This window comes from Trichococcus sp., assembly GCF_049684335.1.
In the GTDB taxonomy this organism is placed as follows: Bacteria; Bacillota; Bacilli; order Lactobacillales; family Aerococcaceae; genus Trichococcus.
In genome coordinates this window covers 1-57,671 of sequence record NZ_JBAVFV010000058.1, presented here as the reverse complement: position 1 = coordinate 57,671, position 57,671 = coordinate 1, and the positions used below count along the sequence as shown (strand labels likewise).

At 47.7% G+C, this 57,671-nt stretch carries 50 protein-coding genes; 10 read left to right on the top strand and 40 right to left on the bottom strand.

The genetic code is table 11. The annotated features are described in order from the left end of the window. Window positions 1-46 precede the first annotated feature (46 nt). The 16 genes from gatA to WBM30_RS10550 all read right to left on the bottom strand — a co-directional run bounded on the left by gatA (window position 47) and on the right by WBM30_RS10550 (window position 17,495). Window positions 47-1,501 carry an Asp-tRNA(Asn)/Glu-tRNA(Gln) amidotransferase subunit GatA gene (gatA, locus tag WBM30_RS10625; RefSeq protein ID WP_424900687.1) on the bottom strand — a complete coding sequence of 485 codons (1,455 nt, stop codon included), beginning with the start codon at window positions 1,499-1,501 and terminating at the stop codon, window positions 47-49. Further along, a complete protein-coding gene (gene gatC, locus WBM30_RS10620) occupies window positions 1,498-1,803 on the bottom strand; it encodes an Asp-tRNA(Asn)/Glu-tRNA(Gln) amidotransferase subunit GatC (protein ID WP_424900686.1) in 306 nt (101 codons plus the stop codon). The genes gatA and gatC overlap by 4 nt, the downstream gene beginning before the upstream one ends. Before the next feature lie 169 nt (window positions 1,804-1,972). After that, complete coding sequence (locus tag WBM30_RS10615) at window positions 1,973-3,106, bottom strand: CamS family sex pheromone protein (protein WP_424900685.1); 1,134 nt, start codon at window positions 3,104-3,106, stop codon at window positions 1,973-1,975. Then, on the bottom strand, window positions 3,099-5,129 hold the full coding sequence (ligA, locus tag WBM30_RS10610) for an NAD-dependent DNA ligase LigA (RefSeq protein ID WP_424900684.1): 2,031 nt from the start codon (window positions 5,127-5,129) through the stop codon (window positions 3,099-3,101). The genes WBM30_RS10615 and ligA overlap by 8 nt, the downstream gene beginning before the upstream one ends. A gap of 19 nt (window positions 5,130-5,148) precedes the next feature. Beyond that, the gene (pcrA, locus tag WBM30_RS10605; protein WP_424900683.1) at window positions 5,149-7,431 is read right to left on the bottom strand and encodes a DNA helicase PcrA; all 2,283 of its coding nucleotides are present in this window, start codon (window positions 7,429-7,431) and stop codon (window positions 5,149-5,151) included. A gap of 297 nt (window positions 7,432-7,728) precedes the next feature. Next, the gene (locus WBM30_RS10600; RefSeq protein WP_424900682.1) at window positions 7,729-8,385 is read right to left on the bottom strand and encodes a GntR family transcriptional regulator; all 657 of its coding nucleotides are present in this window, start codon (window positions 8,383-8,385) and stop codon (window positions 7,729-7,731) included. A gap of 45 nt (window positions 8,386-8,430) precedes the next feature. Beyond that, complete coding sequence (purK, locus tag WBM30_RS10595; RefSeq protein ID WP_424900681.1) at window positions 8,431-9,561, bottom strand: 5-(carboxyamino)imidazole ribonucleotide synthase; 1,131 nt, start codon at window positions 9,559-9,561, stop codon at window positions 8,431-8,433. Window positions 9,562-9,776: 215 nt separating this feature from the next. Further along, window positions 9,777-10,397 carry a glycoside hydrolase family 73 protein gene (locus WBM30_RS10590; RefSeq protein WP_424900680.1) on the bottom strand — a complete coding sequence of 207 codons (621 nt, stop codon included), beginning with the start codon at window positions 10,395-10,397 and terminating at the stop codon, window positions 9,777-9,779. Between the two features lie 37 nt (window positions 10,398-10,434). Continuing rightward, window positions 10,435-11,286, bottom strand: a complete 852-nt coding sequence (locus tag WBM30_RS10585) for a M15 family metallopeptidase (protein WP_424900679.1) — start codon at window positions 11,284-11,286, stop codon at window positions 10,435-10,437. Window positions 11,287-11,431: 145 nt separating this feature from the next. After that, the gene (locus WBM30_RS10580) at window positions 11,432-11,968 is read right to left on the bottom strand and encodes a hypothetical protein (protein ID WP_424900678.1); all 537 of its coding nucleotides are present in this window, start codon (window positions 11,966-11,968) and stop codon (window positions 11,432-11,434) included. Window positions 11,969-12,113: 145 nt separating this feature from the next. Next, window positions 12,114-12,767 carry a CBS and ACT domain-containing protein gene (locus WBM30_RS10575; RefSeq protein ID WP_424900677.1) on the bottom strand — a complete coding sequence of 218 codons (654 nt, stop codon included), beginning with the start codon at window positions 12,765-12,767 and terminating at the stop codon, window positions 12,114-12,116. A 3-nt stretch (window positions 12,768-12,770) separates the two neighbouring features. After that, window positions 12,771-13,439, bottom strand: coding sequence for an ABC transporter ATP-binding protein (locus tag WBM30_RS10570; RefSeq protein ID WP_424900690.1), 669 nt, complete (start codon window positions 13,437-13,439; stop codon window positions 12,771-12,773). Window positions 13,440-13,476: 37 nt separating this feature from the next. Further along, window positions 13,477-14,250 carry an ABC transporter ATP-binding protein gene (locus WBM30_RS10565; protein WP_086985595.1) on the bottom strand — a complete coding sequence of 258 codons (774 nt, stop codon included), beginning with the start codon at window positions 14,248-14,250 and terminating at the stop codon, window positions 13,477-13,479. Beyond that, entirely contained in the window at window positions 14,250-15,236 is a 987-nt protein-coding gene (locus tag WBM30_RS10560) for a branched-chain amino acid ABC transporter permease (protein WP_424900689.1), read from the bottom strand. The genes WBM30_RS10565 and WBM30_RS10560 overlap by 1 nt, the downstream gene beginning before the upstream one ends. A 9-nt stretch (window positions 15,237-15,245) precedes the next feature. After that, window positions 15,246-16,124, bottom strand: a complete 879-nt coding sequence (locus WBM30_RS10555) for a branched-chain amino acid ABC transporter permease (protein WP_424900676.1) — start codon at window positions 16,122-16,124, stop codon at window positions 15,246-15,248. A 225-nt stretch (window positions 16,125-16,349) separates the two neighbouring features. Further along, window positions 16,350-17,495 carry an ABC transporter substrate-binding protein gene (locus WBM30_RS10550; protein WP_424900675.1) on the bottom strand — a complete coding sequence of 382 codons (1,146 nt, stop codon included), beginning with the start codon at window positions 17,493-17,495 and terminating at the stop codon, window positions 16,350-16,352. A gap of 440 nt (window positions 17,496-17,935) precedes the next feature. Here WBM30_RS10550 and WBM30_RS10545 point away from each other — a divergent pair, with 440 nt between their 5' ends. Beyond that, a complete protein-coding gene (locus WBM30_RS10545) occupies window positions 17,936-18,406 on the top strand; it encodes an FUSC family protein (protein ID WP_424900674.1) in 471 nt (156 codons plus the stop codon). 62 nt (window positions 18,407-18,468) lie between these two features. On the opposite strand, the gene WBM30_RS10540 is transcribed toward WBM30_RS10545, so the two are convergent. The 3 genes from WBM30_RS10540 to WBM30_RS10530 all read right to left on the bottom strand — a co-directional run bounded on the left by WBM30_RS10540 (window position 18,469) and on the right by WBM30_RS10530 (window position 23,752). Beyond that, complete coding sequence (locus tag WBM30_RS10540; RefSeq protein WP_424900673.1) at window positions 18,469-22,284, bottom strand: FtsX-like permease family protein; 3,816 nt, start codon at window positions 22,282-22,284, stop codon at window positions 18,469-18,471. A gap of 15 nt (window positions 22,285-22,299) precedes the next feature. Continuing rightward, a complete protein-coding gene (locus WBM30_RS10535) occupies window positions 22,300-23,001 on the bottom strand; it encodes an ABC transporter ATP-binding protein (RefSeq protein ID WP_086985590.1) in 702 nt (233 codons plus the stop codon). Between the two features lie 223 nt (window positions 23,002-23,224). After that, window positions 23,225-23,752 carry a nitroreductase family protein gene (locus WBM30_RS10530; protein WP_424900672.1) on the bottom strand — a complete coding sequence of 176 codons (528 nt, stop codon included), beginning with the start codon at window positions 23,750-23,752 and terminating at the stop codon, window positions 23,225-23,227. Between the two features lie 170 nt (window positions 23,753-23,922). On the opposite strand from WBM30_RS10530, the gene WBM30_RS10525 reads away from it, so the two are divergent. Further along, on the top strand, window positions 23,923-24,066 hold the full coding sequence (locus tag WBM30_RS10525; RefSeq protein ID WP_424900671.1) for a hypothetical protein: 144 nt from the start codon (window positions 23,923-23,925) through the stop codon (window positions 24,064-24,066). A gap of 39 nt (window positions 24,067-24,105) precedes the next feature. Then, window positions 24,106-25,371 (top strand): NAD(P)/FAD-dependent oxidoreductase, encoded by a 1,266-nt coding sequence (locus WBM30_RS10520; protein WP_424900670.1) that lies wholly within the window; start codon window positions 24,106-24,108, stop codon window positions 25,369-25,371. An 88-nt stretch (window positions 25,372-25,459) separates the two neighbouring features. Here the strand turns inward: WBM30_RS10520 and WBM30_RS10515 are convergent, their stop codons facing one another. Beyond that, the gene (locus WBM30_RS10515) at window positions 25,460-26,644 is read right to left on the bottom strand and encodes a class I SAM-dependent rRNA methyltransferase (RefSeq protein ID WP_424900669.1); all 1,185 of its coding nucleotides are present in this window, start codon (window positions 26,642-26,644) and stop codon (window positions 25,460-25,462) included. Beyond that, window positions 26,641-27,294, bottom strand: coding sequence for a VanZ family protein (locus tag WBM30_RS10510; RefSeq protein ID WP_424900668.1), 654 nt, complete (start codon window positions 27,292-27,294; stop codon window positions 26,641-26,643). Before WBM30_RS10510 ends, WBM30_RS10515 begins: the two co-directional genes overlap by 4 nt. A gap of 262 nt (window positions 27,295-27,556) precedes the next feature. On the opposite strand from WBM30_RS10510, the gene WBM30_RS10505 reads away from it, so the two are divergent. Next, complete coding sequence (locus tag WBM30_RS10505; RefSeq protein WP_424900667.1) at window positions 27,557-29,716, top strand: LTA synthase family protein; 2,160 nt, start codon at window positions 27,557-27,559, stop codon at window positions 29,714-29,716. A gap of 58 nt (window positions 29,717-29,774) precedes the next feature. Here WBM30_RS10505 and WBM30_RS10500 read toward each other — a convergent pair whose 3' ends face one another. The 7 genes from WBM30_RS10500 to glpK all read right to left on the bottom strand — a co-directional run bounded on the left by WBM30_RS10500 (window position 29,775) and on the right by glpK (window position 37,204). Then, window positions 29,775-31,196 carry an ATP-binding protein gene (locus WBM30_RS10500; protein ID WP_424900666.1) on the bottom strand — a complete coding sequence of 474 codons (1,422 nt, stop codon included), beginning with the start codon at window positions 31,194-31,196 and terminating at the stop codon, window positions 29,775-29,777. Continuing rightward, complete coding sequence (locus tag WBM30_RS10495; RefSeq protein ID WP_424900665.1) at window positions 31,193-31,906, bottom strand: response regulator transcription factor; 714 nt, start codon at window positions 31,904-31,906, stop codon at window positions 31,193-31,195. Before WBM30_RS10495 ends, WBM30_RS10500 begins: the two co-directional genes overlap by 4 nt. A gap of 163 nt (window positions 31,907-32,069) precedes the next feature. After that, window positions 32,070-32,405, bottom strand: coding sequence for a single-stranded DNA-binding protein (locus WBM30_RS10490; RefSeq protein WP_068560913.1), 336 nt, complete (start codon window positions 32,403-32,405; stop codon window positions 32,070-32,072). 121 nt (window positions 32,406-32,526) lie between these two features. Beyond that, entirely contained in the window at window positions 32,527-33,468 is a 942-nt protein-coding gene (gene whiA / locus WBM30_RS10485) for a DNA-binding protein WhiA (protein WP_424900664.1), read from the bottom strand. Window positions 33,469-33,510: 42 nt separating this feature from the next. Beyond that, complete coding sequence (locus tag WBM30_RS10480; protein WP_424900663.1) at window positions 33,511-34,509, bottom strand: gluconeogenesis factor YvcK family protein; 999 nt, start codon at window positions 34,507-34,509, stop codon at window positions 33,511-33,513. Next, window positions 34,506-35,396 carry an RNase adapter RapZ gene (gene rapZ, locus WBM30_RS10475; protein WP_424900662.1) on the bottom strand — a complete coding sequence of 297 codons (891 nt, stop codon included), beginning with the start codon at window positions 35,394-35,396 and terminating at the stop codon, window positions 34,506-34,508. Before rapZ ends, WBM30_RS10480 begins: the two co-directional genes overlap by 4 nt. A gap of 293 nt (window positions 35,397-35,689) precedes the next feature. Next, window positions 35,690-37,204 (bottom strand): glycerol kinase GlpK, encoded by a 1,515-nt coding sequence (gene glpK / locus WBM30_RS10470; protein ID WP_424900661.1) that lies wholly within the window; start codon window positions 37,202-37,204, stop codon window positions 35,690-35,692. A gap of 387 nt (window positions 37,205-37,591) precedes the next feature. On the opposite strand from glpK, the gene WBM30_RS10465 reads away from it, so the two are divergent. The 6 genes from WBM30_RS10465 to WBM30_RS10440 all read left to right on the top strand — a co-directional run bounded on the left by WBM30_RS10465 (window position 37,592) and on the right by WBM30_RS10440 (window position 43,899). Continuing rightward, a complete protein-coding gene (locus tag WBM30_RS10465) occupies window positions 37,592-38,773 on the top strand; it encodes a betaine/proline/choline family ABC transporter ATP-binding protein (RefSeq protein WP_424900660.1) in 1,182 nt (393 codons plus the stop codon). Window positions 38,774-38,775: 2 nt separating this feature from the next. Beyond that, window positions 38,776-39,417 carry an ABC transporter permease gene (locus tag WBM30_RS10460; RefSeq protein ID WP_424900659.1) on the top strand — a complete coding sequence of 214 codons (642 nt, stop codon included), beginning with the start codon at window positions 38,776-38,778 and terminating at the stop codon, window positions 39,415-39,417. Window positions 39,418-39,419: 2 nt separating this feature from the next. Further along, window positions 39,420-40,370, top strand: a complete 951-nt coding sequence (locus tag WBM30_RS10455) for an osmoprotectant ABC transporter substrate-binding protein (protein WP_424900658.1) — start codon at window positions 39,420-39,422, stop codon at window positions 40,368-40,370. After that, on the top strand, window positions 40,367-41,044 hold the full coding sequence (locus tag WBM30_RS10450; protein WP_424900657.1) for an ABC transporter permease: 678 nt from the start codon (window positions 40,367-40,369) through the stop codon (window positions 41,042-41,044). Before WBM30_RS10455 ends, WBM30_RS10450 begins: the two co-directional genes overlap by 4 nt. 202 nt (window positions 41,045-41,246) lie before the next feature. Continuing rightward, window positions 41,247-43,124, top strand: a complete 1,878-nt coding sequence (gene asnB / locus WBM30_RS10445; protein ID WP_424900656.1) for an asparagine synthase (glutamine-hydrolyzing) — start codon at window positions 41,247-41,249, stop codon at window positions 43,122-43,124. A 154-nt stretch (window positions 43,125-43,278) separates the two neighbouring features. Further along, complete coding sequence (locus tag WBM30_RS10440; RefSeq protein WP_424900655.1) at window positions 43,279-43,899, top strand: NAD(P)H-dependent oxidoreductase; 621 nt, start codon at window positions 43,279-43,281, stop codon at window positions 43,897-43,899. A gap of 53 nt (window positions 43,900-43,952) precedes the next feature. On the opposite strand, the gene WBM30_RS10435 is transcribed toward WBM30_RS10440, so the two are convergent. The 12 genes from WBM30_RS10435 to WBM30_RS10380 all read right to left on the bottom strand — a co-directional run bounded on the left by WBM30_RS10435 (window position 43,953) and on the right by WBM30_RS10380 (window position 57,387). Beyond that, complete coding sequence (locus WBM30_RS10435; RefSeq protein ID WP_424900654.1) at window positions 43,953-45,680, bottom strand: phospho-sugar mutase; 1,728 nt, start codon at window positions 45,678-45,680, stop codon at window positions 43,953-43,955. A gap of 167 nt (window positions 45,681-45,847) precedes the next feature. After that, complete coding sequence (trxB, locus tag WBM30_RS10430; RefSeq protein WP_424900653.1) at window positions 45,848-46,819, bottom strand: thioredoxin-disulfide reductase; 972 nt, start codon at window positions 46,817-46,819, stop codon at window positions 45,848-45,850. A gap of 214 nt (window positions 46,820-47,033) precedes the next feature. Continuing rightward, entirely contained in the window at window positions 47,034-47,927 is an 894-nt protein-coding gene (gene galU, locus WBM30_RS10425; protein WP_086629367.1) for a UTP--glucose-1-phosphate uridylyltransferase GalU, read from the bottom strand. Beyond that, a complete protein-coding gene (locus WBM30_RS10420) occupies window positions 47,924-48,970 on the bottom strand; it encodes an NAD(P)H-dependent glycerol-3-phosphate dehydrogenase (RefSeq protein ID WP_424900652.1) in 1,047 nt (348 codons plus the stop codon). The genes galU and WBM30_RS10420 overlap by 4 nt, the downstream gene beginning before the upstream one ends. A gap of 19 nt (window positions 48,971-48,989) precedes the next feature. Continuing rightward, entirely contained in the window at window positions 48,990-49,640 is a 651-nt protein-coding gene (locus WBM30_RS10415) for an HAD-IA family hydrolase (RefSeq protein ID WP_424900651.1), read from the bottom strand. Between the two features lie 7 nt (window positions 49,641-49,647). After that, window positions 49,648-50,484 carry a prolipoprotein diacylglyceryl transferase gene (lgt, locus tag WBM30_RS10410; protein ID WP_424900650.1) on the bottom strand — a complete coding sequence of 279 codons (837 nt, stop codon included), beginning with the start codon at window positions 50,482-50,484 and terminating at the stop codon, window positions 49,648-49,650. Window positions 50,485-50,506: 22 nt separating this feature from the next. Beyond that, on the bottom strand, window positions 50,507-51,445 hold the full coding sequence (hprK, locus tag WBM30_RS10405) for an HPr(Ser) kinase/phosphatase (protein ID WP_424900649.1): 939 nt from the start codon (window positions 51,443-51,445) through the stop codon (window positions 50,507-50,509). Between the two features lie 228 nt (window positions 51,446-51,673). Beyond that, window positions 51,674-52,018 carry a phage holin family protein gene (locus tag WBM30_RS10400; protein ID WP_086985568.1) on the bottom strand — a complete coding sequence of 115 codons (345 nt, stop codon included), beginning with the start codon at window positions 52,016-52,018 and terminating at the stop codon, window positions 51,674-51,676. Next, window positions 52,018-52,335, bottom strand: a complete 318-nt coding sequence (locus WBM30_RS10395) for a PspC domain-containing protein (protein WP_424900648.1) — start codon at window positions 52,333-52,335, stop codon at window positions 52,018-52,020. The genes WBM30_RS10400 and WBM30_RS10395 overlap by 1 nt, the downstream gene beginning before the upstream one ends. 41 nt (window positions 52,336-52,376) lie before the next feature. Next, window positions 52,377-53,876 (bottom strand): daptomycin-sensing surface protein LiaX, encoded by a 1,500-nt coding sequence (gene liaX / locus WBM30_RS10390; RefSeq protein ID WP_424900647.1) that lies wholly within the window; start codon window positions 53,874-53,876, stop codon window positions 52,377-52,379. Between the two features lie 208 nt (window positions 53,877-54,084). Continuing rightward, window positions 54,085-56,934, bottom strand: a complete 2,850-nt coding sequence (uvrA, locus tag WBM30_RS10385; RefSeq protein ID WP_424900646.1) for an excinuclease ABC subunit UvrA — start codon at window positions 56,932-56,934, stop codon at window positions 54,085-54,087. Window positions 56,935-57,039: 105 nt separating this feature from the next. Further along, complete coding sequence (locus tag WBM30_RS10380) at window positions 57,040-57,387, bottom strand: ArsR/SmtB family transcription factor (RefSeq protein ID WP_424900688.1); 348 nt, start codon at window positions 57,385-57,387, stop codon at window positions 57,040-57,042. Window positions 57,388-57,671 lie beyond the last annotated feature (284 nt).

Here is a 57,671-nt window from a genome sequence, read left to right as displayed (position 1 = left end):
GATTTGCATGCATTTGAGGAGATTATTATTGACAGTTAAAAGCCTCCTACAGGTTTGGGTGTTGGTCAAGATAGTCGTTCGCTTGTTCCAAGGCAAAAGCGGCTTGATAGATTTTTGCTTCTTCGAAGTAGTTACCGATCAATTGGATACCGATCGGCATGCCGTCAGCCGAGAAACCGCCAGGAACGGAAATGGCCGGAACGCCCGCTAAGTTGATCGTTACGGTCAACAAGTCATCCATGTACATAGCCAATGGATCGTCGTTCTTTTCGCCGATTCCGAAAGCAGTTGTTGTAGTGGTAGGCCCCAGAATCAGGTCGTAGCCTGCGAAGATGTTCGCGAAGTCGCGTTTGATAAGCGTGCGGACTTGTCCCGCTTTTTTGAAGTAAGCATCATAGAAACCGGCGCTCAACGAGAAGGATCCCAACATGATACGGCGTTTCACTTCCATCCCGAAGCCTTCGGAACGGCTCTTGATGTACAATTCATCCAATGAATTGACATTTTCTGCGCGGTAGCCGTAACGCACACCGTCAAAACGTTGCAGGTTGGATGAAGCTTCCGAAGAAGCGATGATGTAGTAAGCAGGGATTCCGTAAGCCAAAGTCGGCATGCTGACTTCTTCTACGGTAGCACCCATTTCTTCGAATTGGGCAGCTGCTTTTCTTACAGCCTCTTGGATTTCAGCGGATACGCCCTCTTGGAAATATTCTTTCGGCAAAGCAATCTTCATACCTGCTACATTTCCGTTCAGGTTTGCACTGAATTTAGGCACTTCCAACTTCATGCTAGTGGAATCTTTGGCATCATAGCCGCTGATTGCTTCCAACAACAAGGCGTTGTCGGTTACGTTGCGTGTCATCGGACCAATTTGGTCAAGGCTGGACGCAAATGCGATCAAGCCGTAACGGGATACGCGGCCATATGTCGGTTTCATGCCGACGATGCCGTTGAAGGCAGCCGGTTGGCGGATACTTCCTCCTGTGTCAGAACCCAATGAAGCGACAACTTCGCCGCTAGCAACCGCAGCAGCGGAGCCACCGGATGAGCCGCCGGGAACTTTTGTCAGGTCCCAAGCATTTTTGGTTTTTTTGTAGTAAGAGTTTTCGGTGCTTCCGCCCATGGCAAATTCGTCCATGTTAAGTTTCCCGACGTTGACTGCGCCGGCTTGCTTCAATTTGGTTACGACTGTTGCGTCATAGATCGGCATGAAGTCGCCCAAGATGCGACTCGCTGCTGTCGTTGTCACGCCTTCAGTGACGATGTTGTCTTTGATCCCTAAAGGAATACCGTTCAGTACATTGCCATCCGCGTAGCCTTTTTCGTCAGCTGCTTGCGCTTGTTTCAAGGCTCCTTCTTCGTTCAAAGCCAAGAATGCTTCCACTTTTCCGTCTGTTTCAGCGATGCGTTTGAAGGCTGCTTGTGTCAGTTCCACGGAAGAAAATTCTTTGTTGACTAAACCTACATGCAGGCTCGTTAGCGTTTCATCGAAAATACTCATGCGCCTTCCACCTCGTTATCTAGAATTGCCGGCACTTGGATCATGCCGTCCTCGGCTGTTTTGACGTTTTTGAATAAGAGGTCGCGATCCGTTCCTGGTTCCGCTACATCTTCACGCATGACATTCTTCAATGCATAGCCATGAGAAGTCACGGGTACATCCGTTGTATCGACCGCTTCCAATTGTTCCACCATGTCAATGATGTCGCCCAATTGTTCTGTAAAATGTGTGATTTCATTAGGAGCGAATTCCAGCTTGGCCAGTTTTGCTACGTGACGCACTTGCTCTTCAGTGATTGCCATGTAATACCCTTCTTTCTGTCGTTTTGTGTAGTCATCGTTTTTTTACATACTTATTCATTTTAGCATAAAAATCATCGGTTTGTGGGAGTTTTCTCACGTTTCCAGCACTTTCTGAAAACCATTAAAAGCGGAACGGGTTCGCTCAGCCCTCATTATGAAAAACTACCCGCTAATCGAAGATATGGTAACTGAAGCCCTGGCTGTCGTTCTCTCTTGTCAGGAACGATTCGATGCCGTTGATCGATTCAACTGTGATCTCAACAGGAATATTTTGGGGCAGGAACCGCCCTGCCGCATCCGTTACGTGCTGGGTGAACGCGATGATTTCCGTTTCCCCATAGAACTGCGTCGTGATGTCGATTTCGAGCGACATCAGCTGTCCATCGATGTATTTGCCTTCACCGACGACACCGTTCAGATTCGGGAAGAAATTCTGCACTTCATTTTTGAAGTTGTCAAAGTTGGAAGATTCTTCCGTCTGCGTTCCGCTTTGCAAAGGGAAGACGACTTTGCTTTCATTGCGGGTGATCCATTCACCGATCGCATTTCCTTCTGTGGAGACGCCTTCGAACAGATAGATGCCGCCGACCGGGCTGTCCTGCGCTGATTGTTCATAAATGCCGATGACGATCGGAATGCTTTCCAATCCTTCGGTCTGGCGCAAACGCGTAATGATCGTATCTGCATAGGCTTTAGCCTGTTCTTCCAGTTTATCGCGAGAAATGGCTTGTTCCATCGGCACATCGTTCACCTTGTAATAGTCGACCGAATTCATTGCCAGTCCGATCGTCATCCCGGCCAATTCGAAGCCATTGTCATTTTGAATCATATAGTCCTGTTCCAAAATCTGCTCTAGATAAATCGGCTCTCGGGTTGCAGCGTCGGTACTGCCGTTATCGGTCGGATTCAAACCGTCCGGATTAGAGTCGCTGTATCGTCCCAACCATAACCTCGTCGTATCATAATCGATGACTTGGCCTTCCTGAAAAAAATATTGGTCGGTCGGAAAAACATTTTTTGATACATCCAACAACTCCGCCTCAAAGTCTTTGATGTTAGCTGTCGAGTTTAGCGATAGGCTGACGCCGCGATTCTGGCTGAATTGGTACTTGCCGTCCACAATCAAGGCCGGGTAATAATCGGTCGACAACTGATTCTGTGTCGTTTGGACAGTCACTTTTTCAGGGCCGGTAGTGGTTGTATTCTCCGTCGTTTGCGTCTCTGATAGCTGTCCGCAACTGGCCAACAGGAACATCGCTGCTCCGGAGACAGTCATAAGGATGATGCTTTTCGCTTTATTCACTGCTGTCACTTCTTTCCAAGTTTTTCACCATATCTTCTTCTGTCCAGACAGGGATGCCCAAAGATTGGGCTTTTGCCAATTTACTGCCGGCTTCTTCTCCGGCAACGAGCCAATCGGTCTTTTTGGAGACACTGCCAGTCACTTTGCCGCCGAGTGCTTCGATCATTTCCGTTGCTTCGGTTCGGTTATAGTGTGTCAGTTTGCCCGTCAATACAACGGTTTTGCCGTTCCATATAGAATCAACCGCGGCCACCTCAGCCTTTTTCTTGCCCAAGTAGGTCAGATTCACGCCGTTCGACCGGAATTCTTCAATCAGGTCCTTCACTTCAGGCAATTGAAAATAGGCTACAACGCTGTCCGCGATGATGTCACCCATGCCTTCGACGGCCATGATTTCTTCTTTCGTCGCCTGCATCAGGCGTTCGATGGTTTCGAATTCCGCTGCCAAACTGGCTGCAGCCTTCGATCCGACATGGCGGATGCCCAAACCGAACAACAAGCGTTCGAATGAGTTCCCCCTGCTCTGATCGATGGCGGTCACGATATTGTTGGCAGATTTTTCTTTGATCTTATCCAATTGATAAAGGTCTTCTTCGGTCAGTTTATACAGGTCGGCTACGTCTTTGACAAGTCCTTTTTCGAACATTTGGCTGACGACGCGAACGCCCAGACCGCTGATGTTCATCGCGTTGCGCGAAACAAAGTGGGATAGGCCTTCCTTGATTTGGGCCGGACATTTCGGGTTGATGCAACGCAGAGCCACTTCCTCCTCTAGATGCACCAGGTGGCTCTCGCAGGCTGGGCACGTTTCGGGGATGACATAAGGTTCACTTTCCGGATTTCTGCGGTCGATGAGGACATGCTGGATTTCCGGGATGATGTCGCCGGCCTTATGGATCACGACAGTGTCGCCGATGCGCACATCCTTCTCACGGACGAGATCGACGTTATGCAGGCTGGCGCGCTGCACGGTGGAACCGGCCAAGAATACGGGCTCCATCACGGCTGTGGGCGTCACGACACCGGTACGGCCAACAGTCCACTCGATGTCGCGCACGATTGTTTCGGCTTCTTCTGCTTTGAATTTATAGGCGATTGCCCACCGCGGCGCTTTTACCGTATAACCGATTTCTTCTTGAGCAGAAAATGCGTTGACTTTGATGACGATGCCATCGATTTCATATGGCAATTCTTTTCTTCTAGCTGCGATTTCTTCCGTGAATGCCCAGACTTCTTCTATTGAATCGAAGAGTCTGCGTTCCGAATTGGTCCGCAAACCAACCTGAGCCAATCGGTTCAGCAGCGCATCCTGCGTTTCCACAGCCAATTGTTCGAAATTTGTGGCGCTGTATAGATAGATGTTCAGGTTGCGGCTTGCCGCAATGCTGGAATCCAGTTGACGCAGACTGCCAGCAGCGGCGTTGCGCGGATTCGCAAAAATATCCAAGCCTTTCTCATCGCGGTCCGCATTCAATTGGACGAATGAGGCTTTCGGCATGTAGCATTCGCCGCGGACTTCGAAAGTCAGCGGTTCATTCAGGCGCAACGGAATGGATTTGACCGTCCGCAGGTTCTGCGTGATGTCTTCTCCGGAATTTCCGTCCCCACGCGTCGCGCCTTGGATGAACAAGCCATTTTCGTACTTCAATGACACGGCCAAACCGTCGATTTTCAGCTCGCACATGTATTGCAAAGGCTGGTCGGTCAGTTTACTGATCCGTTGGTGGAATTGCAGCAGTTCTTCCTGATTGAAGGCATTCCCCAAACTCAACATCGGTGAATCATGCTGGACCTTTGTGAAGCCGGGCAGGATGGTCCCGCCGATGCGTTGCGTCGGTGAGTCCGTGGTGATCAGCTCAGGATGGGCTTTTTCCAATTTTTCCAGTTCTTGATACTGCTGGTCGTATTCTTTATCTGAAATACGGGGCTTGTCCAGTACATAATACTCGTAACTATAGCGGTTGAGGAGCGTCTTCAACGTCTCGATGCGCGCTTGGGCTTCGGTCAGACTTTCTTTCGCCATGAATGGTTCCCCTCCTAAATTAGGCTTTTTCGATCGGTGCAAAGGATGCCAACAAGCGTTTGATGCCGATATCTTTGAAGGCGATATCCAAAGTCAACCCATCGCCTTCTCCACTCGTCTGAACGACAATACCTGTGCCCCATTTCTTATGGCTGGCTTTGTCGCCCACAGCCCAGCCAAGGTTGGCCGCACCGCTGCTTCCAGTTTGCTGGACAGACTGCGTCGTTTTTTCACGCGGTCCGGCCGAAAACGTCTGACTGAAGGCTTTCTCCTGACGGGTATCGCTTGCTGTTTTCCAGCGGCCGCCGGAGCTTGCTGGTTTTGAAGAATACATACTTGACGTGGAGCCCGAACTGTCCTCGCGGTCCAGAACGGATCCGTCCAATTCATCAAGGAAACGTGATGCCGGGTTGGACATCGTACGTCCATACAGCATGCGGGAATAGGCATTTGTCAGGAACAGTCTTTGCTCCGCCCGCGTGATACCGACATAGGCCAGACGCCGTTCTTCTTCCATCTGGTCCTCATCCATGAAGGAGCGGGAAGATGGGAAAATACCGTCTTCCATCCCGATGATGAAGACGATCGGGAATTCCAATCCTTTGGCTGCGTGCATCGTCATCAGCGTCACTTCGCTCTGCGGTTCTTCCTCAATCTGATCCAAATCGGAAACCAGCGCCAAATCGGTCAGGAAAGAGGTCAGGTCAAAGTCGTCTTGATTCATTTTATCGAACTCCTGGGTTACCGACAGGAATTCATTGATGTTTTCGATTCGTGCTTCCGACTCCAGCGTCTTCTCCATTTCGAGGGCTTCTAGATAAGTCGTCTGGGAAAGCAACTCCTGCACCAATTCCGTGATTGGAAGGAATTCCTGCATTTTATGCAGATTGTCCATTATGGTAGCGAATTTCTTCAATTCCTTCGCGGCTTTTCCGGATACGCTGGACATTGCCACATCCTGGGAAGCCTGCAATAAGGTCAGGTCATGCATATTTGCGAATTCGCGCAGTTTTTCGACACTGGCATCACCGATTCCGCGTTTCGGCACGTTCACGATCCGGCCGAAGCTCAAGTCATCCGATGGGTTCACAATCAGACGCAGATAAGCCAAAAGGTCTTTGATTTCTTTGCGGTCGTAGAACTTGCGCCCGCCGACCATCTTGTAAGGGATGTTCGACTTCAGGAGGTTCTCCTCGATGACACGCGACTGGGCGTTCGTCCGGTAGAGCACTGCGAAATCCCCGTACTGGCGTTTGTTTTCGCGGACTTCCTGCTGCATCTTCGAGATGACATAGCGCGCTTCGTCGTGTTCGGATTGGCCTCGGTAGTAAACGATGTTCTCGCCATCTGGATTGTCTGTCCACAACTCTTTTTCTTTCCGGTTGACGTTATTTTGAATCACATCGTTGGCTGCGCGCAGTATTTTTTTTGTGGAGCGGTAGTTCTGCTCCAGCAAGACCACTTTTGCGTCCGGATAATCCTTTTCGAAGTTGAGGATATTCTCCATATCAGCCCCGCGCCAACCGTAGATACTTTGATCCGCATCGCCGACGACGCAGATGTTTTTGAACTTGCTGGCCAGCAACTGCACCAATTGATATTGGGCAAAGTTGGTATCCTGGTACTCGTCCACATGGATATAATGGAATTTATTTTGGTAGTAGGACAACGTTTCAGGATATTCCTGGAACAGTTTGACCGTCAACATGATCAGGTCGTCGAAATCCATCGATTGGCTGTTTTCGAGCGCTTTTTGGTAATCCTTGTAGCACTCGAAGACGATATTATCGATGTATCCGCCGGCGAAATCGCCGAATTCCTTCGGTGTCTGCAGCTCATTTTTCGCTTGGCTGATCCGACCCAGAATCATGCGGTGATCGAATTTTTTGGAATCCAGATTCTTCTCGCGGATGATGCGTTTCATCAATGTTTCCGTTTCGCTCTGGTCGCAGATGGTGAAGGAGCGCGCATAGCCGATCTGTTCGCTTTCTCTTCTTAGAATCCGCACGCACATGGAGTGGAAAGTGGATACCCACATGTCGTTGCCGACTGTTCCCACCAAGCGGATGACCCGCTCTTTCATTTCTTTTGCCGCTTTATTCGTGAAGGTGATGGCCAAGATGTTCCAAGGGTTGACTGATTTTTCTTCCAGTAGGTAGGCCATGCGATGGGTCAGCACACGCGTTTTGCCGCTGCCTGCCCCCGCCATGATCAATAATGGGCCTTCCGTCGCCAAAACGGCTTCTGCTTGCCTTGGGTTCATTCCTTTTATGAGATCGTGTTTTTGTTGCACAATTGCCATCCTTTCTTTTGTTGCCTTTGTTTCGGAGTGTGTATGGGTACGTTCTTTTTTGATAGGTTCAAGGCTGTAGTGCAGCCTTATCGATTCTGATTTGCATCATGGTTTAGTCTATCATTTTAGAGCCTGTCTATCAATGAATCCCCTGATATTTTATATAGTCTTTACTCCTTGTTCCCCTCAGTGCGGTTCTGTTTCTTTCACTATATTATGCCATCCACTTCCCCCTGCGCCATCCAACATAAAAGTCCTGCCGCTGAATCATTTGCTTGATTCAGCGGCAGGACTTTCTTTCTCAGTCTATTGGGCCAGGATATCGTTTGTGTCTTTCAACGTTTCAAAGAAGAAGATAAGGTATTCGCCCATCTTATCGTAATCTTTAGCACGTATACAGATGCTCACTTCTTGATACAAGGCGAGCAATTTGGCTTCGTTTTGATAACGCGCTTCATCCATCAGGTCACTGTTGTCGGAATAAGTGAGATGGATGTCCCGGGCTGTCGTCAAAATCAATTTCTTCAGGAATTGATTGTTGCTTTGTTCGATGAATGTCTCAAAGAGTCGGTATTCATTCTTGAAGTAACCCGTCGCATCACGGTAATTCAAATACTCCACTTGTTTTTCCAAAATCTTTTCAAATTTCTTATGATCCAAGGCGATGTCGTTTTCCTTCAGATATTGTAGGTAATTCATAATGAGACCTGCGATCAGTTCCAGGCGTTCCAATAGACCCTCGTTTGAGATCTTCTTCTCGGCCACGATATAGCCTTTGTAGGGGATGGATTTCACCATCCCTTCCTCCTCAAGCAAAAGCAGCGCAGTGCGAATCGGTGTCCGGCTCATAAACAACGCTTCAGAAATAAGTTGTTCGGTTATTTTGGTTCCCGGAGGCCAGCAATTGCTGTCGATTTTGTCCTTTATGTAGTCGTATGCCTTATTGAATAGCCTTTCCTCCATCAATTGATTCCTTCCTTCATATAAGAGAGCGGACACCTGTTTCCGTTACTCTGTAGATTTCAACAAGCCATTTTCTTCCAATTCGTTGATGAGGATATCTGGGCTGTCACCCAATAATGTGACGTGTCCCATTTTCCGTTTCGCGCGGTGTTCTTTTTTTCCGTAAAAGTGGAAATGCCAATCTGGTTTGGTCAGCAGCAGAATCAGCGCTTCATCAAGTTTTTCTTCCATGATATTGAAAGTCACGCTTGTATCGTACAACTGGATTTCCGGAATGGGCAACCCACAGATGCAGCGGACTAGCACCTCATATTGAGAGATGCTACAGCCGTCCAGTGAATAATTGCATGAATGGTGCGGTCGGACGACCAAACGGTTCACATACAGCGTTCCTGAGGAAGTCATGAATGTCTCGATCGTCAAAATTCCGGTCAGATTCATGGCCTTAGCAGCCAGCTTGCCGATATGCTCTAGCTCTTTCTGGAAGTTACCGCCTACTCTTGCTGGCGTGATTGTCTTCACAAGTTTTTGCTCCCGGTAGACTGTTTCGGTGACTGGGAATGAAGTGAACACATTGTTCACATCCTGTGCGACTGTAATCGCCAACTCCATCTCAAATGGGATCCACGCTTCCAAAATGCACGTTCCTTTTTTCAGTAAGGCTGACGCCCTTCCGAAGTCTTCTTCACTGTATAAAAGATGTTGCACCGGTGTAGCCATTTCAATACGTATCGGCTTCAAAACACACGGGAAGCCGATACTTTTGACAGCCTCTTCCATGTCTTCGATGGTGGTTATCGTCGCATAAGGCGTTACGTTTATGTTCAATGATTCCAGAAACGCCTTTTCGATTAATCGATCTTGGGTAATGGAAAGGCTGTCCGGATCCTGCGGTATGCTGATATAAGGATTGATTTGCGTCAGCAACATTGTATCCACGGCTTCGGATTCAAAGGTCAGGACGTCAGATTTTGCTGCGAGATCCGTCAGCGCATCAAAGTCTGTATATCTCTTGGTTATCTGCCAATCAGCTATTTGCCCAGCCGGACAGGCAGGGTCGGCGTCCAAGATGCCTATTTGGTAGCCCATTTTTTTGGCTTCCAAAGCAATCATACGGGCGACGTGTCCTCCGCCAATAATACCGATTGTTTTCCCGGGTAAAATTTGATTCGGCATGTGATCACACTACTCTCTTGGATTTTTCATTAGAATTTGTTAAAAAAGTCTTTACCAAATCATTTTATCACTATATTCAACGAATGTCGCCATGGAAAAAATCTCCATTTGTCGAATTTTCGTAAGAAATCAGAGGGGATGGGGCAAAAAAGCGCGGACATCAGGCAGCCTCTTGAAAAGGGCCCCATCTGTCCACGCGTTTCTGTTTGTATGCTTCAACTATCATATTCATAAAGTGCATGCTGTTCGATTACCGCAATCAATTTAGTCGCATAATCCGGATCGGTCGCATAGCCACAATCCTGAAGAGCTTGAGCTGCTTCCTGATAAGTGGCTGCCTGCAGAACGGGAGCGTATTGATTTGGATCCCAAGTGGTTCCGTTGACGAACAACAACGCATGGTCTTGGACCGATTCTGTCCAACTGCCGTAGACCCTGAACTTTGCTTGAATGGTGACCCACTGGCCGTTGTAGTATTCATTGGTCGTCAAAAGAACCGTATTTCCCGGATCCTCACCCTTCATGCCGTATAGGTTGTTGTAGACGGCAGACAGTTCGCTCTCTCCCCAATCTGATTCGAGTATCGCTTGAGCGATGCTGATGCTAGCGTGAACACCGTATGCTGCTTGCATCTGTTGTGCAGCAGGGGCGATAGTGGCGATGAAGCCGGTTCCCTGATTATTGTCGTACGCCGGGATATCCGGTACAATCGGAGCAAAATCGCCGATAAATGACAGACTTGCCATAAAACTGATCGACAAGAAAAATAAAATCTTAACGGCCTTAGTAGATGCTGATTGCGGTTGTTTTCGAGCCCGCTTACTCTTTCGTGCCATATTTTCCTCCATCTATTTGGTTGTGCTGCTTTACCTGCTATTGTTTACTGATCCCGAGTTCTTCATTTTGCTTCAGAATGGCTATGTATTCTTCCAACGTCAGATTCTGTTCAGTCATGTACACAGCGTTCTCTACGCCCACATACCGAAAATGCCACGGTTCAAAATTGATGCCGGTGATGTCTTCTTTCGATTTTGGGAAACGTAAGACGAAACCGTATTTGGGTGCATTTTCTTTCAGCCACAGCCCTTCCGGATAGTTTTCCAAATCCGGGAATAAGCCTGAATTACCTTCTTGGTTAGCTAACGCAGTCGATGTGATATCCACGGCGAGTCCGGTAGTGTGTTCACTGGCATTAGGCAAGGCGATATATTCTTCCGTCTTTGCGCGTGCCTCTTCTTCCGAAAAACCTGAGGCTAGATAATTTTGATAGTTGACATCATAGTTTGACTGTTGTTGCTCGATGGAGCGGTAACCTGAAATCATCGTGAAATCCATTCCGGCAGCTTTCCCCGCTTCCATCAGCGCTAAGTATGCGTCCTTAATTCTGCCGTCGATCTGATAGCCGCTTTCTGTCAGGTATAACTCCATGGCGATTTCTCCAGCAAGCTGATTTTCCCTGTTCACCAAAACCAAATTCCAATCAGTTGATGAAGCGGTAGGAGTCACGATCACTTTGGGCTCGTCTTCGTCAACTGCAGCTTTGGAAGCGGCTTGCGATTCTCCGGAGCGATTGCTTGTTGAAGAATTCTGCTGACTAATTGCTGATTCATCATCATTGGTTGTGCATCCTGTGAAAAAGAGCATCGCCAGCAAGAGTCCCGCAAGGAAACGCAGTCTTTGTGCGTACCGCTCAGGTGTATGGGAGTATTTTTTTTTCGTTTCCATATTCTACCCTCTTCTGGTCTGAAATTTTTTGTTATGCCTATTTTAGCACACACGCCCATCAATCCACACCCAAAAAGTAAGCCTAAGCTCGAATCCAATCGAAAAGCCAAGATACTATCATCTCGGCTTTTAGGTTTATATTAAATTATTCAGTAATTTTTGTAATGGTATCAGGCGTATTTTCATTGAACCATTCAAGCAGATTGATTTTTTCCGAATCGATCTGATGACGGATGATGCTAGGCAAGCGCAGGTCGATGATATCTTTGTAACTCCAGAAATCATAATTGCTCTCCAGTCGGAGTGTCGTGATTGCTGGTTTGTGGATCTCTGAATCATGGACCGTCTCATCGGTAGTGTACCATTTGAAATCAGCCAAATCCGTCGCTATCCATTTTTTGGCGACTTGATATTTCAGGAATTGATATTCTCTTACAGGGTTCTCTGCCACTTCGGGAAGAATTTCAGCATTGCGGCAAACTTTCTGGACAAGCATCCACTCATAATCGGTGAACAATTTTGAAATGATCTGCATGTTCTCGGGTTTTAAACCATGCTCTCCTTTTTTCCAGCGATCCCAGCTCTGCGGCGAGATCCCTAGTTGATTGGCATAAAAAGCTTTTTCACTGACATATTGCTCTTTGATCGTAAACAGGACAATTGTTATAAGTGCATTATTCATTTATGTGACCTCCAATCTATCATGTTCTCATTATACACTTATTACGTGATAAAAGAAATCATTTACGTAAAAAAACCGCCCACTCCGTTTTGTTGGAGTGGGCGGCTATTCATTTGCATGATGTCGGTTACTGAATCATCACATCCTATACTCTCTCGGGTTTGTAGATGATTGATCCAATCTCGTAGCCATGTTCTTCAAGTCTGGAACGGATGCCGTCGATGTCTTTGCTTTCCAATTGGACAACGACCTGGACATAGCCCATTTTGCGGTACGTCGCAATCTGTTGGATGTTGATGTTCTCATCGGAGAAGATATCCGTCAGGTCTTCGAGCACGCCTTTTTTGTCTTCATGAATATTGACAACCACGCGGACGCCCGGTGTGTAGTAACCCAGCACATCGATGAAGGCAGAGAAGATATCCTTTTCGGTGATGATGCCGATCAGGCGGTTGCCTGTCTCTACGACCGGCAATACGCTGATGCCATTCTCACGCATCATTACGGCAGCTTCTTCCAAAAGAGCTTCCTTGCTAATCGTTACGACACGTTTTTCCATGATGTCGGCCACTGTCGTTTTGTTCAACAGATAGTTGACTTCATGCATATCCAAACTGGTCATGCTGGAAGGTGTATTGCGTTCAATGATGCCCTCCGTTATCAAACCCACGATAGTCTCGCCTTGAACAACCGGTAGACGGTGGATCTTATGCTCTTTCATTAAATCCAAAGCTTCGATAATTTTTGTTGAAGGTTGAATCGTTACTAAATCCGTTGACATATAGCTTTGTACATCCATTGTTTAGCCTCCTAAGTAAGCTTTCTGAACTTCGTCACTTGCTAATAATTCTTCCCCAGTTCCGGTCAATACGATATTTCCCGTCTCCAATACATAACCGCGATTCGCAATCTGAAGCGCAACGTTAGCGTTTTGTTCAATCAAGAGGATCGTTGTGCCTTGTTTCTGGATATCCTGAATGATATGAAAAATTTCCTTGATGAAAATAGGCGCCAGCCCCATCGAAGGCTCATCCAAAAGCAACAGCTTTGGCTTCGTCATCAAAGCGCGGCCCATTGCCAACATCTGTTGCTCCCCACCGGACAAGGTGGCTGCATCCTGATTTTTTCTTTCGCGAAGAATCGGGAATCGTTCGAATACCGCTTCGAGATCACCAGCAAGGTTCTGCTTGTCTTTGCGGGTAAAGCTTCCCAGGTCAAGGTTTTCTTGAACGGTCAAACCTTTGAAGACATGGCGGCCTTCCGGTACTTGGGCAATCCCTTGTTCAACGATTTTTCTGGTCGCGATATTATGGATAGGTTTCCCAAAATATTCGATTCCTCCTGAAGACGGCTTCACCAAGCCAGAAATCGTACGCAAAATGGTGGACTTTCCTGCTCCGTTGGCGCCGATCAAAGTCACGATTTCGCCTTCATTCACTTCAAAGCTGATATCTTTGATGGCTTGGATCATGCCATAGTGTACGGATAGATTTTTTACTTTCAGCACGTTAGTCGCCTCCTAGATAAGCCTTGATTACGGCTGGATTTTTTTGGATTTCTTCCGGGGTTCCTTTGGCAAGCAGACGGCCATATTCCAACACATAGATTCTTTCGCACACATTCATGACCAAGGACATATCATGCTCGATCAAAACGACGGTGATTTTGAAATCTTTCTGTATTTTGCGGATCAAAGCGGTCAATTCGGCAGTCTCTTGCGGATTCATGCCGGCAGCAGGCTCGTCCAAGAAGAGGATTTTTGGATTCGTCGCCAAGGCGCGGACGATTTCCAAACGACGTTGCTCGCCGTAAGGAAGATTTTTCGCCAGAACATCATATTTCTTTTCCAGTTCGAAAATGGCCAACAATTCCAAAGCTTTTTCACGCATTTCGGCTTCTTTGCGGTAATAAGTCGGTGTACGCAGCAAGCTGTGGAAAGTATTCTCACCCATAGTGCTGTGCATCGCGATCAAGACATTATCGATAACCGTCAGTTCCTTGAAGAGACGGATATTCTGGAATGTACGCGCTAAGCCAAGGTCCGTAATTTTGTAAGGCGCTTTTCCGTTCAACAACACTTTTTTGTTGTCAATCTCCAATTCGATCGTGCCTTCTGTCGGAACGTATACGCCTGTCAGCAGATTGAAGAAGGTCGTTTTACCAGCACCATTGGGGCCGATCAGACCGACCAATTCATTTTCTTCGATCGTAAAATCGACATTGGATACAGCGGCCAAACCGCCGAAGTTTTTGGTCAATTCTTTTACTTCTAATAGGCTCATTATTGGACCTCCTTCTTAGCAGTATCTTTTTTCGCGAAGCGCTTCAATAAACCGGACATCGTAAATTCACGGTTGCCCAACAATCCGCCTGGACGGAATACCATGATGGCGATGATGGCAAGCGAGTAGAAAATCATGCGCAGCTCTCCGAACGATTGCAGATATGTGTTCAGGACACCCAACACAACTGCTGCAACGATTGTGCCCGTTACACTGCCGATACCGCCGAACACGACGATGATCAGTACATCGATCGATTTTTGAAAAGTGAAATCGCTCGGATTGATTACACTGAAATAAGTGCCGTACATGGATCCTGCGATGCTGGCAGTTGCTGCCCCGATCATAAAGGCAATAACTTTGTAGGTCGTTGCATTGACACCCATCGACTCAGCAGCAATCTCATCTTCGCGGATGGCGATGGTTGCACGGCCAGGGCTGCTGTTGATGTAGTTGACGGTAAGGATGGTCGTTACAATCAGAATAACGAACAAGACCATGATGAAACCAGTATTCGATTCGAAAGGGAATGAAATGCCGCTGATTCCGCGGGCGCCATTGGTCAATTCACCCATGTTCAGAATCAGGATACGGATGATTTCCGCCACACCCAATGTCGCAATCGCCAAGTAGTCGCCTTTCAGACGGAGCGTCGGTATCCCGACGATCAAGGCCACGATGATGGAGATGATCATACCCACGGCCAAGCCGACAAAGAAGCCCGCCAAGCCTTCCATCGAATCTCCGATGATGGCGCCGCTGTAGGCCCCGATTGCCATAAATCCGGCATGCCCCAGAGAGAACTGGCCGGAAAATCCGATGACCAGATTCAATCCGATAGCCAGGATGATGTTGATCATGATGGTCACTAAAGTGATTTGGTAGAAGGGAGAAATCATGTTTGTGCTGACGCCGATGAACAGTATGACAGCCATCACAGCGATAAGAATGAGCCAACCTAGATTTATTTTATTGAATTGTTTCATTTTTATCACCTACACTTTCTCTTTTGTATTTTTCCCGAAGATTCCGGAAGGTTTAACGATCAGGATGATGATCAGGATCAAGTAAACAACCGCATCTTTGAACATCGATCCGCCATAAGCGCTGACCAAAGTCTCGATGATCCCGATTGCATATCCGCCGACCATTGCTCCAGGAATAATGCCGATGCCGCCGAATACTGCCGCAACGAAAGCTTTCAGACCTGGTGTTACACCCATCAATGGCGAAATCGAATTATAATAGATACCGACCAATACCCCTGCTGCTCCGGCTAACGAAGAGCCCAGGACGAACGTAAAGGAAATGACGTTATCCACGTTGATCCCCATCAATTGTGCTGCTTCAGGATCGGTACTTACTGCCCGCATGGCTTTCCCCATCTTTGTGTACTTTACGATGACCTGCAGAGCGATCATCAGAATGACCGTCGTCAGGAAAATCAGGATCTGCTGCGAGTTGATGGTCACACCGCCGAACGTCCAATTCCGGACTACCAATGCTGTCGGGAAGGCCTTCACTTCAGGCCCCATTATATAGATCATGACATTTTGCAATAAATAAGAAACCCCGATGGCTGTAATCAGCGTCGCTACCCTTGTTGCTCCCCGCAATGGTTTGTAGGCGATTTTCTCGATGACCACCCCTAAAATGGCACAAAAAATCATTGAAATCAGAATGGCTGGGAAAAGGCCAAGGCCAACGTTTTGGATCAAAGCATATCCAAGGTACGCGCCCACCATATAAATGTCCCCGTGGGCAAAGTTAATCAATTTGATGACACCGTATACCATGGTGTACCCTAACGCAATCAAAGCGTAGATACTTCCCAACGATATACCGTTTATCAGCTGTTGAACTAAATTTTCCATTTTACACCTCTCTTTTCTTCTGCTGCACAGAAATCTTTCTTTCATTATACTGTATTGTTCGCCTATAGTTTACTATTATTCACATACGATGAGGGATTCCTTAATGGCGAGGTTAAACATAAAGAAAGGTGCTAAGCAAATTCTGCCAGCACCTCATTGTGTTACTTTAGAATCAAACGGCCTATTCAGGTTTCAATGCCACAATTTTTGTGCGCCAGACTATTTTTATTTAGCTGGTTTCACAATAGAGTTGCCGACTTCTACACCATCTTGTAATTCAATAACGAAAGCGGATTTGATAGGGTTGTGGTTCTCGTCAAATGAGAATGTACCCGTTACACCTTCGAAATCTTCAGTTGCCGCTAAAGCATCTGTAATTGCTTGAGGATCTGTGCTGTCAGCAGTCGTGATTGCATCGAATACTAATTGCGCAGCATCGTAAGCCAAAGCTGCGAATGAATCTGCAGGTTTGCCGTACTCTGCTTCAAAAGCAGCCAAGAATTCTTGTACTTTAGGATCTTCACTGTTCGGAGTGAAGTGGCTAGCGTAGAATACATTATCGACATTATCGGCACCAGCCAATTCAACCAATGTTGAGTTAGCGAAGCCATCTGGTCCAAGGATCGGTTGCATGATACCCATTTCGCGGGCTTGCTTGATGATCAGTCCACCTTCTTCATAGTATCCAGGCAAGAAGATGACATCATAATCCATTTTCGCAATGTTCGTCAAGATTGCTTTGAAGTCTGTATCGCCAGCTGTAAAGTTTTCTTCAGCAACGATGTCTCCAGTGAAAGTTTCTTTGAACGCATCTGCCAAGCCAATTGCATAGTCAGTAGAGTTATCCACTAAGATGACAGCTTTTGTAGCTTGTAAGTCTGTTTGAGCGAACTCTGCCAAGGCTTTACCTTGGAAGGAATCCTGGAAACATACACGGAAAACGTATTCCAAGACGGAATCGCCATCCATTGTTACGCTATCGCCTGTAGCAGCAGGAAGGATCGCTGGTACTTTTGCTCTTGTAACTGCTGGAGATTGTGCGTTTGCAGCACCCGTTGTAGCGGGTCCTAAGATTGCGACAACATTGTCTTCGGTGGCTAAACGAGTTGCAACCGATGTAGATTCTGAAGGCTCAGATTTATTATCGTAAGATACGTATTCAATCTCTTTGCCCAATAAGCCATCTGCAGCGTTCTGTTCTGCAACTGCCATTTTGATTCCTTCGTCCATCAGCGTGCCGTATGCACTCGCACCGCCTGATAATTCAAAGTTACCACCCAATTTGATTGTATCGCTCTCTTCTGTTGCGCCATTGCCGCATGCTGCAAGTACGAATACAGATGCCAAACCCATCAATAATTTCTTTTTCATCTAAATAATCCTCCCCATCTCACTATATGTTAATAATTAGTTGCAAATCCAAAGAAAAGGCCCTCATCCTTCTCCTTAAAATTTAATGTCATTAGTATAGAATATTCTGACAATTTAAGCAACCCAATTTTGGCCTTTTTTAGCAAAAAGCGAATGTTCTTTTTTTACCTCAGCTTAAAAAGGCGCTGTTGCAACAAATCCAACAAAACAGCTTGTCCGACAAAGGACATTGTTTGTCCAAAAACAACTACTCTTTCTTTCTCATTTTCCAAAAAATCACACTGAACAAAACCGCAAATGCAGGTGTATTATTTGCACAATAATACGAAAATGACTTGAAATAAATTCTGAAATGCTTATGATTGAGATATTATTTGTTTTCGAGAGGAAGTGCAGTACTTACTATGTTTCATTTGGATAAGGAGAAGTTCCGCGTAGGCATGCGTACGATAAAGTCCGGCGTTGCTGTCGGTTTGTGTGTCCTGCTGTTCAAACTGTTGGACCGAGGTTCTCCTATGCTGGCCGGATTGGCTTCTGTCTTTGCTTTGCGTGAAGATTGCTCGCAGTCACTCCATCATGGCATCCGTCGTGTCGGAGGCAATTCTGTAGCCGGTATCCTCGGGGTCACCTTGATTGCCATCAAAGATTTTCTGGGACTGGATTTTTCTGTGGATTTCTTCGGTACGATCATCGCCGTCATCATCCTGATTACGGTCTGCAATGTCCTGGACATGTCGACGGCTATCGTCGGCGCGACCGCGACCTTCCTTGTCGTCTTCTACAATATAGACGATACCGAAAAGATCACGTACGCAATCCAAAGGGTACTGGATACCGTAATCGGCACTTCCATCGCCATCGGGGTCAACTACCTGCTGCCAGGCGCGCCTCAAGCACCATCTGAAAATTGATCAACTGCAGAAAAAAACGCGTAAGCCGCCACTTTTTGGCCGCTTGCGCGTTTTTTTTCGTTCTATTCGACTGATTTGAGTGCTTCTATCATGTCCACTTGTTTAAGTTTGCGGTGCATGATCAGCATGACGACGCTTGAGAACAATAATGACAACAAGCCTGAATACAGGTAGCTGATCGGCATGATGGTCGGCGGGAACATCATAAAATCGATTTCCACCATTTTAAGAACGACTGTACTCAAGATCTTCCCAAGAACGAAACCGAATAAAATGCCCAGCAAGGTTAAGATTAAGGACTCTCTGTAGATATACATGCTCACTTCAACATCATAGAACCCCAAAACTTTGATGGTCGACAATTCCCTGATTCGCTCCGATACGTTGATGTTCGTCAGACTGTAAAGGACAACAAACGCCAAGGCGGCTGCTGATACGATTAATACCAAGGTGACGATATCGAGACTCCCTAGGGTTTCAGCGAAGCTGCGGTCGACGGAATTGATGAACGTCACCAGCGCGACGGCTTTTTCTCCCATCGCTTCGGATCCGAAGCTCCGCTCCCAACTTTCCGGTTCGTCAAACAGCAACAGATCCGTTGTCGGTTCCGCGGCTTTGATGAAAACTTCTTCGTAAAGGGTTGGCGTCAAGTAAATATAATGGTTGACGTAGTTTTCGGTGACAGCCTGGATAGGAACCTGGTAGGTCTGCATTTCATCATTCCGGATTTCGATGCTATCTCCCGGTCCGACGCCTGCCAAATTCGCCAATTTTTCCGAGATGACGGCTCCCTCATTTGTCAATGCGATCGGTTCTTGCGTCGCGCGGTCACGCAGGCTGACAAACTCCGCCAGATTTTCGGTGTCCAGCGGAGAAAAAACCGTTACGTTCTGCAGGTTCACACCTTTTTTATCCAGTTTATAGCTCTCCTGGACCACTTTGAGATGATCCGTTATTTCAGGAGTCGCAGCGATCAGTTCATCATATGAAGTGATTTCTTCCTCGCTTGCTTCCGGACGCATCACCGTGATTGCGTTGTAGCGCATCACGTCGTTGAATTGTGTGTCCGCCAATCCGGAGATGGAATTCTTGATGCCGTATCCGGTCAAGATCAAGGCGGTACATCCCGCAACACCCAGAATCGTCATCATATTGCGCGCTTTGTAGCGCAGCAAGTTCCGCACTGTGATTTTCGAATTGAAACTCAGGCGATCCCAAACGAATGTCAGCCGCTCCAAAAGCACACGTTTGCCGTTCTTCGGCGCTTTCGGACGCATCATCGCAGCAGGATTTTCCCGGAGTGACGTATGAGCGGCCCATGCTGCCGGACCGATAGTGCAAAGCATTGCGATAGCTATGGAAATCAGTGCGTAGGACAGGTAATAGGTGATTTTTACGGAAGGAAGGCTATACATGGACCCGTAAGCATCAAAAATGACTGCAGGGAAAATATTATAGCCGGCCACCAAACCGAGGGCTGTCCCCACGATGCAAGCGATCGCTGCATAGATCAAATATTTTTTTGCGATATCGAAATCACTGTAACCGAGTCCTTTCAACGTACCCATCTGCTGGCGCTGTTCATCCACCATCCGAGCCATCGTCGTAAAGCTCACTAAGGCCGCAATCAGGAAGAAAAACACCGGGAAAATTTCTGCAATGGCCGAGATGCGGTCGGCATTATCGCGGAATTCCTGATAACCTGGATTGCCGGATCGATCCGTCACATAGTAGACCGGTTCAATCAGATCGGTCAAAGCTTGCTTCGCTTCCTCGACCTGCCGGTTTCCGTCAGCTATCTCCAGTTCGGCATCGGCGCGTTCAGCTGTGAAGGTGGTCAAGCCCTCTTGATACTCTGCTTCGCCCTGCTGGATTTTCTGCCAAGCCGCCGCAAGGGCCTGTTCACCACTCGCGCGTTGGCTTTCCAACTCAGACCAGCCATTGTTGATCTGTGTCTGGCCGTCCTCCAGTTGCGCGAAGGCAGACGCCAATTCCAATCTGCCGTTTTCCAACGCTGTCGCTTGTTCGACGAATTGAGCATCAGCGGCTGCAATCTGGGCCTTGGCATCAGCCATGAACACTGCAATCTTTTCTTCCAGCACTCGTTGCTGCTCCAGCAATTCTGCACCTTTGGCAGCCAGTTCGGCGCCGTCTTCCTCCAACAGGCGCTGCGCTTCTAGGAGAGCGGCCTCTTCAGCGGCCCGTTCCGTTTGGAAAGCCGCGGCTGCTGCGGTTAAGGCTTCTTGCCGGATCGCTAAGGAGGCTCCCGTTTGTTCCAAATCACTTTGGCGGCTCGCCAAATCCGCTTCGGCTTGAGCCAGATCAGATTGCTCAGCATCCAAAATCACCTGCTGCTCAGCCATAGCAGCTAAGCGTTCTGCCACGCTCGGGTCCGTTTCCGGATCCAAAGCTGCCAAGGTGTCCCTTTCTGCATCGATGGCGGCTTGCCTTGCGGAGAACTCAGCTTGCTTGGTTGCTTTTTCCATTTGGAAGGCTGTCATGTCAGCGGTGAAGAGGGTCAACCCGTTCTGATAGACAGCACCATCCGTCTCCAGACTCGTCTGCTCGGCCAGCAAGAGTTCTCCCTTTGCCGCTAAAGAGGTTGCCCGTTCCTGCAGCTCTACACCTTTGGCTTCCAGTGAGGCTTGGGTCGCTTCAATTTCGGATTGCCCATCGAGTAATGCTTGCGCCAACTCAGCTATTTCGCGGCCTTCGGGCGTATCGGGCAGACTCGCCAACAACACGTCCAATGAGGCATCCGAACCGGTTTGCCCTTGCAGGGAGTCTTTCTGCGCTTCCCAAGCTGCCTTCGCCTCGTCGTAAAGCGCTTTGTTTTCAAGATAGGTCGAAAAGCCCGCGCGGTATTCGGCCATGCCAGCATCGATTTCGACTTGACTGGCGGTTAAGGTGTTCTCGGCTGCTGCAATTCTGTCCAGAAACAACTGGCGATTTTCTTCGTAAGCCGCTGTTCCATCATCCAATCGTTGCCGGGCATCCTGAAGTTCCTGCTCGGCTTCCGCAAGCTTGTTTTTTCCTTCCTGCAGTTCATCTTCCGCGTCTTTGATCTTCCGCTGCCCTTCTGCACGGATTTCGTTGATGCGTTCCAACGGTCTCCCGTTCAAGGCGAGTTCCACGTCATTGGCCAAGTTGTCCACCTGATCGTCATAGCTGTCCGTATAGCCGGTTTCCGCCGCATCAGGAGCGATCGTCAGGTAAGCCTCCGTGTAGATGTTGCCGAGGATGTCCGAATCAGGCACGACAACAAACGCATCCAAGCTGCCTTTCCCGACGTTCGTAGAGCCGCGCATCATCGTTTCGATGTACATCGGCGAGTCTACAAAACCGACGACCGTGTATTCCTGTTCTTTCAAGGAAATGCGGTTTTCCTTTTCCTCCTCAGTCAGCCCTTCTTCGGATTCATGGCGGAAGATGACGGTATCCCCAATCTGATAAGTGTTCATCAAATTCTGTTTCGCATCCAAGGCGATTTCCCCGCTTGTCTCCGGCAGTCTGCCATCGACGACCGCATATTCATTGACCGGATCCGCACCGCTTTGCAACGGGAAGACTTTTACGAGAAAGTCACTGCCTTCCATTTCGATATCCACCGTACGCATCGGATGGACAGCCGTATCGGCCGTTTCCGCCAAAATGGCGATATCCGCTTCTTCCAATCCGTACGTGGACAACACCTTCAAGTCATACAGGTTGTTTTCTTCATAATAGTGATTGGCGGTATCCAGCATATCCGGACCCGCCGCTTTGATGCCGGCAAAGAAGGCCACACCCAACGTGATGATGGCCAATAACGCGAGGAAGCGCGCCTTACTTTTGCCTATCTCTATCCAAATGTCTTTCCAGAGCGCTTTTTTCTTCATCGTAGACTCCCCCTCCTACCATTCGATTTCTGATACTGGTTTGGGATTCGGATTTTCATGGACGGCCCTTACTTTGGCATTGTTGATTTCGATGATTCGGTTCGCCATGGCTGCGATGGCTTGGTTGTGCGTGATGACGATGACGGTCGTTCCAGTATCGAGGCACGTATCCTGCAGCAACTTGAGCACTTGTTTACCCGTTTCGTAATCCAGTGCCCCTGTCGGCTCGTCGCAAAGCAACAGCTTGGGCTGCTTCGCCAAAGCGCGAGCGATGGCAACGCGCTGTTGCTCGCCTCCGGAGAGTTGCGCCGGAAAGTTGTCCATGCGTTCGCTCAGACCTACCTCACGCATGACTTCGGCAGCGTCGCGGGCATGGGGCGATATTTGCGAGGCAAGCTCCACGTTCTCCTTCGCGGTCAGGTTAGGCACCAGGTTATAGAATTGGAAGACAAAACCGACATCACGCCTTCTGTAGGTCGTCAATGCTTTTGAAGTGAACTGGGAGATGTCCACTCCATCGATGCTGATGTGCCCTTCATCGGCATCATCCATCCCCCCAAGGATATTCAGAACAGTGGATTTTCCGGCTCCACTGGGCCCTAATATCACAACAAACTCTCCTTCGTTGATGTCGAAGCTGATTTTGTCGTTGGCTGTAATCCGTGTCTCGCCCATCTGATAAAATTTACTGACATTCTTTAAGGAAATGTACGCCATTATGTATCCCTTCATTTCTTGATTGATTTGAATTCTGAAGCTTTCCGGAAAAATTATCCGCAATATACTTACCTATTGTAATAGTACAATCGTATACAAAAGAGCGCAGAAATGCAATTGGTTCCTTCCTGCTGTATTTTTTCAATCACAGATCAGTATGCAAAAAACGACCCGGGAAACCTGAATGTTTCTCCTAAGGTCGTTTTTCATTTTCTGAATCGTGCTATTCTACAATGTTGCTGGCGATTTTTTCCAATGTGCGCAGTCTGTCATGTAGATAGCCGTGCGGATAGCCCGCCACCATCCCGGCAACAGGCGTGAAACCGTCTGGAATCTGCATTTTTTCGCGGATCCCTTCAGCATCCAATGTGCCGTTCGCCATCAGTCCCATCAGGAAGCAACTTCCCAATAGTTCCGCTGTTGCCTGCAAGTGCATATTTTCTACGATTGCGGCCGCACTGGCGATGCTGCCTGGTTTAGCCGGTTCCTTAGCGGAAACAACGAAAAAAGCAGGTGCTCCGTACAATGGATCCTTATCCTTGTTGCCCGTCACTTCCTTCGCCGTGGATGTAATCGCTGCCAATATTTCCGAATTTTTTATGACCGTGATATGGTAATCCTCAAAGCGACCGCGGCTGATCGGTGCATTTTGGCCAGCTTGCAATATAATTTCGATTTGCCCTTGGGACAGCTCGAACGTTTGGTAGCTGCGTGTTGATTGTCTCGTATGCATTATTTTCATGAAATCCATTTCGTTTCCCTCACTTCTTAAAAATTACTATAATCTAAGGCTATTATACCCTTTCGGGCACAAAAAATGAACGGAAATCGAGGCCTGCAGAAAAAATCATTCTGCATGATCGCTGCTTAGCTGTTCAGCAATCAAAGCCCCGTTTCCGTCCATGAGGGAGGATTTCTTCTGTGGGTACAGAAGAGGAAAAAGAAACTATTATCTTTGGGTATGGATACAGTATAGCTGCGATCTTTGAATATTTAATGAAGGAAAGCATCTTTTTTCATGACCATCCCGGGAAGAAAGCCGTTTTCAGATGGACATATCTGTGATAAAGTAAGTGCAGCAAAAGAACGGAGAAATTAAATACTATGAAAACACGCATCATTATTGTCGGTGGAGGTTCGAGCGGTCTGATGGCGGCTTGCACCGCTGCCGAAGCAGGAGCTGAAGTGACGCTCCTCGAACAAAATCCAAGTCTCGGGAAAAAACTGCTTCTGACAGGCGGCGGACGCTGCAACGTCACCAACAATCGTCCCGAAGAGGAAATCATCCGGCATATTCCCGGAAACGGAAAATTCCTGCACAGCAGCTTTACTCAATTCAGTCAATATGACATCATGACCTTCTTTATCGATCGCGGCGTCGCCCTGAAGGAAGAGGATCACGGCCGGATGTTCCCTGTCACGGACAAAGCCCGGACTATCCTCGAAGCATTCATCGAGGAACTGAAGAGGCTGCAGGTCCAGATCCGGACCAACATAAAAGTCGAGCGCATTCTGATTGAAAATGGACAGGTGACCGGCGTCCTTTTGGAGGATGGCGAAATCCTGCCGGCGGATCGGATCATCCTGGCAACAGGCGGGAAGGCTCTACCGCGCACTGGATCCAAAGGCGATGGCTATAAGTTCGCCAAGGCAGCTGGACACACCATCACGGAATTGTACCCGACTGAAGCACCAATCACATCAGATGCGGACTTCATCCGTTCAAGTGAACTGAAGGGACTTTCCTTGCGCAATGTGGCCCTCAGCATAAAAAATAAAAAAGGCAAAACAGTCGTGTCCCACCAGATGGACATGATTTTCACCCACTTCGGCGTTTCCGGTCCCGCCGCTTTGCGTTGTTCCATGTTTGTCCACCAGACAATGAAGCGCGATAAAACCGAGATCGTCACGATGTCCTTGGATGTCCTGCCGGAACTTTCATTGGGTGCCGCCGAGCAACAGTTGCAAAAGCTCATCAAGGACCAACCGGAAAAGAGCGTCAAAAATGGCTGGAAAGACCTGATGCCGGAGCGATACCTACTTTTCGGCTGCAACCAAGCCTCTATCGACCCGCAGAAATCCCTGAAGGAATTGACGCCGAAGGAAATCAAAGCTTTCGCCGACTTCTGCAAAAATTTCTCCTTCGAAGTGAACGGCACACATCCATTGGATAAGGCCTTCGTCACCGGTGGGGGCGTTTCCACGAAGGAAATCAATCCGAAGACGATGGAAAGCAAACTGACCCGGGGGCTTTACTTCTGCGGCGAACTGATTGACTACAATGGCTACACCGGCGGTTACAACATCACCGGGGCCTTTGTTACAGGGCACACTGCCGGGCAGCATGCTGCTGCGGAACGGGACGAATAAAAACATCCATGCGAAAAGAGAACGGAGCCACCTCATTTTAGAGGCAGCTCCGTTCTCTTTTTTCATTTGATTTTTGAGTAGTCTGGGCCTATCTCGCCAGTTTTTTGATGATGAAGACCTTCAGGTAATCGCTCGTCTTGCTGCCTGCCGGAACAGCGAAGTCGCTCGGCAGATGGAATGTTTCCAGAATACGGTAGTCACAATGACTGTTCTTGAAGGCTTGGTCGATGTCCTGTTTGAAATTCTTTTCCTTGTAGTTGGCGGCGTTGGAAGAAACGATCAGCGTGCCATCCGGTGCGGTGATCTGGATCAGCTCCTCCAACAACTGTGTGTAATCCTTCGTAACCGAGAAAGTCCGCTTTTTGGTGCGGGCAAAGCTCGGCGGATCGATGATGGTCACATCATACTGTAATTCTTTGCGGATGGCGTAGCGGATGAAATCGAAGACATCCATGACATAAATTTTTTGCGCCTCACCATCCAGGTTGTTGACGGCGAATTGTTCTTTGGTCCGTTCCAACGAACGGTTCGCAACATCGACACTTGTTGTTTCGATTGCTCCGCCCATGGCTGCAGCGACAGAGAAAGCGCCCGTGTAGCTGAAGGTGTTCAATACCCGTTTGCCTGCTGCATAACGCTCCGTCAGAGCGCCGCGTACGTCGCGCTGATCCAGGAATATGCCCGTCATCAGTCCATCATCCAGATACGTGGCATAGTTGATGCCGTTCTCCTTCACGATCAAAGGCGTCGGGGCTGCTTCACCCGTGACGAAGCGGCTGATCAGGCTGTCTTTTCGTTGGAAACGGAATTTTTCATAGATACCCTTCGTTTCCGGGAAGACAGCTTGAAAAGCAGCGATGATGGCGGCTTGGTAGCGGAAGATACCTCCGCTGTACCAGGACACCACCGCAAATCCGTCATAAAGGTCGATAGTGACACCAGGAATGCCGTCACCCTCCGCATTGAAAATCCGATAGGCAGTCGTTTCAGGGTCCGATTGCAGATCCGTGCGCTTGCGTTTCGCTTTTTCAAACTGTTTTTTGAAGAACGCTTCATTGAAACTATCCGCGTTATCCAACGAAAATATCCACCCAACGCCTTTGTTCTGCTTGGCCAAATAGGCTCTTGCTACGAATGCTTGGCGAGAATCAACCAGTTCGACTATTTCGCCCTCAGCGAAGCTGAGTTCATTTGGAAAATCCTCGAACTGCAACAAGGGATTCCCTGCCTTAATTTTTTTTTCGCTTATTTGCGTAATGATTATTTTTTTCATTGTTTTCTTCCTTTATAGTCAATTGTCCGTTCTGTACTGCTGTGTGTTTTTGAAGATACCCAGATGCCGTAGCCGATTGCTGCACCCAACGTATTGAAGAAGACATCATCGATATGCGTCACGCCCGTCTGAAAGATGAGCTGGAGAAACTCGATCGTGGCGGAAAAAAGAAAGCCGACAGCCGTCACTTTAAGAAAACTACATTTTTCCCTGAACAGATACGGACCCACGAAGCCCAACGGCATAAACCAGACGACATTCCCCCACGAATTATACCAAGCCGAAAAACCGGAGTCCCCGTAAAAGAGCTTAACCGTATCCACCAGCGGCACCCAATGGATCGCCGACCAATCAATCTTGTGATACTCGACGGTCCAGAATGTCTCCTCGTTGCGGAAAACCGTCAGTTGAAGCAGCAGCACGATGTAGATAAACAGAGCATGCAGCAACCCTTCCTTATATAAGGGGATTTTTTTGCCCGTCTTGCGGTGTCTGTGCAGCAGATACGCGCCCCGCAGGACCAGAAAAATCAAATAATACAGTATGGTCTTATCCACGCTGTTGAAAACTAATTGTATGAGCGGAAAATGATTGACGGATGATTCCAGAGAAACAGCCACCCACTCATACAGCCCTTGTAAAAATATCATAATCTATGCTCACCTTTGTCAGTTTTGTTCCTTTGATCAGATACATGGAAAGACCCATTTTCTCGAAAAATCCTGAAAAAAGCAACCGTTCTTGATAAAAACTTAGGAAAAACTTTACGGTGCTTCGATTGACTATCAAAAGCATTCAGAATATAATAACACTAGCTCATTTTACATAAAATTCACAAACAACACACATTATCCTTAAAAATTCACATGAAATTTACATGTGTTCCACAAGATATCATAGGAGGTCTCTTTTTTGAAACAAAAATTAACTGAACAGTTGCAGACGCGATTCGGGTTTTTCCTGTTCGCCGTCGTCCTTTTCTGGCTGAAGACCTATTTCGCTTACCACACAGCGTTCTCTTTAGGCGTAGTCGGCTGGTTCCAGCAGCTGATTCTTTTTATCAACCCGATTGCAACGACTTTATTGATTCTGGGAATTTCCCTTTTTGTAAAGAATCCTAAAAAAGGTTACCGGAGTCTTATCGCCCTGTATTTTTTCAATTCCTTTCTGCTGTTCGCCAATGTCGTCTATTATCGTGAATTCACGGATTTCTTGACGCTTAAGACCATTTTCGGTTCAGCCAACGCAACCAAAAACTTGGGTTCGGGCGTCATCGCCATGATGCAGCCGATCGACCTGTTCTATTGGGTCGATGCTTTCGTCCTCATCTACGTCTATAAGAAATTCGTCAGCAAAAACCGCGACGAACGCATCTTCAAGAAAAGATGGGCATTTGCGACAGTTGCAGCCTCGATTGCGATTTTCGCCGCTAACCTGGGTCTGGCTGAAATCAGCCGCCCGCAATTGTTGACAAGAACATTTGACCGCAACTACATCGTCAAATACTTGGGAATCAACGTCTACACCCTCTATGACGGAATCAAGACAGCCCAAGCCAACCAAGTGCGCGCAAGCGCGGACAGTTCGGATATGGCTAGCGTCCTTGATTATCTGGGTGAGCATTACGCCGAACCAAATCAAACATACTTCGGACAAGCGGAAGGTAAAAACGTCGTCTACATCCATCTGGAAAGTATGCAACAGTTCCTGATCGATTTGTCGCTTACCGATGAAACAGGCACAACTGCGGAAGTGACGCCGTTCCTGAACAGCTTGTATCACAGCAGCGATTCCTACAGTTACAGCAACATTTTCCACCAGACTGGACAAGGAAAAACAAGTGATGCCGAACTGATGCTGGACAATTCACTGTTCGGATTACCGCAAGGATCAGCCTTCACACAGATTGGTGCGGACAATACATTCCAATCGGCACCGGCGATCTTGAGCGAAACCTTTGGCTACACGTCAGCCGTTTTCCACGGAAATGTCGGCTCTTTCTGGGATCGCGACAATGTTTACAAATCTTTTGACTATGATTATTTCTTTGATGCCGACAGCAGCTACACGCTGACGGATGAGAATTCGGTCGAATACGGTTTGAAGGATAAGTTGTTCTTACAGGAATCGGCTCAATACTTGGAACAATTGCCGCAGCCTTTCTACGCGAAGTTCATAACCGTTTCGAACCACTTCCCGTTCCCTGAAGACGAGATGAACAACACCTTCACTTTGGATACCGGCGATGAAACGGTTGACGGTTATTTCAATACCGTCCATTATGCCGACGAAGCCTTGGCTGAATTCTTCCAATATATGAAGGATGCAGGACTATATGATAATACAATTTTCGTATTGTATGGGGACCACTTCGGCATTTCCAGCTCTCGCAATGAAACGGTCGCGCCGCTCCTCGGAGCGAATGCAGATTTGTGGAGTGCCTATGATGACGCCATGATGCAACGGGTTCCTTTCATCATCCACAATCCAGGCTCCGGTACCGGACAGATCAGCGATGTCTATGGCGGCCAGATTGATATCTTGCCTACCGTAATGCACCTTCTCGGTGTCGATACTTCAGCCTATGTCCAACTTGGACAGGATCTGTTGTCGGCGCAACATGAGGGTATCGTTACTTTCCGTAACGGCAGCATCGTGACGAGTGAATATACTATTCTAGGAAATACTGTTTATCATACCCAAACAGGTACACTTGCTTATCAGACCGAAGAAGTGATCCAAAAAGTTGCTGAAATCCGGGCGCAAGCTGAACTGCAGCTTGCCATTTCCGATCAGATTATAAATGGCGATTTGCTTCGCTTCTATACTCCGGATGGATTCACCCCTGTCGATAAGAGCCTGCACAGCTATGTGAATTCTCCAGCCGAGCTGGAAAAGGACATCGCGGAATTAGGCGACCTGAACACTTCCTTGTACTACACGAACAACGGTGTCTCAAGCGTTCCGCTTTATCAGACGGATGCCCCTGAGTTCCCGGCCAACCAAGCAGCTGCTGCTGCAGGAAGCGTAACGGAAGAACAACCCGCTTCTGAAGAATCCCCAGCAGAATAACAGACAGAAACAGTTAAAAAAAGATCTGCCGGAATTTTAAATTCCGGCAGATCTTTTTTTAACTGTTTTTTTCGAGTGCAGTTTTCGTGGGCAATGTAATCGTGAAAGTCGTTCCCTCGCCTGGATTGCTCTCCACGTCTACAGTCCCTTTATGGTTCATCACTAAGGATTGGACAACAGCCAATCCGATTCCCGACTCGCCAAATTTCGTGTTCTTCCTGGAAACATCCACTTTATAGAATCTTTCCCAGATGCTCGTGATATCCTTCTTCTCGATGCCGATGCCTGTGTCCTTGACCTGGATGATCTGCTGCTCGCCATCCGGGAACGACGACAGGGTGATGGTGCCGTTTTTCGTGAACTGAATAGCATTCTGTATGAGGTTCACCATGATTTGGATAAAGCGATCATAGTCCGCGTAGATTCGGTCTGCAGCATCCACATGGACGACGATCAGGTCATCCTTTGCCTGCGCTTTTGCACGCATCTGTTCCGCGACATTCTCCAATGCTTCCTTAGCGGAAAATTCCTGTTTCACTAAAACAATCTGATTGGAGCGGATTTTTTCATAGTCCAGGTTTTCATTCACCAAGCGGATCAGCCTTTTGGTTTCTTTCTGCATCAGTTGCATGCTCCGATCTCTCCTACCTTCTGGGATCATATGATGCTGGATGCCTTCCAAGATGCCATTGATTGTCGTGAGCGGCGTGCGCATCTCGTGGGCAACATCCATCATGAACTGACGCCGCAAATTTTCTTGGCGTTCGACTTCTTCGTTGGAGGCTTTCAAAGACCTTGCCATTTGGTTGAAATCCTCCGATAGCTGATCAAATTCATCTTTGTGATGATTCTCCAGCGAGATATCAAAATTGCCTGATGCAATCTCATGGGTGGCCCTCCGCATCCGTTTGATGCGTCTGGTCAGATAGTTGGCGATGCCGAGGCTCAATACAATCGCGATGCCCCCGGAAGTCAGCACTGCGACAAGCAGGTTGTGCTCAATTTCATTGATTTCATCCTCTATGCCTTTTACCGGCGAGCCAACCGCTATGAAGCCTGTGAACTCGGCCGTAGTCGCATTAAACAGCGGGAGGTAGACCGTCAAGAAACGTTTTTTTTCGTTCAGGAAGCCGCGATCCCGCTCCGTCAAAGAAATCCTTTCCCCTTCTGAGAGCCTCTCAAAATCCTCTGTGCTGATTCCGCTCGTATATAGATCCGTCGCTTGCGGATAAACCATATGGTCTTCTGCATCAAAGATAGCAAACGAGACATCCTGGTTGGACACCAAGATCGAGCCGCTTTCCAGTTGCTGGATCGTCATGTTCTGATCGATGATCGATTCGGCATACCCGTACAGCTGCGCCTCTTTCTCATCATAGATATTACTGGTGACGTATTGGATGATCAGGATGCCGGTCGTACTGACGGTTATTAGAATCAATGCGAAAAAAGCAAGGGTTTGTTGATAGACGTACTTCATTTTTCATCTACTCCGCTGTCGTCGAATTTGTAGCCGACTCCCCAAACCGTTTGGATCACTTGCGGTCCGACCGCTTCTATTTTTTGTCTCAATTTCTTGATGTGGGCATCGATTGTCCGTTCATCCCCGTAATAAGGATCTTCCCAGATTCGGGTCAAAAGATGTTCCCTCGAAAATACTTGTTTCGGATGTTCGGCCAGCAATGCGAAAAGTTCGAATTCCTTCGGCGTCAAACTTTCGATCTGTTTTCCGTCGAGGTAGGCTTCGCGCGTAATCGTGCTGATTTTGACATGATCGGTGAGTACATCGAAATCATCCACGGCTTGCACCTGCGTGTGATCGACCTTAGCGCGACGGTGCATCGCTTTGATGCGGGCTATCAGGGTCAGTGGGCTGAATGGCTTCGTGACGTATTCATCCGCACCGATTTCCAGACCGATGACTTGGTCGCTTTCCGAATCGCGCGCTGTCAGCATGATGATCGGCACAAACTGGGAGATTTTCCTTATTTCACGGCAGACCTGCATCCCATCCATGCTCGGCAGGTTCAGATCGAGGATGATCATATCCCATTTTTTGTCTGCAGCCGCGAACGCCTCCAGACCCTCTTTCCCGTCATGTTTGAATGCAGCTTCCCAGCCTTCATTCTCAAAAAACATCGCCATCATTTCGCAGACGGCTTCATTGTCTTCTATCATCAAAATTTCCATAGCGATTCCCCTTTTCATTTCTCTCATTATATCTTTTTTTCCGACAAGCGGCATCATTTCCCGTCTACGATACCACATACCTTTGAAGTTTCTATGAATAAATAAGGAAATCGCCGTTTCCGACAGAAAAAGCCCCGAAAATCGGGGCTTTGGTGCGGGAGCATCAGACTGCTTCCTGTTCTCTTTTCGCTTCAACAAAATACAATTCTTCCACGACTAATTCGATGACATAGACGTGCTGCTCCTGCTTATTGACGTAGGAACGCGAAACCAAATGGCCGTTGACACCTATCTGGTTCCCTTTGGCGCAATACTGTTCAACCAGATTGGCGGTTGCTCCCCAAAATACGACAGGTATGAAATCTGCCTGCGGTTGACCTTCATCCGCTTTCCTTAAACGCTGCACCGCCAGCGTATTGTTGCATACTTGCCTTTCTCCATTCACCTGTTGCACTTGGATGGGCCGTACCAGCCGCCCAATCAATGATACTTGATTCATCCTCTCATTCCTCCTTCAGCTTGACTTGCTGTCTATAATATCCGCAAAAAAGGAAGATTGATTTTTTATAAAAAAAATAAACCAGAAGACTTTTCTTGGTCTCCAGGTTTATTTGTCTGTATCATCGGACGGCTTTCCCCATCCGCAGTGAATCTGCATAATCATTGATTTTTCGCAAACGGTGATTGATGCCGGATTTGGAAATGACTCCACTCGGGATCATTTCGCCGAGTTCTTTCAGGCTGATATCGGGATTCTCCAACCGGATCACGGCGATTTCCTTCAGTTTGTCCGGTAATCTCCCCAACCCTACAGTAGCTTCGATGAATTCGATGTTGGCGATCTGTTTTGCAGCTGCATCGATCGTCTTGTTCATATTCGCGTTTTCGCAATTCACTAGGCGATTGACGGAATTGCGCATATCGCGGATGATCCGCACATCTTCAAACTTCATCATCGCGTTATGAGCACCAATCAATGCCAGAAAATCGGCGATTTTCTCAGCTTCCTTGAGATAAGTGATGAAGCCGTTGCGGCGCTCGATCGTCCGCGCGTTCAGGTCAAAGTGATTCATCATATCACAGATATCCTGATTGTGGTCCTCATAATTGGAATAGATTTCCAGATGATAACGGCTTGTTTCCGGGCTGTTCACCGAACCCCCGGCCAGGAAAGCGCCGCGCAGGTAAGAGCGTTCCTTCTGGTTATTATTCATGATGTCTTCGGAAACTTGCGTCTTGAATGACAAGCCGTCGAAAATGCTCAGATCACTCAGCAATTCCGTGACTCCCTGTTTCAGGCGCACAATATAGACGTTATTCTTCTTCAGCTTCATTTTACGGCGCACCAACAATTCGCTTTCGAATGAGTAGTGATCCTTCAAGAGAACGTACATCCGTCTGGCGATGGCCGCATTTTCTGTCTGGACATTCAGGACAAATGACTGGTTATAGATGCTGACCGATCCGCTCATCCTGATCAACGCGGTCAGCTCGGCTTTCGCATGTTCGCGGTGCACTTCCAATGTTGTTAATTCTTTTTTTACTTCAGATGCAAAAGACATATATGCCCCCTTTCCGACAGCTTCTTTCTATCAGAAAAAAGGTCAACAGATAGTTTTGATATTAGAAATCAGATTGATCAGTTCCGAAACGACTTTATTGCCGTCATGGTACACGCCGCCGTTCTTCATATCCAGGAAGTCCGCTGAGATGACCCGGCAATTTTCTTCGCGCAACCCTTTGAAATCATGGCGTACCTGCAGCAGATATTCTTCGTCGGCTTGTTGATTGAGGTATTCATCCGGCACTTTTTCCGTGTTCACCAATACGGTATCGATGAATTTCGCTTTTAGATGGTCATGTAAAACCTTGATATGATCAGCATCGGTGAAGCCCTCTGTTTCGCCCAATTGCGTCATGATGTTGCAGATGTATACTTTCTCGGCTTTGGTCTCGATGACCGCTTGTCCCAGATCACTGATCATCAGGTTAGGCAAAATGCTCGTATAAAGGCTTCCCGGTCCGATAACGACCATATCTGCCTCTAGAATGCTTTTGATGACGTGACGGGAAGCGACGGCCTCCCTTGTTTCATCCAACGGTTTGACATACACCCGTTCGATTTTTTTGCGGCCATTTGCGATTTTCGACTCGCCCTTGATGACCGTACCGTCCTTGAACTCTGCATAGAGTGAGAGCGGCTCGTCAGCTGCGGCGTAAATTTTGCCTTTTACGCCCATCATGACGGACAACAACCGAATGGCATCAAAAATATTCCCTTTCATTTCAGTCAGGGCCACGATGATGAGGTTTCCGATTGCATGCCCGGAAACGAAGGAATCCTTTGAATCGAAACGGTACTGAAAAATGTCCTTTTCCAATTTCGGCATATCAGAGAGCGCAATCAGGCAGTTGCGGATATCCCCGGGAGGCACAATGTTGACATGGTCGCGGATGATACCACTGCTGCCACCATCATCCGCCACCGTTACGATGGCGGTGATATCCGTGTTGTGGTTCTTCAGTTCTTCCAGAATGACCGGCAAGCCCGTTCCGCCGCCGATAACGACGATTTTCTTCGTTCTGCTCGGATTTTGACTCATGACCGATTCACCGTCTCTTTGCGCTTATTCCGATCACGATGGGTTGTATTGACCTGATAACCCGCACTCTTCAATTGCAGGCTAGTGCGTTCCGCCAAAGCGACCGAACGGTGTTGTCCGCCTGTGCAGCCGATGGCGATATTTACGCTGGTTTTACCTTCTTTTTTGTAGCCGGGAATGATGTATTCCAGCAAATCGATAAATTTTTTGTAAAAGATTTCCGTCTCCGGTTGCATCATGACATAATCGTAGACAGGCTTATCCAACCCCGTCAGCGGACGCAATTCATCAACGTAATGCGGATTGGGCAAAAAGCGTACATCCATAACGATGTCGGCATCGATCGGCAAGCCGTATTTGAACCCGAAAGATACAACTTCGATATGGAAAACATCCTTATCGTCGACTTTGAAAGTATCCAGCAAACGTTCCCTTAATTGGCGCGGTGTTGTTTCGCTCGTATCGATGACCAACTGCGACCGATTGCGGATGTCCTCAAGCAGTTCCCGCTCTTTGCGGATCCCTTCCAGAACAGTTCCGCCTGATTGGGTCAATGGATGACTTCTTCTTGTCTCTTTGTATCGGGAAACGAGCACATCGTCCTTTGAATCAAGGAAGATAACCTTGGTCGTGATGAAGGAAGTGTTGTCCAAACTGTCCACAGCAGACATGATTTCTTCAAAGAAAGCACGGGAGCGCAGATCAATCACCAAGCAGATTCTGCTTATTTTACCCGATTCCTTTACAAGCTCCCAAAATTTCGGCAATAAACTTGGGGGCATATTATCTATACAGAAATAGCCTAAATCTTCAAATGTCTGCAATGCCACCGTTTTCCCGGCGCCGCTCATCCCCGTTATGACTACCAATTCGAGAGTGTCTGCCATTCTAATTCCTCCAGTCAAAAATATATGTATGTTCATTATAACATACCGGGTGTATCATTTGTCTATTTCTGAATATTTTATCTATTCTTATGTTTTAGCTTCGGTATTTAAACAGAAAAGCTGCTTTAATTTGCTCCGCTAAACGGATATTACGCTCTCCAAAACGCGAATCATCTCGCCCTACGCAAACGCGTTCTGAATCCCAGAAATCTCCGCCTAAGCTGATATTACGTCACGGCCAAAAAGCGGCCGTTCTCGTAATATCCTCTTAGTGCTCGATTTCTACCCGGGATTCATCTCGCTCTCTTCGATTTATGCTTGAAGTGGCGGGCGGCGGCTACGGCGTTTTGCCAGCCGGCGTAGAGGTCATCGCGCACTTCAGTAGGCATATTCGGATGGAATTCGCAATCAGGTTCCCAATTTTTGATGATGTCATCGGTATCCTTCCAGAATCCTACTGCCAAACCTGCCAAGTATGCAGCTCCCAGTGCGGTTGACTCCATCACTTTGGATCGAGTCAATGTTGTGTTTAGAATGTTGCTTTGGAATTGCATCAGGAAGTTATTGTGGGCTGCTCCCCCATCGACCCGCATATTCGTGATGGCCAGTCCGGAATCCTTCTGCATCGTATCCACGACATCCTTTGTCTGATAAGCCAACGATTCGAGCGTCGCACGGATCAGGTGCGCTTTCGAAGTCCCTCTCGTCAATCCAAAGAAAGCACCGCGCACGTCCTGATCCCAATAGGGTGCCCCCAAGCCGACAAAAGCAGGAACCATATAGACGTTCTCGTTCGATTCAAGCAATTCAGCATATTCTTCCGACTCGGCTGAAGTACGGATCAACTGGGCTTCATCGCGCAGCCACTGCAGAGCTGATCCGGCCACAAAGATGCTTCCCTCAAGGGCATAAGTCACTTCGCCGTTCAAACCGTAGGCGATCGTCGTAAGCAGACCGTTTTCCGATTTCACTGGGGTAAGGCCTGTGTTCATAACAATGAACGCGCCGGTACCGTAAGTATTTTTCACCATCCCTTGTTCAAATCCGGTCTGCCCGAAAAGAGCGGCTTGTTGATCGCCGGCGATTCCGGCTATCGGGATGCGCGAACCGTAAAAATCATTTTCTTCGGTATAACCATATATTTCTGATGAAGAACGGACTTCTGGCAGTAGCGTTCGCGGAATATCCAGCAAATCCAGGATTTCCTGATCCCATTTCAAGTCGTAAATATTGAACAGCATCGTTCGGCTGGCATTGGAAACATCCGTTACATGCACCTTTTTTCCTGTCAGTTTCCAGACGATCCATGTATCAATGGTGCCGAAAAGCAGTTCGCCCTTTTCAGCCCGCTCACGAGCACTCGGGATATAATCCAGCAACCATTTGATTTTAGTGGCAGAAAAGTAGGAATCAATGATTAGTCCGGTTTTATCATGGATGAAGTCCTTATGCCCTTCCCGCTTCAGTTTGTCGGCAATTTCCGAGGTCTGGCGGGATTGCCAAACGATTGCATGATAGATCGGCATCCCAGTAACACGGTCCCACACAACCGTTGTCTCGCGCTGATTCGTTACCCCAATTGCCGCAACTTCCTCCGGACGGATGGCCCCCCTGATCAAAGCATCTGCTATGACTGACTGAACACTGATCCAGATTTCATTCGCGTCGTGTTCCACCCAGCCTGGTTCAGGATAATATTGCATCAATTCACGTTGCGATGAAGAGATGATTGTACCTTTCTTGTCCCAGATGATTGCACGCGTGCTGGTTGTCCCTTGATCTATCGACATGATGTATTTTTTCTCCACTTGTATGCCTCTTTCCTGATTAAAATTTATCATTGGCCAAAAATAAGAAACCGTTCTCATTTTTTTATCGTCTGTGCGTATTTGCCTCTACTATTATCCTAGCACTCTTTTCGACGAATCCCAATTATTTTTCTTTGCTCCAATGCTGCATCAGGAGCTCATATTAATTATATTGAACAATGTATTTATCAACTTGATGTCATTCAGATTGAACGAATTTATAAGTATAAAAATTTATCGAAAATATACCGCCAACCCAACGATGGAAACCCTTTCATTCACGCGCTTATTTCACAAAGTTTCAGCCCTATTATTTGCAAAATGGCTTCCTTGCGCGGTAAGGTAGAGTAAGGAATTTGTGAAATAAAAAAAATAAGAGGTGGAACGATGATAGAATTCAAAAATTTAACCAAGCGATTCCCGGGAGGGAAAATTGCAGTGGACTCCCTTAACCTGACATTCAATGATGGAGAGTTCATTGTATTCATCGGAACAAGCGGCAGCGGCAAAACAACCTCCATGAGGATGATCAATCGTATGATTGAACCTTCCTCCGGTGAAATCCTGATCGATGGAAAAAACATCAAGGACATGAATGCTGTGGAATTGCGCCGCCAAATCGGCTACGTCATCCAGCAAATCGGTCTGATGCCACACATGACCATCTTCGAAAACATCATCATGGTTCCAAAATTACTGAAATGGCCTGTGGAAAAACAAAAAACAATTGCAGAAGAGCTGATCCAAAAAGTCGATCTTCCATTGGATTTTTTGGAACGCTACCCATCTGAACTATCCGGGGGCCAGCAACAGCGTATTGGTGTTATCCGTGCTTTGGCAGCCGACCAGGACATCATTTTGATGGATGAACCTTTCGGAGCATTGGATCCGATCACCCGTGATTCTCTGCAGGAACTTGTCAAACAGCTGCAGCAGGAATTGGGCAAAACAGTCATCTTCGTCACTCACGATATGGATGAAGCTTTGAAACTGGCAGACCGGATTGTTATCATGCAGGAAGGAAAAGTCGTCCAATTTGATACTCCCGACAATATCCTGATGGACCCTGCGAACGAATTCGTCGAAAACTTCATCGGCGAGGAACGCCTCAGCCAAGCGCGCACAAATTTCCGCACAGTGGAACAAATCATGATCCGTGGCCCGGTATCCGTTTCGACTGATCAAAATCTATCAGAAGCCATCAAGCTGATGCGCACGCGCCGTGTCGACAGCTTGTTTGTGACCGATGCTGACGATGTCTTGTTGGGCATGTTGAGTGTCGAAGCAATCAACCAGAACCGACGCAGACCAGTCACTGCTGGCGAAATCCTGAGTGAAGTTTCTTTTGTCCGGGAAGGCACGCTCGTACGTGATGCTTTGCAGCGTATCCTGAAATTGGGTTACAAAAACATTCCTGTCGTGGATGCAAAAAACCATCTGATTGGCTTGATCACCCGCACTTCCATTGTAGATATGGTATACGATACGATATGGGGAGACATAGAGCCCGAAATGCCGGCTGAAGAAGTAATCGAAACGACCGCAGACATTGAAACGGTTAAGGGGTGATGATGATGGACTTTTTGACAACGAACGGTTCCGAGCTGCTCTTAAAAACAGGTGAGCATTTCTACATCTCAGCCTTAGCTCTGATGCTTGGCGTTCTGGTTGCCGTTCCTTTGGGCATTGCCTTGACCCACTTCAAGCGTTACTCCGGTTTTATCATCAGTTTTGTTTCGATTCTCCAGACGGTCCCTTCCTTGGCGTTACTTGCCTTGATGATCCCCCTTTTTGGGATCGGAAAACTTCCTGCGATCGTAGCTTTATTCATCTATTCCTTGTTGCCGATTCTGCGCAATACGTTCATCGGCATCTCGAATGTGGACAACAACATCATCGACTCAGCAAAAGGGATGGGTTTGACCGACAGTCAAATCATTCTGCAGGTGAAATTGCCTTTGGCAGCTCCGGTCATCATGTCCGGAATCCGCTTGGCGGGAGTGTACGTCATCGCCTGGGCGACGCTTGCTTCATATATAGGAGCCGGCGGTTTGGGTGATTATATTTTTAACGGATTGAATGTATACGATCAGGAAATGATCATTTGGGGGACTTTACCGGTGACCGTATTGGCTTTATTGGCTGATTTCCTTCTTGGAAAGCTTGAACGTTTCGTTTCTCCACAGACAACATCTGCAAAAGGAGGAAACTGAGCATGAAGAAACATATAAAGAAATGGTTGCTGTTTCCACTGACGTCACTTTTATTGGCAGCCTGCTCCTTGCCTGGCCTTGGCGCATCGGTGAACAATGAAGGCATCGTCATCACTGGTGGGACAACGACAGAAATGCAACTATTGAGTTATATGGTCAGAGGGATGGTCGAACATTACCTGCCGGATGCTTCTGTCGATATGGTAAATAATCTCGGCTCATCGACCCTGAATCATCAAGCTATGATCGGAGGGGATGCGAATATATCGGCTGTCCGCTACACAGGGACGTCACTGACTGGTGAATTGGGCATGGAACCTCTTACGGATCCCGCATTGGCGTTCGAGACGGTCGTCGAAGGCTTCGATGAACAATTCAATCAAGTTTGGTTCCCATCCTACGGGTTTGCCAACACGTATGCCTTCTTGGTGACACGTGAATTTGCCGAAGAAAATAATTTGGAGACCATCAGCGACCTGGCCGCATTGGCCCCTGATTTGAGAGCCGGCGTCGACAACTCCTGGATGGAACGGGAAGGTGACGGTTACGAATCCTTCAAAGAGACCTATGGCTTTGATTTCCAACGTGTCTATCCGATGCAGGTCGGTCTCGTCTACGATGCTTTGCAAGCGGACGAAATGGACATCGTTTTGGGCTATTCCACGGACGGACGGATCGCGAGCTATGACCTGGTCGTTCTCGAAGACGATCTGCAGTTGTTCCCGCCTTATGACGCCAGCCCGGTTGCCACCAAAGAGATTTTGGAGGCCTATCCTGAACTGAAGACCATCCTGTTGAAATTGGAGGATACGCTGACTGACGAGATGATGCAGGCGATGAACTATGAAGTCGATAACGACTTGGTGGAAGCCCAAACGGTCGCCAAAAATTTCCTGGAAGCGAACAGCTATTTTGAAGATAAAGAAGTCACATCCTTAAAGGAGGGAAAATGATGAACCTCAGTGAAATGAATATGCTCCAGCAGCTGCTCTACTATTATAGAGAAAATGCCAGCTATGTCTTCGAACAATTCACCCGCCATTTTCTGATTTCCATTTATGGGGTGCTGTTCGCTGCAATTGTGGCCATCCCGCTCGGTTTCTGGATTGCACGCAATAAAAAACTGGCGGATTGGATTATCGGCGCGGCCAATGTCATCCAGACCATCCCTTCTCTGGCGCTGTTATCCATTTTGATGCTGGGGCTCGGACTCGGTTCGGACACCGTCATTGCCACTGTCTTCCTGTATTCGCTGCTGCCGATCATCAAAAACACCTATACGGGTGTGCGAAATGTGGATGCCGCTCTGTTGGATACGGGTAAAGGCATGGGGATGACACGGATGCAATTGACTTATCTGATCGAATTGCCGTTGTCACTTTCCGTCATTATGGCCGGCTTGCGGAATGCCTTGGTGGTTGCAATCGGCATCACCGCCATCGGCACCTTCATCGGCGCCGGCGGTTTGGGGGATATCATTTCCCGCGGTGTCAATGCGACGAACGGGACAGCAATCATCCTTGCCGGCGCGATCCCAACCGCCCTGATGGCCGTTCTTGCCGATTGGTTGTTGGGTCTGATGGAAAAACGCCTGGATCCCTCCAGTAAAGTTAAACGTACCCGTTGAGTGCTCAAAATACGCAGTGAAGTCGAAGGACAAGGCGGTTCCAGCAAAAATGGATCGCCTTGTCTTTTTGATTTTTGGAAATTTCTCCGTGCTTCTCGATCGGATAATTTCTTTTAATGATTTTCCATTTGTGATAGAATAGATTGGACTCTAGACGGACAGACATTCTGATCTAGCAAGAGATATTTAAGGAGTGATATAAATGTGTGGTTTTGTTGGATATATCCATGGATCGACTGCATGGAACCATCAGGCTGTGATTGAAGGTATGATGAACAGGATCATCCACCGCGGACCAGACAGTGGCGGCATGTATTCTGATGACAAGGTAACGTTAGGCTTCCGCCGCTTGAGCATCATCGACCTTTCCGATAACGGGAAGCAACCGATGTACAGTGCCGACGGAAATTTGGTATTGGTGTTCAATGGCGAAATCTTCAACTTCCAGGAGTTGCGCGAAGATCTGAAGCAAAAAGGGCATGTTTTCCATTCCAAAACGGACAGTGAAGTTTTGATTTACGGATACAAAGAATACGGTTATGATTTCGTGAAACAACTGCGCGGCATGTTCGCGTTCGCAATCTGGGATAAAGTGAACGATACGATGTTCATCGCCCGTGATGGCTTCGGCATCAAACCGTTGTACTATACGACAAACACAACTGACGGCAGCTTGCTTTTCGGTTCTGAAATCAAATCATTTTTGGCTCACCCTGCTTTCATCAAAGAAGTGAACAAAGATGCTTTGCGCCCTTACTTGACGCTGCAATATTCTTCGATGGGCGAAACCTTCTTCAAGGGCGTCCACAAATTGAAACCGGCGCATTATATGGTGCTGAAAGGCAACGATATCCATACGGTCGAATATTGGGACAAAAAATTCCATGCCGAAAACGGCACTTTGGAGAGCTATGTGGAAGAAGTCAAAGCAACAATGGCCGATTCCGTCCGCGCCCACAAAATCAGTGATGTAAAGACAGGCGCTTTCCTGTCCGGCGGCGTCGATTCCAGCCTGATCACAGCTCTGATGAAACCAGAAAAATCCTTTTCGGTCGGCTTCTCCGAATATGAAAAAATGTTCAACGAAACCAACCAGGCTGCCGATCTTTCCGAAATCTTGGGCATCGAGAATGTCCGCAAGTACATTTCTCCTGAAGAAGCTTTCCATGCCCTGCCTACCATCCAATACCATATGGATGAACCGCAATCAAATCCGTCTTCCGTTCCGTTGTATTTCTTAGCTGAATTGGCGAAGAAAGACGTGACGGTCGTACTTTCGGGTGAAGGCGCAGATGAAATTTTTGGCGGCTACTCTTGGTATGAACCATCCAAGAAAATGGAGACTTATGAAAAAGTCCCTTACAGCCTAAGAAAAGGCATCGGCAACTTGGCCCACAAACTGCCGAAGAATACTTTGACGACCTTCCTGGTCAAAGGCGGCCAAAAACTGGAAGAACGCTTCATCGGCCAGGCCATCGTCTGGGACGAAGAAGAAGCTGTGGATATCCTGAAGCCAGCATACAAAAATGGCCCGGATATCCGCTCGATCACCAAACCGATCTATGACGAAGTCAAAGGCCAAGATGATGTGACGAAGATGCAGTATCTCGATCTGAACCTTTGGATGCCTGGGGATATCCTGTTGAAAGCCGACAAGATGAGCATGGCCCACTCGTTGGAGCTGCGCGTACCTTTCCTGGACAAAGAAGTCATGGAATTGGCGAAACGCATCCCATCGGATTACCGCGTCAACGAAATCGATACGAAATATGTGCTGCGTCGAGCGGCTGCCGATGTCCTTCCGGAAGAATGGGCGAAACGTCCTAAATTGGGCTTCCCTACTCCTATCCGTCACTGGTTGCGTGAAGAAGAATTCTACAACGAAGTCAGAAAAGCTTTCGCTTCCGACTATGCAGCAGAATTTTTCGACACCGACAAGCTTGTGCAGATTCTCGATGACAACTACACGAAGAAATTGGATTACGGCCGTCAAATCTGGACTGCCTACATCTTCCTCGTCTGGTACAAACGTTTCTTCATCGATGAAACGCCTCTGTCCGCGGAAGCTTTCGTAGCTTAGGATTGCTGATTGAAAATGCAAAAGAGAGTTGCCCGACAAGGGTAACTCTCTTTTTTCACCTGTTCCTCTCGTTTGCAGGTAGTGGTTATGCTTTCTCATCTTGGCATGTAAATGGTATCATATAGGTATAAAAAGTTGGAAAGAAGGTTATTCTATGGCCAGAGTTTTAGTTGTGCGCGCGCATCCGTTCGATAGCAGCGTCTCCCGTTCCATGAAAGTCCTGGATGCTTTTCTGGAGGAATACAAAGCTGTGAATCCTTACGATCGCATCAAAGACATGAATCTTTACGAAGTTGCCATCCCAGAAATCGACCGGGATCTTCTGACTGCCTGGAAGGAATTGTCTAAAGGCGTGCTGTTTGATCAATTGACTTCCCGCCAACAGGAAAAAGTGACGCTATTCAATCACTACACTGATGATTTCTTGTCCATGGACAAGATCATTATCGCCAATCCTCTATGGAACATGCATGTACCTGGGCGCCTGAAAACGTGGATCGATACCATCACGGTCGCCGGACAAACGTTCCGTTACACGGAATCGGGAGCAGTCGGAATGGTCCCAGATAAAAAATTATTGCATATCCAAGCTAACGGAGGAGTCTTCGACGGAAGCGACCCTGCCAGCCAGTACATTAAGAGCATTTTCCGCTTCCTAGGAGTCGAAGAAATCTCGCAACTGTTCGTTGAGGGGATGGATACATACCCGGACCGTGCCGATGAAATCGTTGCGGATGCAATCGAAAAAGCCAAACAATTGGCCAAAACTTTCTGATAAACCTTCAAACAAAAAAAGAAGCCCGCGGGCTTCTTTTTTTCTTGAATTCCTTATTCAGCTGTCAAAGTACGGATGCTTGCCTCGAAAGCAGCGACTTTTTCGTCGACTGCAGCTTGGCTCTCAGCCTTCGCACCGATATAGAATTTGATTTTTGGTTCTGTTCCGCTTGGACGGATAGCGATCCAGCTGCCATCCTCCAGGAAGTATTTCAGCACATTCGAGCTCGGCATATCAATGCTTTCTGTGGAGCCGTCTGTGAATGTCTTCGTTGAGTTGCCGAAGTCTTCCGTAATCGATACGGCGATGCCTGCGAAGTCATCCGGTGCTTCCGACCGGAATTTGGCCATCAGCGCTTTGATCTTTTCTGCTCCGGTGATGCCGGACATCGTGACGGAAATCGTCTGTTCTTTATAGTAGCCGTGCGTTTCGAAGATTTCAACCAAACCGTCATACAACGTTTGGCCTTTTTTCTTATAGTAAGCCGCTACTTCAGCAATCAGCACTAGGGCTTGGATAGCGTCTTTGTCGCGTACGAATGGTTTTGCCAGATAGCCATAGCTTTCCTCGAAACCGAACAAGAATTCCTTGCTGTGGTCTTCTTCGTACTGTTTGATTTTTTCTGCGATGAATTTGAATCCAGTCAGAACATCCACCATATCCGCACCGTAAGATTTTGCGATTGCGGTCGGCAACTCACTGGATACGATCGATTTAAGCGCTGTGCCGTTGGCGGGTAATGTGCCGGCTGCTTTTTTCGCGCGCAATAAGTAATCCAGCATCAATGCAGCGATTTGGTTACCAGTCAAAACAACGTACTCGCCCTTTGCTTTACGGACGGCCGCACCCAAGCGGTCAGCATCCGGATCGGTCGCGACCAAAATATCAGCATCCAGTTCCGTACCCAGTTTGATGGCGTATTCGAATGCGCCTGCTTCTTCTGGGTTCGGTGATTTCACGGTGGAGAAGTTTGGATCGGCCACTGCCTGTTCCGGCACGAGGTAGATACCTTCAAAACCGGCATTCTTCAAGGCACGTTCACCCATCATCTGCCCGGTGCCATGCAGGGGAGTGAAGACCAATTTCATTTCTTTGCTCATTTCATGGACAAGGGCTGGATCGACAGTCACTGTTTTGACTAGATCAAGGTAAGTTGCATCGATCTCTTCCCCTAGCATTTTGATCAAGCCAGCTGCCTTCAGCTCTGCTTCATCACCCACTTGGATCGTCAGTGGATTTTCGATTGCTCTTACATATTCAGTCAAAGCGTCTGCATCGTCAGGAGTCATCTGGCCGCCGTCGTCTCCATATACTTTATAGCCGTTATAATCAGCCGGATTATGGCTCGCTGTGATCATGATCCCCGTTAGCGCATTCAAATGTCTTACCGCAAAGGACAACTCGGGTGTTGGTCGCAAGCTTTCAAAAACGAAAGCCGGAATACCGTGCGCACCCAATGTTTTCGCTGCCTCCATCGCGAACTCCGGAGATTGATGTCTGGAATCGTAAGCGATCGCGACGCCACGTTTTTTCTCTTCTTCACCTTTCGCTTCCATCAAACGGGCCAATCCTTCGGTCGCTTGGCGTACTGTGTAGATGTTCATCCGGTTGATGCCGACTCCCAGGATGCCGCGCATTCCGGCAGTCCCGAATTCCAGCGGAGCAAAAAAAGCATCTTTCAGTGCTTCTTCATTTCCCTCCAAAGATTTTAATTCTTCTTTTAATGTAGGTTCTAATAAGGCAAAATTATTCCATTGTGCGATGGTTTCTTGATAAGACATTTTCATCATCCTTCCCATATTAGTTTAGCCATATTATAACATTATTTGCATGCCAATTGAGCGAAAAGATGGAATCTACAAAAAAAGTTCACGCTCTGAAATCAGAGCGTGAACTTTGGTGATATTTATCGGTGTGACAACAAATTTACTGTTGCACTGATGATCTTTCAGTCAGCTGTCTCGGCAGCAGCTTCAGCAGCTGCCAGACGGTCATGCAAGTCTTCGATGTAAGAAAAAGCACGGTTCCCGGCTTCCCCACCATCTCCGACAGCAGTCGTGATTTGGCGCAGCAGTTTCTGGCGCACATCACCGATGGCAAAGATGCCCGGTACGGCCGTTTCCATATGCTCATTCGTGATGATCCAGCCTTCTTCATCCGTGATTCCCAGATCAAGGAAAGCATCCGATTGCGGCAAGATGCCGACGTAGATAAAGACGCCGTCCACAGCATTTTCGGTGATTTCATTGGTATTTTTGTTCCGGATCACTACACCCGTGACTTTTTGTCCGTCTCCCTTGATTTCTTCCACAAAGGAATCCCAAGTGAAGGAAACTTTCTCATTCTTGAAGGCACGGTCTTGGATGATTTTTTGGGCGCGCAAGGCATCGCGTCTGTGCACGATGTTCACATCCGCAAATTGCGTCAAGTAAGCCCCTTCTTCTACGGCAGAGTCTCCGCCGCCGATCACTGCCAATTTTTTGCCTTTAAAGAAGGCACCATCACAGACGGCACAATAGGAAACGCCGCGGCCATTATACTGCTCCTCACCAGGAACACCCAACTTGCGGTGGTAAGAGCCGGTCGCGATGATGACAGCACGCGTTTTATAGGATTTTTTGCCTGCTTCGACGATGCGGTAATCGCCATCGACAACAATGCGTTTTACATCGCCATAAACGTGCTCCGCCCCGAATTGCATGGTGCTTTCGTACATCCTTTCAGCCAATTCCGGACCCAAAATCGATTTGAAGCCCGGATAATTTTCGACTTCGGCTGTATTGTTCATCTCCCCTCCAGGGATGCCACGCTCCAACAATAAGGTGCTCAAATTCGAACGGGAGGCATAAAGCGCCGCAGTCATTCCGCCTGGTCCGGCTCCGATGACGATGACGTCATAAATTTTTTCAGTTTGTTCCATGTTTAGTGTATCTCCTTCTGGTGTTAAGTCTGTTCCGGTCTGGTGCCGAAATCTGGTTCTTATTCAGTTTACTCTGACTTTATTTTTTGTGCCACAATTCTGCTCAGGGGCCACGTTGATGGAGAAGAAGCCGAGCCATGAATCGCAGAACGATTGATGGCTCGGCCTCTCTTATTTTATTCAAAAATCAATTGGCTTTGGATCACCTAAATGGCTACTTGCCTTCGTCCTCGGCAGCCAACTTTTCGCCCAGTTCCACCAGATAATTTTTCAATTTATCTTTTATTTCAGGATGGGTCAGACCGTAGGAAATGCTAGTCGTCAGGAAACCGAATTTGTCTCCGACATCAAACCGCTTGCCGTCGAAGCGTTTTGCAAAGACGCGTTGCGTTTGGTTCAGCGTGTCGATGGCGTCGGTCAATTGGATTTCCCCGCCGGCACCCGGGTTCTGATTTTCCAGAATTTCGAAAATTTCTGGAGTCAGCAAGTAGCGGCCGATGATCGCCAAATTACTCGGAGCATCTTCCGGATTCGGTTTTTCGACGAATCTGCGGACGTTGAACAGGCCTGGTTCCAGTTCCTGATCGGGATCGATGATGCCGTACTTGGATGTTTCTTCATGCGGCACTTCCATCACAGCGATGTTCGAAGCATGTGTGCGCTCGTAAGCATCCATCAATTGTTTGGTCAACGGCACTTCATCTTCCATCAGATCATCCCCGAGCATGACCACAAAAGGCTCATCGCCGACAAAGGCTTTTGCCTGCAGAACCGCATGGCCCAATCCCAATGGATAAGACTGGCGGACGAAATGGATGCGCAAACCGGTCGTTTCCTGCACCAATTCAAGCAATTCATTTTTGCCTTTTTCGCGCAGATTCGCTTCCAACTCGATGTTTGAATCAAAATGGTCTTCGATCGGGCGTTTGCTTTTTCCGGTTACGATCAGGATATCTTCAATGCCTGATGCTATCGCTTCTTCGACAATGAATTGAATGGTCGGCTTATCGACGATCGGCAACATTTCTTTTGCCATCGCTTTCGTTGCCGGTAAAAAACGCGTTCCGAATCCTGCAGCAGGAATCACTGCTTTTCTGACTTTCTTCATATTGACTGGCTCCCCTTTTCCACATTTTGAGAAGATTGTTCCGCTTTGCCTTCGCGCAGCATCAATTCCTCGATTGCTTTTTTGACATCGACTTTCTCGTACAACACTTTATAGATGGCTTCCGTGATCGGCATTTCGATGCCTTTTTCTTTAGCCAATTCATAAGCGGCTTTGGTTGTCGCCACGCCTTCAACGACCATTCCCATGTTGTTCAGCACTTCATCCAGATCATGGCCTTTTCCGATCAGGTCCCCAGCTCGCCAGTTCCGCGAGTGGCGGCTTGTGCCGGTAACGATCAGATCGCCTACCCCGCTCAAACCGAAGAAGGTCATTGGATCGGCTCCAAAGGCTGTGCCTAGTCGGCTGATTTCAGCTAATCCGCGCGTCATCAAAGCCGCTTTCGCGTTGTCGCCATAGCCTAACCCATGGAGCGCTCCTGCACCTACGGCGATGATATTCTTCAAAGCAGCGCCTAACTCAACTCCAATGACATCCGTGTTCCGGTAGACCCGGAAATAGGGATTCATGAATAGTTTTTGCACATAACCTGCATCTTCTTCGCTCTCGGATGCGGCAGTGATTGTTGTGATGTCTTTTTTGGCCACTTCTTCCGCATGGCTCGGTCCGGAAAGGACGACTAAGCTATCGTACTTTTCAGCCGGAATCTCTTCCTGGATGATGACGGAAATCCGTTTATGCGTATCCTGCTCCAAACCTTTGCTGGCGTGGATCAGATGCGGCTTTGTTTGGCCATCCAATAACGATGCGACTTCTTTCGCGACTACGCGGATCGCTTTTGTCGGCAGTACGAACAAGAGCGCATCTGCTTCGTTTATGGCGGCTTTCAGATTGGTGTATCCCACAATCGCTTCACTCAACTTGGCACCTGGCAAGTAATGCTCATTCGTATGCTGTTCGTTGATTTCTTTGATTTGCTTCGGGTCATTCCCCCAGAGACGGACATCATGCCCATTCTCATCCAATACCATTGATAAGGCTGTACCCCAAGATCCTGCCCCCAACACGGCGACTTTTTGTTTCATTTTGTTCGCTTCCCCTCGATTAGACTCTCACGCCGGAAAGAATGTACTCTTCCAACTCCTGTGGATCTTTGACTATTTTTGTTGGCCGATATGGTTGGATGAAGGCAGTCGTTTTTTCGGACCAGCCTACAAAAATGCTTGTGATGCCCGCATTATTGCCTGCGACTATATCGTGGTGATTGTCTCCGACCATTACGCTGGTTTCCCTTTCGGCGTTCAGACGATCCATAGCCAGGAATAGTGATTCGGGATCGGGCTTCGGTTGCGAAAAATCGCCTGAGCCGAGGATCGTATCAAAATAATCCGTGATGCCGAGGATAGCGATACCGCGTTTCAGCACATCGCTGCGCTTCGTCGATACGACGCCCAAGCTGAGGCCTTCTTGTTTGAGGTTCTCAAGCACTTCTTTGATGCCTGGAAACATGCCGATCATTTCATCATGCTTCTCAAGCATGACTTCCCTGTAGCGGGCGACCAGTTCATCCTGTCGCCCTTGATCAAGATTCCCGTATATTTCCTCTAAACTTGGACCGTTGAACTGGGCCATTTCCTCTTTTTTGAACCGGCCCGGAAAATTTTCCTCCATGACGACGAAGTGGCTTTCGCTGATTAGTCGGTTTGTGTCGGCAATCGTGCCATCAAAATCAAATAATACTGTTTTAAAATTCATTCCCTTATTACGCTCCCTTTCTGGTGATATCCGCGTAATAGGGGTCAGGCGGATAATTATTTCTGCGTCTGTAAGCCCAGACTCCCATCGCTCCAAGGAACAGCAGGATGGACAGCGCCTGTGAAACCCGGATAGGTCCGAATAGATACAGGCTGTCCGTGCGCATGCCTTCGATGAAGAAGCGGCCGAACGAGTACCACATGACATAAGTGAACATCACTTCACCTACACGCAAGAGCTGGCCTTTTCTGCGCAGGAACAGGATCAGCACAAAACCGGTCAACGACCAAAGTGATTCGTACAAGAAAGTCGGGTGGTAATATATTCCGTTGATGTTCATCTGTTCAATGATGAATTTGGGCAGGAACAAATTCTCCAAAAAGGCGCGGCTGACTTCCTCACCATGCGCTTCCTGGTTCATGAAATTCCCCCATCTGCCGATGGATTGCGCAATCAAGACTGCGGGTGCCAAAATATCCATCGTCAATGCAAAAGAAATCCCTTTTCGTTTTGTGTACCAGTAAATTGTCAAAATACCGGCTATCAATGCCCCATAAATGGCGATGCCACCATTCCAAATCTGAATGATTTCGCCCGGGTTCTGCAAATAATAATCCAATTCAAACAATACATAGTAAATGCGGGCGCCTATGATTCCAAGCGGTATCGTCCAGAACATCATATCGACAATAAAATCCGGATCCAACCCTTTGTTCTCGGCCTCTTTCGTCGCCAATGTCATGGCAATCAGGATGCCTATCGCGATGATGACACCATACCAACGGATTTCCAACCCACCGAACGACAATGCGACCGGGTTCAATGCGGCTATCAAGTTAATCATTTATCTACTCCTTCATTCATGCCTAATCATTTTTTTGGGCATTCTCTTTTATCAAAGCTTCCAAATTTCTTTCGAAAGTCTCAGCGGCATTGTAGCCCATGGTTTTCGCACGGAAATTCATGGCTGCCACTTCGATGATGATCGCAAGATTTCGCCCTGTCTTTACCGGAATCGTGATTTTAGGGATGCCGACATCCAGAATGTTCACGATTTCTTCTGTGCTGCCCAGACGCTCGAATTTCTTGTCTTTGCTCCAAAGCTCCAGGTTGACGATCAGATTGACTTCATTTGTCTGTTTGACTGCGCCTGCCCCGAACAGCGTCATCACATCGATGATGCCGATACCGCGGATTTCGATCAGATGGCGCAGGATTCCCGGTGCTTCACCGATCAGTGTATTTTCATCATGTTGGTACAGATCAACGCGATCGTCAGCAACCAGACGGTGTCCCTTTTGGATCAATTCCAAAGCCGTTTCCGACTTCCCGACGCCGCTGTCCCCTGTAATCATGACGCCCATTCCAAAAACATCCACGAAAACCCCGTGCATAGAAACCCGTTCCGCCAACTTGCCTTCAAGGAAATTGGTGATGTTACTGGATACTCTTGTCGTTCTGGACTGCGCCGAAAGAATCGGTATGCCGGCTTCCTGAGCGGCTTTCGTCAATTCTGTTGGCGCCTGCAGCTTGCGTCCGATAACGAAGCAAGGTGTCTCTTTGCTGCATAGTCGCCTCATGACGATCAGGCGCTCTTCGGCGGTCATCCTCTCGATGAATGTCAGTTCCGTTTTCCCCAACAACTGGATACGGGCCGACGGGTAGAAATTAAAGAAACCTGTCAACTCGACGCCGGGTCTGGAGATTTCGCTGGTCGTGATTTTGTTTTCTAAAAATTCTGCTCCGCTCAGTACAATATAACCTGAAGAATCCACTAATTCCTTTACAGTGACTGTATTCGCCATTCTTATCCCTCGCTCTATCATTTAATTTCCTGACCCCGATCAGGCAGGATTTTTTACATTTTCGTCTTGCCGCAAACCATGATTGCATCGCTTGTGGTTTATTGTATTCCTATCCATCATAACATTTTATGCATGCATACGAAAGAACAAAAAGGCAGCTGAAACAATCGTTTCAGCTGCCTTACTTTATGTTATTTGGTGCTAAGCACCGCAGCGTAACCCTGTTGGTTAACGCGCGTCATCCCTGTTCAGGAACATATGCACGATCGACATGATCAAAGCCACTAGGAACGCTGTGCCGTAGCTCGTGAAGTGGAATCCGGGACCGACCAACCAAGACGTAAGATACAGCATAAATCCATTGATGACGAAGCTGAACAAGCCGAACGTAAGGATCGTGATCGGGAACGAGAGGATTGAAAGCACAGGTTTGATCAAAAAGTTGACGATGCCTAAAATGATGCTGGCCCAAAATGCCGTCCAAAGGCTATGCACATAGAACGAAGGTGCCATAAAATAAGCCAGAGCGATGAACACTAACGAATTGACGGCCGCTTTCTTCCAAAATCCCATCAAAAATCACTCCAGTCGTCCTCTTCTTGTTTTTCCACTGGTTTTGCTTCTTTTACAGATCTATAGGCATCGGAACTGCGACGGGATGATGAAGAACCATATTTACCACCGAATGATTGTCCATCTCCGCTTTGGCCCGGTTCAGGCATCAGTACAGCCATCAGGATGTACAGCAATACAGGCGATCCGACACCCGCAAATACGGAAATCAGAAATATCACACGCACAATCGTCGAGTCGATGCCGAAGTATTCGGAAATACCTCCCAGAACACCGCTGACTTGTCTGTCTGTAGCAGATTTAGTTAATTTTTTCATGTTCGTTCTCTCCTTATATAGGCCATTTATTGTCGCTATTTTTAGTTATTTTTTAAGAATATGTTTCCTGTTGTTGTCTTTAATTCTACCATAACCGGCGCTTCCTCGTCCATTCGTCTGAATTCCAAGTACTTGTTGGTGTGTTCATTTTTTTGACGGATGATTTCAATGTTTTCCATCCGATTCATGATTTTTCCCAAAGAGCTGCTGGCTTTCACTTCTGCACTTTTGGCAGCCGGCAAGGACAGTTTGACGGAACCGTTGACGGAGCTGGCTTGAATTTGTTTTGCGTTGGTTCCCGGATAGGAAAGTTTCACATCGCCGTTCACAACGGAAACAGTTGCGCTGATGACATCACTCTTGATCGTCAGACTGCCGTTTATGGTCTTCGCCAGAACATCAACGATCGTGCTTTCTGAAACATCCAGATTCCCATTGACGCCATCCGTCTCCAACATGATGGCCTTGAGACCTGAGATGACCATATTGCCATTGGTGGATTTGATGTAAAAATCTTTTCCTTCAATGTTTTTCAAAGTTGCATTCCCGTTCAACATCTTGATTGCGACATAATCGTATTCGCGTTTCGGCAAGGAGACGACGATATCGCATTTCACTCTTTTGTTCGGAACGCGGAAAGTAAATTTATCCTCATCCATCACCAGCGTGCTCCGAGCATCGAATGCTTCCTTCGCTGTCGCTTCTTCAGTTTTCCCATAGATTTTCACATCTGCGGCGACCGAAATGGTTTCGTTATCCCAACGCTGCAACGTCACGTTGCCGTTTGCCAGTTGGAAGTCAAGAATCGTCGCTGTATTTTGATCGAATGTGAATTCATGCTGGAATTTGCTGGTGATCAATCCAGGAATCTTGATGTTGAAATCAGTGTCCTTCCAATCGACATTCTCTACGACCGTTTGCACCGTGTCAGTCAAAAATTTGCTCAATTGTGCGCCTGCTTTGGTGAGGCGATCCGTGAAATTGGTGGCTGTGTCTTTCCATTCCTCTTTATTGCCCAGTTTCTCGCCAAAGGATTTCACGCTGTTTTCCACATGCTCCTTCTTGAGGCTGCGCATTTTTTGTTCCATCTCGACTTTTTCGGCTTCCAGTGCGGCAGCTTGCCCACGCAGACCATCCAGCTCTTCATCCAAGCGCATCAGCGTGATTTCTTGTTCGCCCGTCAAATCACCCAGTTCATCGGCTGTCGCCAATTCTTGCCTTTTTTCGGCTTTGTCGTTGATCTGTTTTTTCAGCGATTGCAGTGCGTCGCCCTTCGCATCGATCTGAGAGGAAAAATAGGAAATTTCGCTAGCCAGTTCATCCAAAATCTTTTCCAAATTTTCACGGTCTTTCCGCTCTTGATCGGTTTGCTCTGTATAATCTGATGCAGCATCATGTTTATCGGTAAAATCTTGCTGCTGATTCAATTTCACAGCATCTTTTCCTTCGCGCTTCGCAATGTTTTCCAAAAGTACCAAAGCTTCTTCTGTGGTGATGATGCCTTCTCTTACCAACGCCAAAATACGGTCTCTTTCATTCATGGTAGTTCCTCCTTGATGGTTATCCATTTATTTATTCACTGACATGGGACAGTTTGCCTATTTCTGATTATCTGTTGCTTATGTTCCTATTATGCCCAATTTCCATCCCCTTGTCATAGGTCTAAAGATTGATTTTCCCTTCAGTAGAAATGACTAGAGAGTAGCGGGTACACTAAAAGGCCACCCGGAATCGGCTGGCCTTTGCTGTCTATTTTGTCTTTTTGTTTCTTGCTTTATCCCGTTCCAGAATGGGTTTCAGGAATTGGCCGGTGTAGCTTCCTTTCACTTCGGCGATTTCTTCTGGAGTTCCGGTCGCGAGTACGGTTCCCCCGCCGGCTCCGCCTTCAGGTCCCATATCGATGATGTAATCGGCCGTTTTGATTACGTCGAGATTGTGTTCGATCACGACAATCGTATTGCCGGCTTCTACCAATCGGTCCAAAACCTGCAACAATCTGGCGATATCGTGCGTATGCAATCCCGTAGTAGGTTCATCCAGTATATAGAATGTCTTCCCGCTGGATACGCGTTGCAGTTCACTGGCCAATTTCATCCGTTGGGCTTCACCGCCGGATAGAGTAGTGGCTGGTTGTCCTAATGTAACATAGCCAAGGCCGACATCGACGATAGTCTGCAATTTGCGTCTGATTTTAGGAATGGCTTCAAAATAGGCCAAAGCTTCCTCAATCGTCATATCCAACACTTGAGCGATGTTTTTGCCTTTGTATTGCACTTCCAAAGTTTCTGAATTGTAACGCGTGCCATGACAGACTTCGCAAGGCACGTAGACATCCGGCAAGAAATGCATCTCGATCTTCAGAATGCCGTCGCCGCGGCAGGCTTCACAACGCCCACCCTTGACGTTGAAGCTAAACCGGCCTTTTTTGTAGCCGCGTATTTTGGCTTCGTTGGTGCTGGCAAAAAGGTCGCGCATGTCATCGAAAACGCTGGTATATGTTGCTGGATTGCTTCGCGGTGTCCGTCCGATCGGGCTTTGATCGATATCGATTACTTTCTCCAGACCTTCGAAACCGCTGATTGTCTTGAATTTGCCCGGTTTTTCTTTCGTACGCGTCAATTCTTTGGCCAGGGCCGTCTTCAGGACATTATTGACCAAGGAGCTCTTACCCGAACCAGAGACGCCTGTGACTGCCACAATTTTCCCTAGAGGAAAAGCCGCGTCCACATTCTTCAGATTATTTTCAGTGGCGCCAGTGATTTCCACGGCTCCTTTGTCTTCTGTCCTTCGCGTCTCCGGAACCGGGATGAACAATTTCCCTGACAGGTATTTCCCGGTCAGCGATTTTTTGTTTTTCATGACTTGTTCAGGCGTACCGGCAGCCACAATTTCGCCACCGAGTTCACCTGCACCTGGTCCGATATCGATCAGATAATCCGCCTGCATCATCGTGTCTTCATCATGCTCCACAACAATCAGCGTATTCCCGAGGTCGCGCATGTTTTTCATCGATTCGATCAACCGATTGTTGTCGCGCTGATGCAACCCGATGGATGGCTCATCCAAAATGTAGAGCACACCGGACAGGTTGGAGCCTATTTGCGTCGCCAAGCGGATCCGCTGCGCTTCCCCTCCGGAAAGCGTGCCCGCTGTCCGACTCAAGGTCAAGTAGTCCAGGCCGACGTTCTTCAGGAAAGTCAATCGGGACAAAATTTCCTTCAGGATAGGCGCCGCAATCTGTTTCTCTTGTTCCGAAAGAGAAATCCCCTCGAAGAAGGCGACCGCATTTTCAATGGAAAACTCCGTGACTTGACCGATGTCGTGTTGGGCCACCTTCACGGATAAGGCCTGCTCATTCAAACGATAGCCGTGGCAAGTATGGCAGGGCAGCTCGGTCATGTATTGGCGCATCGCTTCGCGCGTAAAATCGCTCGATGTCTCTTTGTAGCGTCGATTGACATTGGTGATGACCCCTTCAAAAGGGATATCGACATCCCGGACACCGCCGAATTCATTCTGGTAATGGAAATGGAACAATTCGCCTTCAGCACCATAGAGCAGCTTCTGCTGGGTAGCGGAACTAAGTTCAGCGTAAGGAAGATCCATATCAATCCCGTTTTGGACACAAAATTGGCGCAGCATTTCCGGGTAGTAATTCGAACTGATCGGGTTCCAAGGCACCAACGCACCTTCATTTAAGGAAAGCTGTTTATCCTGAACGATCACGTCAGGATCGACTTCCAATTTCATCCCTAATCCATCACATTCGGAACAGGCTCCGTAGGGCGCATTGAAAGAAAACAGGCGCGGTTCAATTTCACCGATCGTAAATCCACAATAAGGACAGGCGTGGTGCTCACTGAACAAAAGCTCTTCACTGCCGATAACATCAACGATGGCGTATCCATCGGCCAAATGCAGTGCCGCTTCGATCGAATCGAAAATCCGCGAACGGATGCCCTCCTTGATGACCAGCCTATCCACAACGATAGCGATATCGTGTTTTTTATTCTTTTCCAATTCAATGTCCTCAGAGACATCAAACAACTCTCCATCGACGCGGACACGGACGTAGCCTTGTTTTTTGATGTCTTCAAATATTTTTTTGTGCTGCCCTTTTTTCCCTTTGATGATCGGTGCCAGTATCTGCAGTTTCGTGCGTTCCGGAAGCTCAAGAACCTGATTCACCATCTGTTCGGGCGATTGGCTGCTGATCGGCGTGCCATCATTCGGACAAATCGGGTGACCCACACGGGCAAAAAGCAGTCGCAGGAAGTCATTGACTTCTGTAACTGTACCGACAGTCGAACGTGGATTACGGTTCGTCGTCTTTTGATCGATGGCAATCGCTGGGCTCAAGCCATCGATGCTGTCCACATCCGGTTTGTCCATCTGGCCCAAAAACTGGCGTGCATAGGCGGAGAGGCTTTCCACATAGCGTCTTTGTCCTTCTGCATAAAGCGTATCGAAAGCCAACGAGCTCTTACCAGATCCGGAAAGACCGGTCATGACGACAAGCTTATCCCTTGGGATGGTAACATCTATATTCTTCAAATTGTGCGAACGGGCTCCCCGTACGATGATTTGGTCTTTTGCCATATTTTCAGATCCCTCTTTGACTTATTCTTTGGTTTTCGTCTGTTTCCTATTCTCTTTCAGTATACCATATCAACCCCGAAAAAGAACACTAGTTCGCACGAGTGGTCATTGTTTTTTCTTGTCCGCTGTAGCTGTCTCTGCATCGTTTTGTGCCTCTTCCCGCCCGTGTTCGGCATGTTCGACAGCCAAATGCAGGATTGCGTAGACATGCTGATCATCTTGACTGTAGAGGATATTTTTCCCGCTTCTTCTGCTCTTCACTAACTTCGCTTCCCGCAATTTTTTCAGTTGGTGCGACACCGCCGATTGCTCCAAGTCCAGTTCCTCTGCGATGGCATTAACGTTCAGTTCCCGATTTTCCAATACATGGAGAATCAAAAAACGGGTCGGGTCGCCGATTAATTTGAAAATTTTCGTAACTGCTAATATCGTTTCTATATTCAAGTCTGACATCATCTCACTTAGACCCCTATCCCTTACCTTCAATCCTTATTTTAGCAAATTCATCCGTTCTATGAAAGCTATTGCCCTTGCTGACAAAGGCAAGCGAACTGGTTTAGCTTAAGATCCGAAATGACGCAGAAAACAAAAAAGCGTTGCGGCACCTTTTTGATAAGCTCCCAATAAAGTAGACAGTAGAAATAACAAAAATTTCTATTCTACTTTATTGGGGGTTTTTTTATGCGAATAAATAGGCGTTGGACTGTGGAAGAAAAAGTAAACATCGTTAAAAAATA

Coding starts and splice junctions, on each gene's coding strand:
- purK (WP_424900681.1), bottom strand. CDS start 9,561: ATGCCGAATCAAATTTTACCCGGGAAAACAATCGGTATTATTGGCGGA.
- WBM30_RS10400 (WP_086985568.1), bottom strand. CDS start 52,018: ATGGGATTTTGGAAGAAAGCGGCCGTCAATTCGTTAGTGTTCATCGCT.
- WBM30_RS10420 (WP_424900652.1), bottom strand. CDS start 48,970: ATGAAACAAAAAGTCGCCGTGTTGGGGGCAGGATCTTGGGGTACAGCC.
- WBM30_RS10465 (WP_424900660.1), top strand. CDS start 37,592: ATGATAGAATTCAAAAATTTAACCAAGCGATTCCCGGGAGGGAAAATT.
- WBM30_RS10555 (WP_424900676.1), bottom strand. CDS start 16,124: ATGGAAAATTTAGTTCAACAGCTGATAAACGGTATATCGTTGGGAAGT.
- WBM30_RS10455 (WP_424900658.1), top strand. CDS start 39,420: ATGAAGAAACATATAAAGAAATGGTTGCTGTTTCCACTGACGTCACTT.
- WBM30_RS10450 (WP_424900657.1), top strand. CDS start 40,367: ATGATGAACCTCAGTGAAATGAATATGCTCCAGCAGCTGCTCTACTAT.
- pcrA (WP_424900683.1), bottom strand. CDS start 7,431: ATGGCAATTGTGCAACAAAAACACGATCTCATAAAAGGAATGAACCCA.
- WBM30_RS10435 (WP_424900654.1), bottom strand. CDS start 45,680: ATGTCTTATCAAGAAACCATCGCACAATGGAATAATTTTGCCTTATTA.
- WBM30_RS10510 (WP_424900668.1), bottom strand. CDS start 27,294: ATGATATTTTTACAAGGGCTGTATGAGTGGGTGGCTGTTTCTCTGGAA.
- WBM30_RS10550 (WP_424900675.1), bottom strand. CDS start 17,495: ATGAAAAAGAAATTATTGATGGGTTTGGCATCTGTATTCGTACTTGCA.
- WBM30_RS10580 (WP_424900678.1), bottom strand. CDS start 11,968: ATGAATAATGCACTTATAACAATTGTCCTGTTTACGATCAAAGAGCAA.
- liaX (WP_424900647.1), bottom strand. CDS start 53,876: ATGAATGAAAGAGACCGTATTTTGGCGTTGGTAAGAGAAGGCATCATC.
- WBM30_RS10395 (WP_424900648.1), bottom strand. CDS start 52,335: ATGAAAAAATTAACTAAATCTGCTACAGACAGACAAGTCAGCGGTGTT.
- WBM30_RS10530 (WP_424900672.1), bottom strand. CDS start 23,752: ATGGATTTCATGAAAATAATGCATACGAGACAATCAACACGCAGCTAC.
- gatA (WP_424900687.1), bottom strand. CDS start 1,501: ATGAGTATTTTCGATGAAACGCTAACGAGCCTGCATGTAGGTTTAGTC.
- WBM30_RS10535 (WP_086985590.1), bottom strand. CDS start 23,001: ATGGCGTACATTTCCTTAAAGAATGTCAGTAAATTTTATCAGATGGGC.
- WBM30_RS10545 (WP_424900674.1), top strand. CDS start 17,936: ATGCGTACGATAAAGTCCGGCGTTGCTGTCGGTTTGTGTGTCCTGCTG.
- WBM30_RS10460 (WP_424900659.1), top strand. CDS start 38,776: ATGATGGACTTTTTGACAACGAACGGTTCCGAGCTGCTCTTAAAAACA.
- WBM30_RS10570 (WP_424900690.1), bottom strand. CDS start 13,439: ATGATCCAAGCCATCAAAGATATCAGCTTTGAAGTGAATGAAGGCGAA.
- WBM30_RS10565 (WP_086985595.1), bottom strand. CDS start 14,250: ATGAGCCTATTAGAAGTAAAAGAATTGACCAAAAACTTCGGCGGTTTG.
- WBM30_RS10600 (WP_424900682.1), bottom strand. CDS start 8,385: ATGGAGGAAAGGCTATTCAATAAGGCATACGACTACATAAAGGACAAA.
- galU (WP_086629367.1), bottom strand. CDS start 47,927: ATGAAGAAAGTCAGAAAAGCAGTGATTCCTGCTGCAGGATTCGGAACG.
- WBM30_RS10480 (WP_424900663.1), bottom strand. CDS start 34,509: ATGAGTCAAAATCCGAGCAGAACGAAGAAAATCGTCGTTATCGGCGGC.
- hprK (WP_424900649.1), bottom strand. CDS start 51,445: ATGGCGAATACAGTCACTGTAAAGGAATTAGTGGATTCTTCAGGTTAT.
- asnB (WP_424900656.1), top strand. CDS start 41,247: ATGTGTGGTTTTGTTGGATATATCCATGGATCGACTGCATGGAACCAT.
- WBM30_RS10440 (WP_424900655.1), top strand. CDS start 43,279: ATGGCCAGAGTTTTAGTTGTGCGCGCGCATCCGTTCGATAGCAGCGTC.
- lgt (WP_424900650.1), bottom strand. CDS start 50,484: ATGATTAACTTGATAGCCGCATTGAACCCGGTCGCATTGTCGTTCGGT.
- WBM30_RS10415 (WP_424900651.1), bottom strand. CDS start 49,640: ATGAATTTTAAAACAGTATTATTTGATTTTGATGGCACGATTGCCGAC.
- whiA (WP_424900664.1), bottom strand. CDS start 33,468: ATGTCTTTTGCATCTGAAGTAAAAAAAGAATTAACAACATTGGAAGTG.
- WBM30_RS10495 (WP_424900665.1), bottom strand. CDS start 31,906: ATGGAAATTTTGATGATAGAAGACAATGAAGCCGTCTGCGAAATGATG.
- WBM30_RS10490 (WP_068560913.1), bottom strand. CDS start 32,405: ATGAATCAAGTATCATTGATTGGGCGGCTGGTACGGCCCATCCAAGTG.
- gatC (WP_424900686.1), bottom strand. CDS start 1,803: ATGGCAATCACTGAAGAGCAAGTGCGTCACGTAGCAAAACTGGCCAAG.
- WBM30_RS10500 (WP_424900666.1), bottom strand. CDS start 31,196: ATGAAGTACGTCTATCAACAAACCCTTGCTTTTTTCGCATTGATTCTA.
- ligA (WP_424900684.1), bottom strand. CDS start 5,129: ATGGCGAAAGAAAGTCTGACCGAAGCCCAAGCGCGCATCGAGACGTTG.
- WBM30_RS10380 (WP_424900688.1), bottom strand. CDS start 57,387: ATGTCAGACTTGAATATAGAAACGATATTAGCAGTTACGAAAATTTTC.
- rapZ (WP_424900662.1), bottom strand. CDS start 35,396: ATGGCAGACACTCTCGAATTGGTAGTCATAACGGGGATGAGCGGCGCC.
- WBM30_RS10585 (WP_424900679.1), bottom strand. CDS start 11,286: ATGGAAACGAAAAAAAAATACTCCCATACACCTGAGCGGTACGCACAA.
- WBM30_RS10590 (WP_424900680.1), bottom strand. CDS start 10,397: ATGGCACGAAAGAGTAAGCGGGCTCGAAAACAACCGCAATCAGCATCT.
- trxB (WP_424900653.1), bottom strand. CDS start 46,819: ATGGAACAAACTGAAAAAATTTATGACGTCATCGTCATCGGAGCCGGA.
- WBM30_RS10560 (WP_424900689.1), bottom strand. CDS start 15,236: ATGAAACAATTCAATAAAATAAATCTAGGTTGGCTCATTCTTATCGCT.
- uvrA (WP_424900646.1), bottom strand. CDS start 56,934: ATGGCAAAAGACCAAATCATCGTACGGGGAGCCCGTTCGCACAATTTG.
- WBM30_RS10540 (WP_424900673.1), bottom strand. CDS start 22,284: ATGAAGAAAAAAGCGCTCTGGAAAGACATTTGGATAGAGATAGGCAAA.
- WBM30_RS10515 (WP_424900669.1), bottom strand. CDS start 26,644: ATGAAAAAAATAATCATTACGCAAATAAGCGAAAAAAAAATTAAGGCA.
- WBM30_RS10575 (WP_424900677.1), bottom strand. CDS start 12,767: ATGGATGTACAAAGCTATATGTCAACGGATTTAGTAACGATTCAACCT.
- WBM30_RS10520 (WP_424900670.1), top strand. CDS start 24,106: ATGAAAACACGCATCATTATTGTCGGTGGAGGTTCGAGCGGTCTGATG.